Here is a 57,671-nt window from a genome sequence, read left to right as displayed (position 1 = left end):
GGCCGCCGAATGGCCGAAGCCCGGATCGAAGAAGCCGGCATAGTGGACGCGGAACTCGCCGACCAGCGGGTCGAACGGCGTCATCTCGGCGGCGTAGAGCGGCGGCACATGTACCGCTTCCTGGCTGACGAGGATGTAGAACTCATCGGGATCGAGCACCAGTTCGCCGGCGCCGCTCTTGTGGATCGGCTCCCAGAAATCGAGGACATCCTGCGCCGCGCGCTTGTCGACATCGACGAGACCGGTGTGATGCTTGCCGCGATAGCCGATCAACCCGTCACTGTCGCCATTGAGGTCGATCGACAGCGCGATGCCCCCGCCCGAAATGTTCGGCGGTTCGGTGGCGACCAGCATCTCGGCGCGGTGCAATTCATGCAGTTCGGCTTCCGAGAGCAGCGCATTGCCCGTTCGGAAACGGATCTGCGACAGGCGCGAGCCGGTGCGCACGACGATCGGGAAGGTGCGCGGGCTGACTTCCAGATAGAGCGGACCGGTATAGCCGGCGGCGATCTTGTCGAACTCATGCCCTCGGTCGGTCATGACACGGGTGAAGATGTCCAGCCGCCCGGTCGAACTTTTCGGATTGGCCGATGCCGAAATGTCGGCTGGCAATGCCAGGCTTTCGAGCAGCGGCACGATGTAGACGCAGCCGGTTTCGAGCACGGCGCCGTCGGTCAGACTGATCTCGTGCAGCTTCAGCCGGTCGAGCTTTTCCGAAACCTTGTGGTTGGGACCGGGCAGAAAGGAAGCCCGAACCCGCCAAGCCTTGTCGCCGAGCCTCAGATCTAGGCTCGCCGGCTGGATCTGGTCGGCATCGAGCGCGCGTGGCGACTTCAGCGCGCCGGACTGGAACAGCGCCGAAATGTCCTGATCGGGAAGAATGCCTGTCTGCCGCAAAGTCTAGCTCCGCTCGAAGGCCGGGCGAGGTCTGGTACAACCCTCTTAATGAAGCCGGCAATTGACGCAAGCGTGGCGCGGGTCTAAAGGGTCGTTATCCCGTGGTGATTTGGCCGGTCGGCTTGCAGCCACGTTAAACAAGTCGCTAAAGGACCGTCGGGCCGCAAGGCCGTATGGACCGGTTGCGACTTTCGCGGCCGGTTTTTTTGTGTCTGGAACAAAAGCAATGAGCACCAAGAAGCGCAACTGGAAGCCTCAGACAGCCCTCGTGCATGGCGGGACCCTGCGTTCCGGCTTCGGCGAGACCTCCGAGGCGATGTACCTGACCCAGGGCTATGTCTATGAAACGGCGCAGGCCGCCGAAGCCCGCTTCAAGGGTGAGGAACCGGGCTTCATCTATTCTCGCTACGCCAATCCGACCGTCGACATGTTCGAGAAGCGCATGTGCGCGCTGGAAGGTGCCGAGGATGCCCGCGCCACGGCATCCGGCATGGCGGCGGTGACGGCCGCGCTTCTGTGCAGCGTCAAGGCTGGTGATCATATCGTGGCGGCGCGCGCGCTGTTCGGCTCCTGCCGCTGGGTGGTCGAGACGCTGGCGCCGCGCTACGGCATCGAGGCGACGCTGGTCGACGGCACCGAGATCGCCAACTGGGAAAAGGCGGTGAAGCCGAACACCAAGCTGTTCTTCCTGGAAAGCCCGACCAATCCGACGCTGGAAGTGGTCGACATCGCGGCTGTCGCCGGGCTCGCCAATTCGATCGGCGCACGGCTTGTCGTCGACAATGTCTTCGCCACGCCCTTGCAGCAGAAGCCGCTGCAGCTCGGCGCCCACATCGTTGTCTATTCGGCGACCAAGCACATCGACGGCCAGGGCCGCTGTCTGGGCGGCGTGATCCTGTCGGACAAGGAGTGGATCGACAAGAACCTGCACGACTATTTCCGCCATACCGGCCCCAGCCTGTCGCCCTTCAATGCCTGGACGCTGCTGAAGGGCCTGGAGACGCTGCCGCTGCGCGTGCGCCAACAGACGGAAAGCGCCGGCAAGATCGCCGACTTCCTCGCCGAGCAGCCGCAGATCGCCCGCGTGATCTATCCCGGCCGCGCCGACCATCCGCAGGCGGATATCGTCAAGAAGCAGATGTCGGGCGGCTCGACGCTGATCTGCCTCGACGTCAAGGGCGGCAAGCAGGCGGCTTTCGCCTTGCAGAACGCGCTCGACATCGTGCTGATCTCGAACAATCTCGGCGATGCCAAGAGCCTGATCACGCATCCGGCGACGACCACCCACAAGAACCTGACGGACGAGGCCCGCGCCGAACTCGGCATCGGGCCAGGTACGCTCAGGCTGTCGGTCGGCCTTGAGGATACCGACGACCTTCTGGAAGACATCGCGCAGGCGTTGCAGGCGACCAAGTAAGGCCTGCCTACGCGGGGCTTCATGCACGGGGCTATCAGGCGCTCGACGGCGTCTCCTCCAGTTCGGTCGCCTTGGTGCCGATGGTCATCGCATTGCCGCGCCAGTCGATGGCGCCGCCGAGCCAGCCACGTGCCCACATCGCCGGCAGGATGAGGTCGCGCACCATGATCGCCGCGACGATGCGCGATGACAGGTACCAGCCCTTGGACCAGGCCAGGGCACATTCCGGAAGGTAGAAGGCCGCCAAAACGGCGATGGCCGTGAGCGGCAGGCTGAAGCCGGCGCTTGCCGCCGCGGCCAGCGCAAGCAGCAGCGGCACCACGGCACCAGTCAGGATTTCAGGCGCGAAGAACAGCGGGAAGGTGACGCGGCGCAGGCGAGCCCAGCGGGCCTGGCGCGACCAGATCTCGCCAAGCGTGCGCCGGCCGAGCGGCTGCTCGAAAGGCGCGGCAACGAGATTGACGCGCAGGCCAAGCCCGTTCACCAGCTTGGTCGCGGCGGCGTCCTCGGCGATCTCGGCGGCCAGCGCGCGAATGCCGCCATTGGCATCCAGCATGGGCTTGTTCCACAGCATGCTCTTGCCCTGGGCAAAGCCTAGCCCAAGCGCCTCGCCGGCATATTGCCAGCGCGCCTGCAGCGTGTTGAGAAAGGCGCATTCGACCTCAGCCCAGAAGCCATCGGGCCGCGAACCGATCGGCGTCGAGCAGACAAGGCCGGTATCCGGCCGCCATGCCGCCATCAAATGCTGAATGTAGTCCCTCGGCATCAGCACGTTGGAATCGGCAAGAATGACCCAGTTGTGGCGCGCCGCTTCCCAGCCCTTGACGCAATTGTTGAGCTTGGGATTGGCGCTGATCCGATCATCGCCGATCAACAGGCGGGCTGGCACTTTGGGAAAGCGCCCCATGGCGGCACGGATCAGCGTGACCACCGGATCGTCGGCATGGGCGACACAGAAGATCAGTTCATAGCGCGGCCAGTCGAGCGAGAAGGCGCGCTCCAGTGTCTCGTGCGTGAACGGCTCGACGCCACGCGATGGTACGATAATCGACACCGGCAGCGATCTGCCGGCTGGCGGTGCGATCGTGGTGCGCCGTTTCAGCTGTGAGGTAGCGAGCGCAATGCTGGCGGCATTTGAAAGGATGAGTGCGGTCGAGAGCGAGGCGGCTATGAGAGTGAGTTCCATCGATATCTGGTTACTCCAGAAAAGACGGCGCGTGACGGCCGTTTCAACAGGTCGGCAGAGCGCCGAGTCGCCCGTGCGCGCACACCACCATCGTCATGTGTCACTTAAATGACATTCTTTGCCGCCACCTGCCTTTCAGGGTCACGCGCGACAAGACGCGCACGTTGACCTGCTCGCTGGGAGCGCCGAAAGGTACCGGATTGTTTTGGAGCCGCTCATGTACCGCGCCGTCACGCGCAACATCGAAGTGCAGGTCAGGCCGTTCTATCTCGAGGATCGTTCGGACCCTTCGGAGAACCGCTACGTCTGGGGCTATCAGATAACGATCGACAACCAGTCGGACGAGTTCGTGCAGCTTCTGTCGCGCTATTGGCACATCACCGACGGAGCGGGCCGGGTCGAGGAGGTGCGCGGGCCGGGCGTTGTCGGGGACCAGCCCGAACTCAACCCCGGCGACAGCTATCAATACACGTCCGGCTGCCCGCTCTCGACGCCGTCAGGGATCATGGTCGGGCACTACACGATGCGCAACAAACGCGGCGAGACGTTCGACATCGCCATCCCCGCCTTCTCGCTCGACCTGCCGGGGACAAAGCGGACCGTGAATTAGACCTCGGCGATTGGCGAGGTCCGCTGCGATGGCGTCGCTATACGGGGAGAAATCCCCGGCAGGGCAATGAGGGCGGCGGCTCGTGAGAACATACAAGCGCTGAGTGGATCCGCGCGATCACTGCCGAAGGTTGCGCTGCCCTCATCCGCCTGCCGGCACCTTCTTCCCGTGAAAGGGGAGAAGGCCGGTATTTCACTTCGCCGCCGCGAATTCCGCTGGGTCGAAGTCATATTGCTTCGAGCAGAATTCGCAGGCGACATGGATGCCGCCGTCCTCGGTGCTGTCCCTGATCTCCTGCGCGGAGAAGCCCTCGAGGATGCCGCGGATCTTGTCCCTGGAGCATGAGCACTGGTCGGCGACGGGGACGCCGCCGAAGACGCGCACGCCGTGCTCGTGGAACAGCCTGTAAAGCAGCCGCTCGGCGCCGATCGTGGGATCGATCAGTTCCGTCGGTTCGATGGTGCCGAGCAGCGCCAGCAATTCCTGCCAGGAATTGTCCGTGGGATCATGGATCTCCTCGCGCGGATCGCCATCGCCGCCATGCAGGTCCGGGACGCGCATGCGCTCGGACGCCTGCGGCAGGAACTGCGCCAGGATGCCGCCGGCACGCCACTGCTCGCGCGTGCCGCCGACGCCGGGCGTCAGCAGCTTGGCCACGGAGAGACTGATGTCGGTCGGAATCTGTTCCGACTGGCGGAAATAGGTGCGTGCCGCGTCTTCCAGCGTTTCGCCGTCGAGCTGGACGATGCCCTGATAGCGTTGCGTATGGGCGCCCTGGTCGATGGTCAGCGCCAGCACGCCGCTGCCAAGCAGCGTCTGCTGGGACGTCTCGCCTGCCGCGACCAGTGCCTCGAGCCGATCCGCATCGAAGCGCGCGTAGGCGCGCAGCGCCGAGGGCGTGGAAAAATCCGCCACCAGCATGTCGACCGGCCCGTCGGTGCGGGTCTGCAGGATGAATTTGCCCTCGAATTTGAGCGAGGTGCCGAGCAGCACCGTGAGCACACAGGCTTCTGCGAGCAGGCGGGCAACCGGCTCGGGATAGTCATGGCGGCCGAGGATGGCGTCGAGCATCGGCCCGAGTTGCACCGTGCGGCCGCGTACGTCGAGCGGACCGACTTCGAAAGGCACGACATGGTCGTCGCCAGCGTAGCCGAACTCGCCGAGTTTGGGGTGATGTTCAGTCACTTGATGGGTTTCCAACATGACAAAGCTCCAGGGCGCGGCCATGCGGCCCCGGTGGGCACATGCGTCCAAACGCGCTTGATTTGCGTGATGCGGCGCAGATAGGGATCGCGCCCCCGCGGATCAAGCGCCCAGACCAGCGCCATGACACTTCAAACGTCCAGACACTTCGAGCACCAAGACACTTCAAGCACCAAGACACCAGGCGAGCACGGCCTTCTGGGCATGAAGCCGGTTCTCGGCCTCGTCGAAGACCACCGAATGCGGCCCGTCCATGACCTCGTCGGTCACTTCCTCGCCGCGATGCGCCGGCAGGCAATGCATGAACAGGGCGTCCGGCTTTGCCTTGGCCATCAGCGCCGCATTGACCTGATAGGGCAGGAAGACGTTGTGGCCGCGTGCACGATGCTCCTGGCCCATCGACACCCAGCTGTCGGTGACCACGCAATCCGCCTGGTCGACGGCTTCTTCGGCCGAGCGGGCGAAGCTGATCCTGCCGCCATTGGCCTTTGACCAGTCGACATATCTTTCGAACGGATCGCTGCCCTCGGGCACTGCGATATTCAGATTGAAGCGGAAACGCGCCGACGCTTCGAGCAGCGAATGCAGCACATTGTTGCCGTCGCCGGTCCAGGCGATGGTCTTGCCGGCAACCGGACCGCGATGCTCCTCGAAGGTCATGATATCGGCCATCAGCTGGCAAGGATGGGTGTCGTCGGTCAGGCCGTTGATCACTGGAACAGTGGCATTCTCGGTCAACTCCAGCAGCCGCTCATGCGAGGTGGTGCGGATCATGATGGCATCGACATAGCGCGACAGCACCTTGGCGGTGTCGGCGATGGTCTCGGAACGGCCGAGCTGCATCTCGGTGCCGGTCAGCATGATCGTCTCGCCGCCAAGCTGGCGCATGCCGACATCGAAGGAGACGCGCGTGCGCGTCGACGGCTTGTCGAAGATCATGGCCAGCACCTTGCCTTCGAGCGGCTTCGACCGATCGCCCGCCTTGAGGCGCGCCTTGCGCGCCACCGCATCCGTCAACATGAAGCGCAGGTCGCCTTCGGAAACGGCGGAAAGGTCGGTGAAGTGGCGAACTGACATCAGCAATGGTTCCGGGATTACTTCGCGGCGGCCACGGCAATGGCATCCGCCAGGCCTTTGGCACCAGCGCGGATGCGATTGAGCGCGTCGTGGATCTCGGCGTCTGTGACGGTAAGCGGCGGCAGCAGGCGGATGACGTTGTCGCCGGCCGGAACCGCCAGCAAATGCTGGTCGCGCAGCGCCGTGTTGACCTTGGTGTTGGGCATGGCGCATTTGATGCCGAGCATCAGGCCGGTGCCCCTAATGCCTTCGATGACTTCGGGAAACTCGTCGGCGATCGCGGCAAGTCCCTGCTTCATCAGCAGCGCCTTGCGCTGGACGTCCTCGAGGAAGCCGTCTTCCAGCACGACGTCGAGCACGGCGTTGCCGACCGCCATGGCCAGCGGGTTGCCACCGAAGGTCGTGCCGTGCACGCCAGCGGTCATGCCGACAACCGCCTCGTCGGTGGCAAGGCAGGCACCCATCGGGAAGCCGCCGCCAATGCCCTTGGCGATCGCCATGATATCGGGGGTGACGCCTGACCATTCATGCGCGAACAGTTTTCCGGTGCGGCCAATGCCGCACTGAACCTCGTCATAGATCAACAGCAGCCCGTGCTGGTCGCAAAGCTGACGCAGCCGCTTCAGCGATTGCACCGGCACCGGGCGGATGCCGCCCTCGCCTTGCACCGGCTCGATCAGGATCGCGGCGGTCTCAGGCGTAATCGCCTTTTCGGCGGCATCGATGTCGTCGAAGCCGACCTGGTCGAAGCCTTCGACCTTGGGTCCGAACCCTTCGAGATATTTGTATTGACCGCCCGCCGCGATGGTCGCCAGCGTGCGGCCATGGAAGGCGCCTTCGAAGGTGATGATGCGGAAGCGCTCGGGATGGCCCTTGACGAAGTGGTAGCGCCGCGCCGTCTTGATGGCGCATTCCAACGCCTCGGCGCCGGAGTTCGTGAAGAACACCTTGTCTGCGAAAGTGGCGTCAACCAGGCGTTCGCCGAGCCGGCTCTGTTCCGGTATCTCGTAGAGATTGGAGACGTGCCAGAGTTTTGCCGCCTGCTCGGTGAGGGCGGCGACCAGATGCGGGTGGCCGTGGCCCAGCGAATTGACCGCGATGCCGCCGGCGAAATCGAGATATCGCTCGCCCTTGTCCGTAACCAACCAGGTGCCTTCCCCGTGGTCGAAAGCCAGGGGTGCGCGAGAAAAGGTCTCGAAAAGCGCCGAACCGCTCATTATATGCGTCTCCGGTACCGGAAAATCAAAAAAGCCGCCAAAGCGGCGGCCTTTGCGGCTTATCGGGTTTTTCGGCCATGAAGTCAACGAAAACGTCGCGTAGTGGCACGCGGCAAGCCCCTCTGACGAGATGCCGGCTCATAAGCGACCGGGCAAGTTGGGGAAAACCGAAAAAACCGATTCGTGTTGCACTTGGGACTCTTGTCACCGAGTCAGCGCATAAGGTAATTGTAGTCGAGAAATAACTAGATTTCGTGCGGCGGACCTAATCACCAGATATATGTGGTGTCTGCCCCAGCAGTGGTGCTGGGTCGGGAATGGATTCTGATTGCCGCACGCTTAGCAGGAGCGCGGTCTCATGAACTGGACTGACGAGCGGGTCGAACTTCTCAGAAAACTGTGGTCGGAGGGTCTGAGCGCAAGCCAGATTGCTGCGCAGCTTGGAGGGGTCAGCCGCAATGCGGTCATCGGCAAGGTGCATCGGCTGAAGCTGTCGGGCCGCGGCCGCGCAACGGCGACGCCGGCACGCCAGAAGAAGGCGACGCAAGGCTCGACCATCCAGAAATCAGTGGCGCGCGCCGCAAGCACGGCACGCCATGTCACGACATCGATCGGCGCGACTGCCCTTCAGACGCAATTCGACGCCGAACCGGTGGCGCGGCACTATATCCGCCCGGTCGAGAATGTCGTGATACCGATCTCACGGCATCTGCAACTCGTCGAACTGACCGAGCGCACCTGCAAATGGCCGAATGGCGATCCGCTCTCGGAGGATTTCAACTTCTGCGGCAACGAGGCCGCCGAAACCGGTCCTTACTGCAAATACCACGCCCGCGTTGCGTTCCAGCCGGCGGCGGAGCGGCGGCGCAGTCGATAAATTTGGGGAATAGGGCAGTAAGGCAGTAGGGCAATATGTTTTTGAACTGCGCTCGTGAGGCTTTGTCTTAGCCTACTGCCCTACTGCCCTACTGCCCTACTGCCCTACTGTCACAGCCACCCATTCTTGCGAAACCGCCAGTAGAGGACCGCGCAGATCAGCGCGATGACGGTGAGCACGATGGGATAGCCATATTCCATCTTCAGTTCCGGCATGTCGGTGAAGTTCATGCCGTAGATGCCGGCGAATGCGGTCGGCACGGCCAGGATGGCCGCCCACGAGGCGAGTTTCTTGGAGATCGCCGTTTCCTGGCTCTGACCCACCAGAAGACTGGCCTCGAAGGCGAACGCCAACACCTCGCGCAAACTGTCGATCTTTTCCTGGACGGTGCGGATGTGGTCGGTCACGTCGCGGAACAGCGGGTGCATGGCGGAATGGATCTGCGGCAGATCGGAGCTGGTCAGCCGACGGCAGACCTCGACTAGCGGCAGCGCGGCATTGCGCAGGCGCAGGAGATCGCGGCGCAGCATGTAGAGCCGTTCGATGTCAGGGCCTGTCATCGGCTTCAAAAGGACCTTGTCCTCGATCGCCTCGACCTCGTCCTCGATCTGCTCGAGTACGGGCATGTAATTGTCGACGATGAAATCGAGTATGGCGTAGAGGACGAAATCCTCACCCTTGGCAAGCGAGTGCGGGCAGCTTTCCCAATGCTGACGCACGGCGGCATAGGACGTCGACGGGCCATGCCTGACGCTGACAATGTAGCCTGAGCCGACAAAGAGATGCGTTTCGCCGAAGGTAACCCGTCCGTCGATCAACTGCGCCGTGCGGGCGACGATGAACAGCGCGTCGCCATATTGCTCAAGCTTCGGCCGCTGGTGTGGATGCTCGGCATCTTCGATCGCCAGCTCATGCAGATGGAATTGCGCCTTGACGCGCAGCAGGAGGTCGCGATCGGGTTCGAGCAGCCCGATCCAGACGACGTGTCCGGATTTCCTGGCCCATTCGCCAGCTTCCTCGATCGGGATGTCCGCGATACGGCGCCCAGCGGTATAGACACTGCAGGCGATGATGCCCGACGTCGGCGGCGCGGGCTTGAACGCCCGGACATATTCCATCACAGCCTCCCGAAAGCGTTGCCTCCATTGGGAACCAACAGGCTTACCTTGGGATAGTTTAGCGCAATATGATCAAGCGTTCGAGAGGAAGAGCGGTCACTTCACCGGCTGCGTTGCGGAAAGGCTGATCTTGTCCGTCTTGTCGCCCTTGGGCCGTTCGGCCGGCATCTGATCGCCGGTCACGATGTAGTAGATGGTCTCGGCGATGTTGGTGGCGTGGTCGCCAATGCGCTCGATGTTCTTGGCGCAGAACAGGAGATGCGTGCAGGGCGTGATGTTGCGCGGATCTTCCATCATGTAGGTGAGCAATTCACGAAACAGCGACGTGTACATGGCGTCGATCTGGTCGTCACGGTCGCGCACGAAGCCGATCTTGTCGACCGAGCGCGAGGCATAGACGTCGAGAACTTCCTTGAGCTGGGTCAGCGCCAGGTTGGCCAGGGCCTCCAGGCCACGGAACAGGCTGTTCGGCTGGCGGCCATCGGTGACGGCAACGACCCGCTTGGCGACGTTCTTGCCGAGGTCGCCGACCCGCTCGAGATCGGCGGAAATGCGGATGGCGCCGACGATCTCGCGCAGGTCCGTCGCCATAGGCTGGCGCTTGGCGATGATGACGATCGCCTTGTCGTCGATCTCGCGTTGCCCTTCGTCCAATACAACGTCGTCGCGGATCACCTTCTGGGCCAATCCCGGATCGGCATTGACCAGAGCGGCGACCGCCTGCTCGACCATGCGCTCGGCATGGCCGCCCATCGCCGCGATACGCTTCGACAGATATTTCAGCTCCTCGTCATAGGCGCTCATTATGTGCACGGACTGCATGGACGAAATGCCTTCCCACGGGTGTCTTGATTTTGAGTCGTTTCCTCGAATCCCCGCTGATACGCTAACGGGATGACAGAAAAAAGAAATGCTCTTGTGGAAAACTAGGGCGATTTAGGCCGTCGGCAAATGGACCGAGAAGCAGCGCGCCTTTGCCGACTTCGGACTTGATCGTCAGCCTGGCGTTATGACGCGTCAGGATGTGCTTGACGATGGACAAGCCGAGGCCCGTGCCTTTCTGGGTCCGGCTCGTCTCGACATCGATGCGATAGAAACGCTCGGTGATGCGCGGAATGTGCTCCTCGGGAATGCCGGGGCCAAAATCCCTGATGGTCACGTCGATGCCGGGCTCGGCACCGTCATCGCTGTGCGCGATCGACACCACCACGCGGCCGCCCGACTGGCCATATTTACAGGCGTTTTCCAGAAGGTTTTCAAAGACCTGGAACAACTCGTCGCGATCACCCGGCACATTGAGCGGCCCCGCGGCGAAATCACGCTCGATGGCGACGCTGGTTTCCCGGGCAAGCGGACCAAGCGAATCGATGACGCTGTCGACGGTCTGGCGCAGGTCGACTTCGGTCCCCGGCTTCAGATAGGGCTTCATCTCCAGCCGCGACAGCGACAGAAGGTCGTCGATCAGGCGCGCCATGCGCCCGGTCTGGTTCTGCATGATCTGCAGGAATTGCTCGCGCGCCGCCGGATCGTTGCGGGCGGGTCCGCGCAGCGTTTCGATGAAGCCGGCGATCGAGGCGAGCGGGGTGCGCAATTCATGGCTGGCATTGGCGATGAAGTCGGCGCGCATGCGATCGATGCGTCGCGCCTCGCTCTGATCCTTGAACACCAGCACATAGAGGTCGGTGCCGTGCCCGACCGAGGACGCGCTGACCCGGTAAGCCCGCTCGACCGGCAGCTTCTCGGTATAGTCGACGACATCCGAGGCGATCGTGCCCGACAGCACGCTATCGAGCAGGGCCTGCATTTCCGGCGCCCGGAATTTCAGCGGCAGCGACAGGCCCGGCGCGATGCCGCCAAACGCGGCAAAGGCAGCGGCATTGGCGTGGACTATGGTGGCGGCACGGTCGAAGATGATCAGCGGGTCGGCGACGGCCGCCGCCAGATATTCGCCTGACAGGCGCTGCAGGCCGATCGCCTCGATTGCAGCGGCATTGTCGTCGGACTGGCGCATGCCCGCGGCCGGCAGGATCGCGGCCGCGAGCAACAGCAGCAGCGCCGGCACCAGCACGTAGGCGGAAAGACCGGCGAAGGCAAAGGCGATCAGAACCGCGACGACACCGGCCGCAAACAGCCAGCGGCCGTTCCACAGCCGGATCGCCATGGTTCGCATCATACCTTTCTGCTCCGCGTCCAGCTCAGTCATTCGCTCGCACGCCTGCGCCCCATGCCTTCCCACCGGGCGGTGGCGGAAACTTCCGCCGGACCGCTCCCGCGCATGATCCCGAAAATCGGGAATCGATTTTCGGAGAGGATCATGTGCAAAATCAAAAGTGCTACAGCGTTTTTTTGCGCGTCCAAACGGGATGCACGGCGCTGTGGTGGCTCCCAATAGCATGAGTCCGGATGGTTAAAAGGGTTCGTCTCGATGAAAAAAGCCAAGGAAGATTCCGCCGCGCCGACTTCAGGTCCGCTGAAAATCAGGATCGGGGGCGAGGAGCGGGAGTTCGATATCGAGAATCCCGAGCTTCCGGACTGGGTTGAGGATAACAAGCTGACCGCGGGCGGCTACCCCTACGACAAGAAGATGAAAAGCGAGGAGTACGATCAGACGCTCAAGAACTTGCAGATCGAACTGGTCAAGGCGCAGGCATGGCTGCAAGCGACCGGCAAGCGAGTGATGGCGCTGTTCGAGGGCCGTGACGCTGCCGGCAAAGGCGGCACGATCTTCGTGGTGCGCCAGTATCTCAACCCGCGCACGGCGCGCAATGTGGCGCTGACCAAGCCAACCCCGACCGAACTGGGGCAATGGTACTACCAGCGTTATGTCGACCACTTCCCGACATCGGGCGAATTCGTCACCTTCGACCGTTCCTGGTACAACCGCGCCGGCGTCGAGCCGGTTATGGGTTTCTGCACGCCCGAACAACACGAGAAATTTCTCGACGAGACACCGCATTTCGAACGGATGATCGTCAATGACGATATCCACTTCTTCAAATTCTGGCTGAATATCGGTCAGGAAACGCAGCTCGAGCGTTTTCACGATCGCCGCTATAGTCCGTTGAAGAACTGGAAGTTCTCGCCGATCGACATTGCCGGCATCACCAAATGGGACGACTACACCAAGGCGCGCGACACCATGTTCGAGCGGACCCACAAGGAATTCGCGCCATGGATCATCGTGCGCGCCAACGACAAGCGCCGCGCGCGGCTGGCGGTAATGCGGCGCATCCTTCTGTCGCTGCCCTATGAAGGGCGTGATCTCGATGTCGTCGGCAAGGAAGACAAGAAGATCATCGGTGAAGGACCGTCATTCCTTGGAAAACAGGACTGACGCTTCCGCGCCGCGCGGATATTTGTCTGCGCGGCGCAATTTCCGGGTGCGATCGATCAGGCCGCGAGCCGTGCAATGCGCTGCAGGCGCCGCAGCGTGGCGTCATCCTGCAGCGCCTGCTGGAACAGCGATATCTCCTGGTCGATGCGATCGCACAGCGCGTTGGTGTTGCCCTTGAGCAGGCCGCGTGTCTGCAGCAAGGCGGCAACCGGCTTCTTGGCGAGTTGCCTTGCCCGACCAAGCGCCGCCTCCTCCACGCTGTCAGGCACGATCTCGGCGACGAGACCAAGCGCCCTGGCGTCGTCGGCATGAAGCGTGTCGCCGAGGCAGAAGAAGCGGAAGGCGCCGGCATAGCCGAGCTTCTGTGGCGCCAGGATGCTGGTCGCCGCGTCCGGCACAAGGCCGAAATCGACGAACGGCACGCGGAACGTGCTTTGGCCCGAGGCGATCACCATGTCGCAATGGAACAGGATGGTGCAGCCGACGCCCACGGCATCGCCATCGACGCAGGCCAGGATGGGCTTGGGAAACGTCGCCAGCGTGCGGAACATGTCGGTGACGGCGGCGATCAGCTTCTGATGCTTGGTAGCATCGAGAAATTCGGAAAAGTCGCCGCCGAGACAGAAGCAGCCTGCGAGGCCTCGCAGCACGACGACACGCACCTCGTCATTGTCGGCGGCTTCGTGGAACGTCCTGGCAAGGCTTTCATAGGCCCTTCTGTCGAGCACCGGACGGCCGTCATTCGACGACACGGTGACAATCAGCGTGTGGTTGCGCAGTTCAGGTTGCGGGTGCAGGTCCATGGCCGTTTCCGATCTCATGACGCCCTCCTTTGCCCGAACATGTCAGGATAACCTCTGGCAAGAACCGGGGCATGGTGGTTGCGGCGCGAGCGCACCACATTCAGCGTGTGCTCATTGAAGGTGAGCAGCGTCGCCACGACCTGCTGATTGCCATAGGTGCGCTGATAGCCCAGCGGCGTCGCCAGGAAATGCAGTTGCAACGCGCGCAGGACCCACATCGGCTCGAATTCGATGATCACCTTGTCAATGCCGCGCTTCAGCCCCCATTCGACGAATCCGGCTATCAATTCGGTGCCGACGGTCGATACGCCGCGACGGCCATCGCGGAATCCGGGAGCCACCGCATAACGGGTCAACTCCCAGATGTTGGGACCCGATGGCGGCGTTCCTTCGGAAAGATCTGTTAGAACCGAGGTCAGCAGATGCGGCCGCGTGGTCGGCAACATCCGCTGATAGCCCGCGACTTCGTTGCCTCTGATGACGATCTGATGCACTGCCTCGTCATGATCGAATTGGTCGACCTCGAACCCGTCCGGGCGCCGCAGGTCCTCCCATCCCATCTCCTCGACAAATATCTTGTAGCGCAGGCGATGGACGGCCGCCCAAAGGTCAGGACGTTCCATCAATTCGTGGGTTGTAAGACAAAAAAGCATCTGCCGTCTCCTGTGTTCAGAAGGATGATACGGCCGTGCTTCAATGAGAAAATTGCGTGATCACGTAGGCGGAAGTTCGATCACGTAGGCGGGAAGTTCTAGGTCGGCACGGCCGATCTAGCTAATGTAGCCGCGTCTTATCGCTTCGGCGACAGCTTGAACTCTATTGACGGCACCGAGTTTGCTTTTGGCGTTAAGAAGATGTTTCTCCGAGGTGTGTTCGGAGATGCCGAGGATTTGCGAAATCTCCCACTCGGACTTGCCGACGGCGGCCCATTGCAGGCATTCGCGCTCGCGCGGTGTCAATTCGATATGGTCGATGGTCTTGCCGGCCATCGTGTGGAGTTGCATGGCGCGGCCAACGGCATAGGTCGAGACCAGCGACACCAGGCCGAACTGTGCCGCCGAGAGCTCCACGGCCTCGCCGCCCAGCGATACCATGACGATCTGGCCATCGAGTGTAATCAGCGGGAAGGCCAGCCCATCGCGCAGCTTGAAAGCTCCGGCATCGCCCATCACTTCGCCGCTGCTCTTGTCGATGCGAATGTCCTGGGCCGCTTCCCGCCACTGGAACGGCGCCTGCAACTGCTTCATGTGGCTGACCACGGGATCGTGATCGACATAGTTGCGCGCGACGTAGCGCTCCAGCCATTCGACGGGCCAGTCGCAAAGCAGCACATGCTGCTTTTGCTGGCCTGTCGGCGTGCCCGGCTGCGGAACAGTGCCAGCCATCAGCGCTGTCAGGCCGTAGTCCGAGGTTATTCCCAAAAGCTTTTCGCAGACCGCAGCCGCCGTTCCGGCGTGCTGCAGCTGGTCTATGTATTCCAGCGTACGATCGAACTGACCCATCGCAACATCAACCCCATGTTGCCTCATGCATTGATGTCGATAGTCCGTGCCTTATCCGCACTTTGCCACCGACCACGGATTGCAACGCGCTCCTTTACGGTTGTGGTTCTCGACTCCGGTCCCCCACCAGGGCAGCCACCGCTGTTTGCAAACGCTTCAAATCATATCCCGAAATCGGCGCGTTGAAATCAAAAACCATTGTGCCTGCATGATTTTCGTACCAGAACCGGCGCGAGAAGAGTGCGGCGGAGTTTTATCGTGGCGTTCCAATGGAGGTTCCCGGTCCTGGCTTCGATGCTGATCGCAGCGTTGCCGTTGGGCGTCGGGAGTATCGGCGCGCGCGCCGCGGAACCGCAGGTGCCGGTGTTGTGGGACGCCAAGGAACGTTTGCCCAAGCCTGACCTTTCGTCGCTGCCACGGCTGCGGTTCCTGACGACCACGGATTTTCCACCCTTCAATTTCCTCGACGGCGCGGGAAAACTGTCCGGGTTCCACATTGATCTGGCCCGGGCCATCTGCGCGGAACTTGACATCGTCGACAAATGCCAGATCCAGGCATTGCCCTGGGGCGAGCTCGAAGGGGCGCTCGAGAAAGGCGAAGGCGAAGCGATCATAGCCGGCATTGCCGCAACACCGGAATCGCGATCCAAATACGCCTTCTCGCGATCCTATCTGCAGTTTCCGGCACGCTTCATCACGCCGAAGACCAAGGCGCTCTCGGAACCGGTCTTCGCCAAGCTGCGCAGCAAACGCGTCGGCGTGCTTGCAGGCTCGGCGCATGAACGGATGCTGCGCGACTATTTCGATACCGTTCAGATCGTTCCGTTCGACAAGCCCGAAGAGCTCTACAACGATCTCAAGGCGGGCAAGATCGACGCCGCCTTCGGCGACGGCATGCGCTTCGCCTTCTGGCTGGGCGGTTCGGACGCAGCCGGTTGCTGCCGCTTTGCCGGCGGCCCCTATCTGGCTCCCGAATATCTGGGCACGGGGATGTCCATCGCCACCCGGGTGGACAATCCGGCGCTGGCGGCAGCGCTCGATTACGCGCTGCAGGAGATTTCGATGAAAGGCACCTTCGCCGAATTCTACCTGCGCTATTTCCCGGTCAGCTTTTTCTGATCCGGTCCCGGTCAGCTTCTTCTGATCCGTGATGCTTGCCGTCAGGTGAGCGTTCGCAGCCTTGCCTTGGCTGCCCGCGCGATTGCGGCGACGGTCAGCGTATCGAGATCGAGCTCACGGCGGATCAGCTGCAGCACCCGCACCTCTTCCAGGCGCATTTCGAGATCGACGGTGGCGACTTCGAAAGCAGCCGCGTAAGCCGTGTCGCGAAGGCGCTCCGGCAGGGCCTCGGCAATTTGGGCCAGCACGCCCTCCAGGTCATCCTTTTCATGCAACAATTTCTGACAAGCCTGGGCAACGGAAACCAGCCGGTCCTGCTGGAAATCCTGGAACACCGGCCATGAGCGGACGACATCGCCGATCCTGGCAAGTTCGACGTCGGTCATGTCGCGATCCGAGGCCGAGGTGATCACCATCAGGTAGATCAAGGCTTCATGCGGGGTCGGCGATGGCATTCTTTGCTCCTTGAACGGGCTCCGAAGGTAGGAAAGGGGGCCAAAGGCCGCAAGGAAAAAGCGCCGCAATCGTTGACGCTCCGGCCACGCGCGCCTAGAGACCGGTTTGAAAACCCCTTGCTCCGGCCCGTCTTCTTCGAATTTGCTGGGCCGGCAATAACTGGAAAACAGGACCATGGCGGGATCAAACATCATCGATCTCAATCCCGAACTGCTGGCGGCGGCCGCCGAGAGCAAGGCGTGGCCGTTCGAGGAAGCCAAAAAGATCATCGAGCGCTATAAAGGCGCCGAATTTCCCGAAACGATCCTGTTCGAGACCGGCTATGGCCCGTCCGGCCTGCCGCATATCGGTACGTTCGGCGAAGTGGCGCGCACCTCGATGGTGCGCCATGCCTTCCGCGTGCTGACGCAGGACAAGGTCGCCACCAAGCTGCTCTGCTTTTCCGACGACATGGATGGCATGCGCAAGATACCCGACAACGTGCCGGATCGCGCAGCGCTGGGGCCGTACCTGCACAAGCCACTGTCTTCGGTGCCCAATCCATTCGGCGGCGACTATGCGAGCTTCGCCGACCACAACAACGTGATGCTGTGCCGCTTCCTGGACACGTTCGGCTTCGACTATGAATTCGCCAGCGCGACCCAATACTACAAGGCCGGCCGCTTCGACGCGATGCTGCTGCGCGCCGCCGAACGCTATGACCAGATCATGGCGGTGATGCTGCCGACGCTCGGGCCGGAGCGGCAGGCGACCTATAGCCCGTTCCTGCCGATTTCACCGAAGAGCGGCCGCGTGTTGTACGTGCCCATGAAGCACGTCAACGCCAAGGCCGGTAGCATCACCTTCGACGATGAAGGCACCGAAACCACGCTGCCGATCACCGGCGGCAGGGTGAAGCTGCAGTGGAAGCCGGATTTCGGCATGCGCTGGGCAGCGCTCGGCGTCGATTTCGAGATGTTCGGCAAGGACCACCAGACCAATGCCGTGGTCTATGACCGCATCTGCAACATACTGGGCGGACGGGCGCCGGAGCATTTCGTCTATGAACTGTTCCTGGACGAGAACGGCCAGAAGATATCGAAGTCGAAGGGCAACGGCCTGACCATCGACGAATGGCTGACCTATGCGCCGACCGAGAGCCTTGGGCTCTACATGTACCAGCGGCCGCGGCAGGCGAAGAAGCTCTATTTCGACGTCATTCCGAGAGCGGTGGACGAATATTACACCTTCCTAGCCGCCTATCGGCGGCAGGACTGGAAGGAGCGGCTGGGCAATCCGGTCTGGCACATGCATGACAGCAACCCGCCTGCCATCGACATGCCGGTGCCGTTCTCGCTGCTGCTCAACCTGGTCAGCGCCTCCAACGCCCAGAACAAGAGCGTGCTGTGGGGTTTCATCTCGCGCCACGTGCCGGGCGTGACGCCGGCGACCCACCCCGAACTCGACAGGCTAACGGGTTATGCGATCCGCTACTTCGACGATTTCGTGAAGCCGACGAAGACTTTTCGCGCCGCCGACGATGTCGAGCGCGAGGCGCTGGAGGCCCTGGAAGCGGCACTTGGCGCGCTGCCGGCGGACGCCAGCGGCGAAGCGATCCAGAACGCCTCGCTCAACGTGGCGCGCAAGATCGAACGCTATCAGGATCACTCCAAGCAGAGCCCGGAAGGCGGCCCCGGCGTTTCGGGTGCCTTCTTCCAGATGATCTACCAGATACTCATCGGCCAGGAACGCGGTCCGCGCTTCGGGTCGTTCGCCGCGCTCTACGGCGTCGCCGAAACCCGCGCGCTCATTCAGAAGGCGTTGGCTGGCCAGCTGGTTTGAGGGCGCCACCGTCCTCTTCGAGGATCGAGCCCGGCGCCTGAGGCGCCGGGGCCGACGCGGCGGGCTCCGCCGGCATGCCGGCAAGGTTCGGCGCCGATCCGAAGATACCCTTCTTCCTGCTGCGCGCCTTTTCGCCGGCATCGACATAGGGCCCGCCTTTTGTGGCGCGCGCCCAGCCGTTTTCGACCAGCCATTGACCGACATCCTGCTTGCCGATCCGGCATTCCGCCGCGACCCGGTCGCGTCCGCCTTCAGGCGGCACCATGCAAACCACAGCGCGGCCGCGCAGGAAGGCGCGGAACGCCGTGCGGGCACGGATGCCGCACGGCCAGGATTTGCCGTCGCTGGCGCAGGTCTCGTCCTGCCGGACCACATCGATACCGGAAACCACGACAGAATAGCCTTTCGCCTCGATCAGCCCGGCAGCCGGCGCCACCGGCTGGAACAGCTTCGTGCCGTTCCAGTCGTCAGGCATCTTCGGCTTGGGCGGCATGGCGAGCGCCAGCTTGCTCAAGGGCTGGCGCGGCTCGACCCGCTCAAGCTCTCCGGTCGGCAGTTCCGGCGGCGCGACAATTTCCGGGTCGATCGCCCGCGAATGCACCGCCGGCTTTGGCGGCTGGGCGGCAGGTATGGCGGAGGTGGCCGGTTCTTCAGGAACTGTCCCAGCGTCATCTTGTGCGACCGTATCGGTATCAGGATCGATCTGATCCACTGTGACCGCGCTTTCGCCGCCTTTCAGCTTATGGCCGCCGGCAACGACCAACGCCGCCATCACCGGGACCATCAGGACCGCCAGGACAAGATGGGGGAGCCGCACCAGTCCGGCCTACTGACTTGCCCAGACAATCCGCGCCACCCATTCGACATCGCGCATCGGAATGTCGCGGTCCGGGTGATCGGGATTGAGGGAGACCAATGAAATCGACTTGACGGTCTGGCGTTCGAACACCTTGGCCATCACCTCCCCGGCCGTTGTCTTGACGACGACGCGATCGCCCTTGCGGGTGGCCGCGCCTGGCTCGACGATGAGGACGTCGCCATTGCGGTAGAGCGGCAGCATGGAATCGCCCTGCACCTGAAGCGCATAGGAGCTTTCGGTCGATTGCGCCGGCACTTCGACCAGATCCCAGCCCTGCCCCGCTGGAAAGCCGGCATCGTCGAAGAAGCCGCCGGCGCCGGCCTGGGCGAAACCAAGCAACGGCACGGAGCGCCTGCGCGTGGGCGCGGCACCGATGCGGCCTTCGATCAGCCCGGTGAATTCGTCGAGCGAAGCACCCGTCGCCTCGATGATCTTGGCGAGCGACTCGGTCGAAGGCCAACGCGGCCGGCCGTCGGAGGACAGACGTTTCGATTTGTTGAAGGCGGTCGAATCGAGCCCGGCGCGCCTTGCCAGGCCCGAGGCCGAAAGCGAATAGCGCTCGGCAAGAGCATCGATGGCGGCCCAGACGCGATCGTGCGAGAGCATGTCGTGCTCTCCTTCGAGACAGGAAAAAATGCCTTTTCCTTCTAGTCCGCGAACACCGGTTTGTCCACCGATGGCGCAGGCGCGCCGCACCTTGCCGCCGGCCGTGGAAATTGGCTTGCGGCGATCAATTGGCCGCCGTGGCGAGGCCGCGCAGAGATGCGATATCATGAAAATCCGTTCCGCCTGCGTCGGCGGTCGCGGGTCCGCGGCGCGACCGAGCGCCGCGATGTCGGTCGACAGGCAGCGAAAGGCCAGCCGGCTTTCACCGCCTACCACATAGGGACCACGGCTGCGTGCCATGGCCAGCATGCGCGCCATACGCGCCCAGACATACATCTCCCGCGTCAGGCGGCTTGCTTGACGTCGCCCTTGGCGTAGGGATTGAAGCGTTCGTAGAAGGTCTCGCCCTTCTCGGCCAGGTCGATGAGCAGCTTGGGCGCCTTGAACTCGGCGCCATACTTCTTCTGCAGACCCTTGGCGATCTTGACGAAACGCTTGGCGCCGATGCCGTCAATGTAGGACAGCGCGCCGCCGGTGTAGGGCGCGAAGCCGAAGGCCAGGATCGACCCGACATCGGCCTCGCGCGGATCGGTGACGATGCCCTCTTCCATCACACGTGCCGCCTCCAGCGCAATGGTGACGAGCAGGCGCTGCTGCAACTCCTCATAATCGACCTTCCCGGGCGCAAGCTGCGGATAAAGGTCCTTGAGGCCGGGCCAGAGCTTCTTCTTGGCGGGCTTGGCGGGATAATCGTAAAAGCCCTTGCCGTTCTTGCGGCCGAAGCGGCCGTGGTCGTCGACCATGATGTTGATCAGCGCCATCTGCCTGGGGTCGACGGCAGCCTTGTCGCCAAGGTCCTTGATGGTCTGCTTCATGATCTTCTGGGCAAGGTCGATCGCCGTCTCGTCGGTCAGCGCCAGCGGCCCCACCGGCATGCCGGCGGCCCTCGCCGCATTCTCGATCATCGGCGCGGGCACGCCTTCGATCAGCATCTTGTAGGCTTCCGACATGTAGCGCAACACGCAGCGGTTGACGTAGAAGCCGCGCGTGTCATTGACAACGATCGGCGTCTTCTTGATGGCGCGGACGAAATCGATCGCGGTGGCCAGCGCCTTGTCGCCGGTCTTTTTGCCCAGGATGATCTCGACCAGCATCATCTTGTCGACCGGCGAGAAGAAATGGATGCCGACAAAATTCTTCGGCCGTGCGGAGTTCTTAGCCAGCGACGTGATCGGGATGGTGGACGTGTTGGAGGCGAAGATCGCCGACGATTTCAGCACCGCTTCCGCCTGTTCCGTGGCGCTCTTCTTGACGGCCGAATCCTCGAACACCGCCTCGACCACCAAGTCGCAGCCGGCGAGGTCGGCATAGTCTGCGGTCGGCGTGATCAGCGACAAAAGCTTGTCCTTCTCTTCCGGCTTGGCGCGCCCCTTCTTCACCTGATCCGAAACCAGACTGTCGGAATGCGCCTTGCCCTTCTCAGCCGACTCCATGTCACGGTCGAGCAGCACCACAGGGATGCCGGCCCTGGCGGTGACATAGGCGATGCCGGCGCCCATGAAGCCGGCACCGAGGATGCCGATCTTCTTGAACTTGGTTTCCGGCACGCCGGCCGGGCGGCGCGCGCCCTTGTTCAGTTCCTGCAGAGAGACAAACAGCGAGCGGATCATCGCCGCCGCTTCCTTGGTCTGCATGATTTCGGTGAAATAGCGCTGCTCGATGCGCAAGGCCGTATCGAACGGCACCAGCAAGCCTTCGTAGACGCATTTCAGGATCGCGGCGGCGGCCGGATAATTGCCATAGGTCTCGCGGCGCAGGATGGCGATGGCCGGCGGCCACAGATTGAAGCCGGCGGGCGAATAGATCTGGCCACCGGGCAGCCTGAAGCCCTTCTCGTCCCACGGCGCGACGGGCTTCAGGCCGTTCCTGATCATCGCCTTGGCGGTCTCGACCAGCTTGGCCGGTTCGGCGATCTCATGGATCAGGCCCATCGACTTCGCCTTCTGCGGCGACAGGTTCTGGCCGGAGGTCAGCATCTGCAATGCCTGCTGCTGATCGGTCAGCCGCGGCACGCGCTGGGTGCCGCCGGCGCCGGGGAAGATGCCGATCTTCACTTCGGGGAGCGCCATCCTCACCTTGTCGGAGTCGGCGACGACGCGGCCATGGCAAGCGAGCGAAAGCTCGAAAGCGCCGCCCATACAGGTGCCGTTGATTGCCGAAACCCAGGGCTTGCCGGAGGTCTCCAGCTTGCGGAACAGGCCGGTCATATAGCCTGCGTTCTCGAACAGCGCCTTGGTGGCCTTTTCGACATCCTTGCCTTTTTCGGCGGCGAAGGTCGTCAGCATCTTCTGCAGCATGGTGATATCGGCGCCGCCGGAGAAGGTGTCCTTGCCGGAGGTGATCACCGCGCCCTTGATGGCGGCATCGCCCGCCACCTGATCGACGATGGCGTTCAACTCGCGCATGACCTCTTCGGTGAAGACGTTCATCGAGCGATCCGGCATGTTCCAGGTGACCAGCGCAATGCCGTCGGCGTCAATGTCGAGGGTGAAATTGGTGTAGCTCATTGTTCTCTCCCCGTCAGACGCGTTCGATGATCGTTGCGGTGCCCATGCCGGCACCGATGCACAGCGTGACCAGCGCGGTGTTGAGATCACGGCGCTCGAGTTCGTCCAGCACCGTGCCGAAGATCATGGCGCCAGTAGCGCCGAGCGGATGGCCCATGGCGATGGCGCCGCCATTGACGTTGATCTTGTCGTGATCGATGTCGAAGGCCTGCATGTATCGCAGCACCACCGAGGCGAAGGCTTCGTTGAGCTCGAACAGGTCGATGTCCGACAGCTTCATCTTGGCACGCTTCAAAAGCTTCTCGGTGACATCGACCGGACCGGTCAGCATCAGCACCGGCTCGGAGCCGATATTGGCGAAGGTGCGGATGCGGGCGCGCGGCTTGAGGCCCATCGCCTTGCCGGCCTTCTTGGAGCCGAGCAGCACGGCCGCTGCGCCATCGACGATGCCGGACGAATTGCCGGCATGGTGGACATGGTTGACCTCTTCCACTTCCGGATGCTTCTGCACGGCGACCGCATCGAAGCCGCCCATTTCGCCAGGCATGACGAAGGACGGATTGAGCGAGGCCAGCGACTGCATGTCGGTCGAAGGCCGCATGTGCTCGTCATGGTCGAGGATGGTCAGGCCGTTCTGATCCTTGATCGGGATGACCGAGTTCTTGAAGCGTCCGTCCGCCCAGGATTTGGCGGCGCGCTTCTGGCTTTCGACGGCATAGGCATCGACGTCGTCCCTGCTGAAACCATATTTGGTGGCGATCAGGTCGGCCGAGATGCCTTGCGGCACGAACCAGCCGGGCAGGCCGACCGAAGGGTCCATGAACCAGGCGCCGCCGGAGGCGCCCATGCCGACACGCGACATCGATTCGACGCCGCCGGCAATGACGATCTCGTCAGCGCCTTGCGCGATCTTGGCGGCGCCGAAATTGATGGCATCGAGACCCGAGGCGCAAAAGCGCGAGATCTGCATGCCGGGCGCCTTGGTGTCGTAGCCGGCCTCGAAGGCGGCGGCGCGCGGAATGACCGACCCTGCTTCGCCGACCGGATCGACGCAGCCGAAGATGATGTCGTCGACTGTGCCGGTGTCCAGCCCATTGCGGTCGCGTAGCGCTTCCAGCGTCTTGGCGGCAAGCCGCACCGCGGGCACCTCATGCAGCGATCCGTCCTTCTTGCCCTTGCCGCGCGGCGTGCGCACGGCGTCATAGACATAAGCGTCACTCATTCTCTTGCTCCTCGGGTTTATCGAACGGCTTCAGACTGATGTATGTCGATCTACTTCTGGGCGACATGCATTTTTGGACTGATGCATGTCGATCTCCCAAAACCGGGACCACTTTTGGGCGACATGCATCAGAGCGAGCGTCCGATCAGCAATTTCATGATCTCGTTGGTGCCGCCGTAGATGCGCTGGACGCGAGCGTCGCGGAACATGCGGGCGATCGGGTATTCATTCATGTAGCCATAGCCACCGTACAATTGAAGGCATTCGTCGACGACTTTTCCCTGCAGGTCGCTGAGCCAGTACTTGGCCATCGAGGCCGTCACCGGATCCAGCCCGCCATTGATGTGGCGGGTGACGCAATCATTGTAGAAGATACGGCCGATTGTGGCCTCGGTCTTCAGCTCGGCCAGTTTGAACTGGGTGTTCTGGAAGTCGATGATCGCCTTGCCGAAAGCCTTGCGCTCCTTGACGTAGTCGATGGTCAGTGCCAGCGCCCGCTCGATCATGGCGATCGCCCCAGTGCCGATCTGCAACCGCTCCTGCGGCAATTGCTGCATCAACTGGATGAAGCCCTGTCCCTCCTCATGGCCGAGCAGATTTGAGGTCGGCACGCGCACGTCGTTGAAGAACAGCTCCGACGTGTCGTTGGCCTTGAGCCCGATCTTGTCGAGGTTGCGGCCACGCTGAAAGCCTTCGACCTCGTCGGTCTCGACGACGATCAGCGAGGTGCCCTTGGCACCCTTTTCCGGATCGGTCTTGGTGACGACGATGATGAAATTGGCCAGTTGCCCGTTGGTGATGAAGGTCTTGGAGCCGTTGATCCGGTACTGGTTGCCGTCCTTCTCGGCCCGCGTCTTGACGCCCTGAAGGTCGGAGCCGGCGCCGGGCTCGGTCATGGCGATGGCGCCGATCAGCTCGCCGGTCGCCAGCTTCGGCAGCCATTTCTTCTTCTGCTCTTCCGAGCCGTAGTGAAGGATGTAGGGGGCGACGATCGAATTGTGCAGGCCGATGCCGAAACCGTCGACGCCGACATGGCCGATCGCCTCGATGATGGCGCTCTCATGCGCGAAGGTGCCGCCGGAACCGCCATATTCCTCCGGCATCGAGGCGCAGAGCAGGCCGGCCGCACCGGCCTTCAGCCAGCTCTCGCGGTCGACCATCTCGTTCTTCTCGAACTCATCGTAACGCGGCGCGATCTCGTCGGCCATGAAGCGGGAGGCCATGTCATAGAGCATGCCAACCTCGTCCGCCGCCCAGGCGGGTTTGGGGAGGTTCAGGATTTCCGCAGGGTTAGGCATACGATGATAGTCCTCCCAAGGTACATCAGCGGAATTGAGGTCGGCGCGCGGCACGGGCGACCCCTCCCGGCCCTTCGGGCCACCCTCCCCTCAAGGGGGAGGGGGACGCCGAGCATTTCTAGAACGCTTCCGCCGGCAGCGCCATCAGCGTATCGGCGCCACTCGAAATGCGGGCAAGCCGCATCGCCGTTTCCGGCATGACGCGTTCCATGAAGAAACGCGCGGTCACCAGCTTCGTGTCGTAGAACGCACCGGCGCCATTGGCGCCTTGCGCGAGCTTGCCCTGCGCTGCCTTGGCCATCTGCGCCCACATGTAGCCCAGCGCCACAAGGCCGAAAAGATGCATGTAGTCGGTCGAGGCGGCGCCGGCGTTGTCGGGCTTGGCCATACCATTCTGCAGCAGCCACATGGTCGCCGCCTGCAGATCGTTGAGGCCCTTCTTCAACGCCTTGGTGAAAGGCGCCATCTTTTCGTCGGAACGGTTTTCCTCGCAGAACTCGCCGACCTCCTTGAAGAAAGCCTGCACCGCGCGGCCGCCATTCAGGCCGAGCTTGCGGCCGACGAGGTCAAGCGCCTGGATGCCGTTGGCGCCTTCATAGATCATGGCGATACGGGCATCGCGCACGAACTGGCTCATGCCGTGCTCTTCGATATAGCCATGGCCGCCGAACACCTGCTGCGCCATGACAGCATGGTCGAAGCCCTTGTCGGTGAGCACGCCCTTGACCACCGGAGTCAGCAGGCCGGTGTAGTCGTCAGCCGTCTGACGGTCCTTGTCGTCGCCGGAGCGATGCGCGATGTCGGACTTGATCGCCGTCCACAGCGCCAGCGCGCGGCCGGCCTCGTTGAACGCCTTCATAGTCATCAGGCTGCGGCGGATATCGGGGTGAACGATGATCGGGTCAGCCTTCTTGTCCGGAGCCTTCGGCCCCGACAGCGAACGGCCCTGCAATCGGTCCTTGGCATAGGAAACGGCATTCTGGTAGGCAACCTCGGAGATCGACAGCCCCTGCAGGGCGACACCGAGCCGTGCCTCGTTCATCATGGTGAACATGGCCTTCAGGCCGCCATTCACCTCGCCGAGCAGTGTGCCCTCAGCCTCGTCATAATTCATGACGCAGGTCGAATTGCCGTGGATGCCCATCTTCTTCTCGATCGAGCCGCAGGAGAGCGTGTTCCGTTCGCCCGGATTGCCCGATGCGTCGAGCTTGAGCTTCGGCACGATGAACAGCGAAATGCCCTTGACGCCTTCCGGCGCGCCCTCGATGCGGGCCAGCACGAGATGGACGATGTTGTCCGACATGTCCTGCTCGCCGGCCGAGATGAATATCTTCTGGCCAGAGATCTTGTAGGTGCCGTCGCCGTTCGGCGCGGCCCTGGTGCGCAGCAAACCAAGATCGGTGCCGCAATGCGGTTCGGTCAGGTTCATGGTTCCGGTCCACGCGCCCTCGACCAGCTTCGGCAACCACTTGGCCTTCTGCTCGTCAGTGCCATGGGTGATGATGGCGGCGATCGCGCCCTGCGTCAGTCCCGGATACATCATCAGCGCCATGTTGGCCGACACCATGTATTCGGAGACAGCCTGGTGCACCATGTAGGGCAGCCCCTGGCCGCCAAACTCGGCCGGTGCCGCGAGCCCCATCCAGCCGCCCTCGCGATACTGGTCGAACGCTTCCTTGAAGCCCTTGGGCGTCGTCACCGAGCCGTCGTCGTGACGAACGCAGCCTTCCATGTCGCCGATACGGTTGAGCGGGTGCATGACGTTCTCGGCGAGCTTGGCCCCCTCGGCGAGGATCGCCTCCAGCACATCGGGCGTGGCATCGGAAAATCCGGGAAGGTTCGAATAACGCTGATAGCCCAGCACTTCGTTGAGTACGAACAGCGTATCCTGGACCGGAGCCCTGTATGTCGGCATGCTTTTTCTCCACCCTGCGGACCTGGTCCGGAAGCCCCGAAGTCATGTCAGGGCAGCATACGGACCCGTGTTGGAGCCGGGGATAGCAAAAATTGACGTTTGCGTAAACGTCAATTCTTTCGCTGTGACAAGATTTCCGCACTCTGCGAAGCAATGAGCCCTGGCGGGACGGTATGATGCCAGCCAGCGGCCAACATCTCGGAGGGCACGGTCTAAGGAAAACAAAAAAGCCGCGCGGCATGGCCACGCGGCTTTGATCGTCAGAATCAGCTAATCGAAAGCGGGCGGAAAGCCGCTTCACACCGTTCCTGGAATTGCCTTTAGCTGGCGACGCTCGCCTGCGGCGTGGTCCGTTCGGCCAGCATCTGGCGCACCGCCGTCATCGAGCCGCTCAGTTCGTTGATGGCGTCGTCAATCAGCGCCCGCTGCTTCTGCAGGCGGGCAAGTTGCTTCTCCGACTTGTCCAGCGCCAGACGCAACTGCTTGGTGTTGGAACCGGTCGGATCGTAGAGGTCCATCATCTGCTTGACGTCGCGCAGCGAGAACCCGACCTTGCGGCCGAGCAGGATCAGCTTCAGCCGGGCCTTGTCGCGGCGCGTGTAGAGGCGGGTCGAACCGTCACGCTGCGGGTTGAGCAGGCCTTTGTCTTCGTAGAAGCGCAGCGTGCGCAGCGTCACGCCGTATTTCTTGGCCATTTCGCCGATGCGGGCGAGATCCTCACCGGCTTCGACAGGTATATTGTTGGTATTGGCCGCGGTCTCGCCGGCCGAGATAAGCTTCATGGTCACTGGCTTTCCCCGTTGGTGGCGTCGCGGTCCCGGACCATGCGTCGCCGGACTGGAAGCGGGGGCGTGCTTCCAGTCGTGGTTTCGACAAGCAAAATCGCAAACAGCACGCTTCAAGGCGCCCTTTACGTTTACGTCAATTCTATACCGATAGCCGCCCGATGACGCAAGGGCGTTCTCTGATCGGTGCTTTATGCCGCACTGCGGGCAGCGACAGCCAATTTCCTTCCAACTTCTTAAGCTTGGTTAACGCGTTGTTTACCACGTTGGGCGAAATGTGCGCGTGTCGGCTACCCGTGTTTATCCTGTATCGAATTTCTCACGGTTTTTCGGAGCGCGGGTGAAACCCCGGGAAGCTAGTCTTCCGCCGTGGCATGGAAGCGCGGTCGCCTTCGTTCCGGCAGGGACTTGGACAGCTGGTCGCAAGCCGGCCAATCTGAAAGACGGACGCACCGATGAACAGCAAGCGGTCCTACCTCGATACACTCAACGCCGGCAGGCAGCGTAGGCCACAGACCACGCTCGAGCAACTGAACCGCTCGCTGGAGACGCTGGAACAGCGACTAGGGCAGACGCGCGAGGAGGTGACGGCGCGTCCCGCTTCCCGCCAATACGCCGCCGACCCGCGCTATCCCGCGACCGAGCCACGCTATCCCGCCGCCGACCCCCATTATCCAGCCGCCCAGTCAACCGGCCAGCAGCGCTGGTACGAGGATCCGCAGCCGGCGCCGCGCCCGCAGAACCCGGCGTCCGCCCCTGCCCTAGACCAGAACTACCAGGCCATCGCCCGCGACATCGACCGCGTGCGCGGGCAGGAAGACAGCATTGCCATGGTCGGCAAGATCGCCGGCGAACTGCGCGGCATGCGCGAGGAGCTGCGCCACCAGATGACGGCAGGGCTGCAGCGCGAATTCGATGCGCTGCGCAAGGATATCGACCGTGCCTTCCAGTCGAACGCCAGGCCCGGCGCATCGGGCAAGGGAAGCGCCGAACTCGGCATCGAATTCGAACGGCTTTCCGGCGCCATCAAGTCGCTGTCGGAAAAGAGCGACGACAGAAGCGTCAACCTGCTGCGGCTGGAGCTCGAGCAGGTCAAGACCGCTCTCGACACACTGGCGCGCGAGGAGAGCGTGCAGAAGGTCGACCGCCGCTGGGACGATTTCGACCGCCGCTGGACGGCATTCGAAGACCGGGTCGATGCCGACCAGCGCAAACGCTCCGACGATCCCGCCCTTGCGGCCCTGAGCGGCCGGCTGGAGCAGATTAGCAATGCCGTCAACAATTTGCCGGAATCGCTGTCGCTACGCTCGCTGGAGGAAAAGGTCCGCACACTTGCCGGCGCCGTCGATCACTTCGCCAGCCAGCAGGACAATCGCAGCGGCGATACCCTTGCCATGATCGACGAGCGGCTGGACGAGATTTCCCGTGCCATCGTCGCTTCGACCGTCGCGGCACAGGCCAATTCGGTCGACCATGAAGCTTTCGAGCGCATCGAGAAGCGGATCGACTCGCTCGCCCGGCAGATCGAGGAAGTGGCGCAGGACCGCCCCGGCAATGCGGTCATGGATCACCTGAGCACGCTGTCCAACCGGGTCGACGAACTGGCCGGTCGTGCCAACCTGCCGGAACAGGCGATGGAACGGCTGGCCAAACAGATCACGCTCATCGCCGACAAGATCGACCAGGCGCCGGCCATGCCCGACGCCGACTATATCTTCCATGGGCTGGAGCAACGCTTCGACGTGCTGTCCGGCATGATGGAACGCCGCCAGGGTGACGCCATCGAACAGGGCAACATGCTGTTTCGCGATCTCGAACGCCGGCTGGACGAAGTTGCCGACCGGCTCGACCAGCGCATGATGCCGCAAGTCGACAGCGCCGGCATCATGGAAGCCATCGACGCCCGCTTCACCGCGCTCGCCCAGCGCATGGAAACGCGTGTTCCAGATCCTGCTGGCGAAGCGGCGATCCGTGGGCTGGAAAGCCGCCTCGAGGACATTTCAAGCCGGCTGGACGCGTCGGCGGCGCAGGTGGCCGGCATCGATCCGGCGCTGATCCGCAGTCTGGAGGCGCAGGTCGCCGGCCTGTCGGCTCACCTGTCCAAGCCCAGTACGCCGCTGCCAGAATTCGAAGACATCAGCCCGCGCCTCGACGAAATCGAGAAGGCGCTGGCGGGAACCCGCGATTCCATTCTCGGCGCGGCACGCGAAGCAGCCGAGAATGCGGTGCGGTCGCTGGCCGGTTCGAACGCCAACACGACGGCCGTTTCAGGCCTCGCCCAGGACCTGAAGATGCTGGAAACGCTGACGCGGCGTTCCGACGAGCGCAATTCGCGGACATTCGAGGCCATCCACGATACGCTGCTGAAGATCGTCGACAGGCTGGGTTCGCTGGAAACCAGCGAACCGTCCGAAGCGGTAAGCGAGCTCCTGGATGCCGCGCCTGTGGATACGAGTGGCTGGCGAGGCACACGGCGGCCCAAGATGGCCGTGAACGCGCCGTCGATGAACATTGACGAACCGCTGCCGCTGAGCGGTGACTTGGCCGATCTCGACGCGCGTGGCGCGGCCATATCGCGCGGTGAACCTGCTTTGCCCGGCGAGCCGGTGGTGCATGCAGACACGCGCCTGCCACGCGGACCGGGCGCCCGCACGCCGGCGGAGGCCGCCGCCGCGGCCGCCATGGCCGCACTCGGTTCCGACACCATCGCCGAGAAGGATCAGCCGGCTGGCCGCAAATCGTTGTTCGGCGGGCTTGCACGCGCCTTCAAGAGCAAGAAGACGGCGGATGTTCCGCCGCTGGCCGGCTCGGCGCCGAGCGCCGAGATCCCGAGTGTCGATCTTGACGAGCCGCTCGACCCGAAAATGGCCAACCGCCCGCTGGAACCCGGCTCCGGCGCACCCGACCTCAATGCCATCATGAAGCGTGTACGCGACGAGCGGGCGCAACCGGCAAAGCCCAGTGAAAGCGATGCCGCGAAATCGGATTTCATCGCGGCCGCCCGGCGCGCCGCCCAGGCCGCCGCAGCCGAGGCGGATGCCTTGAAGCGCCAGTCGACCATGAAAGGGCCGGTGAAGGCACTGAGAATCGGCGACCTGCTCAAGGCGCGGCGCAAGCCGATCCTGATGGCTGCGGCAGCGATCATGCTGGCGCTTGCCGGCCTGCAGCTCGGCAAGGCGTTTCTCTCGGATCCCGCCCAGGTGGCAAGCAACGACGCGACCCCGATCATCACCGCGCAACCGGTGCAGACGGCATCCGTCGACACGGCGAGCCAGCCGAAGACTCAGCCGGCGGCAACGGACAGCGCGCCTGCCCGCCCCATCAGGCAGGCCGAACCCTCCGTTCCGGCAAGCAAGGATGACATGATCGCGCAGACCGCGCTCGCCATGCCGTCGGACACGGACGCGATGGCGAATACGGCGCCGGCGGCGGAACCGACTGCGGCATCCGCGGCCTCGACCACGTCTTCCGGCCCGAGCGCCACCGTCTCCGAGGCGATGGCTTCGGCCGCTCCGGCGCCAACCGCGCCCGCCATGCCAATGGCGACCACCGACAGCACCGTCAAGGACGGCACCGGAGGCGTTGCGCCGGCGGCGGCCATAGCTAGGTACGACATTCCGGCCGATGCCGGCCCGGCCGCGCTGCGCGATGCCGCCGCTGGCGGCGACGCCAAGGCGCTGTTCGAGATCGGCTCGCGCTACGCGGAGTCGCGCGGCGTCAAGGAAGACATGGCGGCGGCCGCCAAATGGTATGAGAAGTCGGCTGAACTGGGCTTCGCGCCGGCCGAATACCGCATCGGCAATTTCTACGAGAAGGGCATCGGCGTCACGCGCGACATCAAGAAGTCGAAGACCTGGTACCAGCTCGCCGCCGAGCAGGGCAACGCCAGCGCCATGCACAATCTGGCCGTGCTGTTCGCCATGGCGGCGGATGGGGTGACCGACAATGAATCGGCTGCGCACTGGTTCCAGGAGGCCGCCGACCTCGGTGTCAAGGACAGCCAGTTCAATCTCGGCATCCTCGCCGCCAAGGGCGTCGGCATGAAGCAGAACCTCGAGGAATCCTACAAATGGTTCGCCCTTGTCGCCAAGACCGGCGACAAGGACGCTGCCGCCAAACGCGACGAGATAGCCAATGCGCTGCGGCCCGAACAGCTGGAGCGCGCCCGTACCGCGACCGAATTGTGGAAGGCCAAGCCGCTCAACGCGGCGGCCAATTCGGCCGACATTCCCGAATCCTGGCAGGAGGGCACGCCGCAGACGACCGCCGGCATCGACATGAAAAAGGCGGTCAAGAACATCCAGCTGATCCTCAACAAGAACGGCTACGATGCCGGCGGCGCCGATGGCGTCATGGGCGACAAGACCAAGACCGCTATCATCGCTTTCCAGACCGATAACAAGTTGCCGGCGACCGGCGCCGTCGATGAAAAACTGGTCAGGGCGCTGCTGGCGCGCAAATAACGGAAGAAGCGTCGTTTCCGCGATGCTCTTGCCACACATTTGCCTGTTAACTGATTGAGATATTTTTTGTTTCGGCGCGGTGGCGGGGTTTGACCTTACCACCGCGTCGGCGCAAGAAAAAATTGGCTTTTCGGTGCGAGACTGCCAGCCGCGGCAGCATTGGCCGACAGGCAAACTGATCGAGACTGACGGGTGGGCATCTATCTCCCGATTGCGGAAATTTCCGTCAACGTCTTCGTGCTGCTGGCCATGGGCGCCGCGGTGGGCTTCCTGTCGGGCATGTTCGGCGTCGGCGGCGGCTTTCTCATCACACCGCTGCTGATCTTCTACAACATTCCCCCGGCGATCGCGGTCGCCACCGGCGCCAACCAGGTCATCGCCTCCTCCTTCTCCGGCGCGCTGTCGCACATGAAGCGGGGGACGCTCGACTTCAAGCTCGGCGGGGTGCTGCTGGCCGGCGGCATCGTTGGCTCCACCGGCGGCATCTTTGTCTTCGGTTTGCTGCGCCGGCTGGGCCAGCTCGACCTGTTCATCTCGCTGCTCTACGTCGTGCTGCTCGGCACCGTCGGCGGGCTGATGCTGGTCGAAAGCGTCAATGCCCTGCGCGCCACGCGCAGCGGCGCGGCACCGGTGCTGAAGAAATCCGGCCAGCACAACTGGATCCATCGCCTGCCGCTGAAGATGCGCTTCAGGGCGTCGAAACTGTTCGTCAGCGTCATCCCGGTGCTTGGCCTCGGTGCCGCCATCGGCTTCCTGTCGTCGATCATGGGTGTCGGCGGCGGCTTCATCATGGTGCCGGCGCTGATCTATCTGCTCAAAGTGCCGACCAATGTCGTTATCGGCACTTCGCTGTTCCAGATCATCTTCACCTCCGCCTACACGACGCTGGTCCACGCCACCACCAACCAGACCGTCGATGTGATGCTTGCCTTCCTGCTGATGGCCGGCGGCGTGGCCGGCGCCCAATATGGCGCCAAGGCGGGCCAGCGGCTGCGCGGCGAACAATTGAGGGCGCTGCTGGCGCTGCTGGTGCTGGCCGTGGCGATCCGGCTTGCCATCGATCTGTTCGTCACGCCGCCCAATCTCTATTCGCTGTCCGGCGCGGGTCTCAACTGATGAGGGGGGTGGGGACGCTCGCAACCGCCATCTTCCTGTCCTTGCTTGCGTCAGCCACGCCGGCGAGGGCACAGACGCCGCCGATAGAAAGCATCCAGATCGGTCTTTCCACGGACAATGTCTCCATCACCGCCGGCTTTTCCGGCGCCGACCTGACCATTTTCGGTTCGCTGGAAAACCCCGACCCGCTGGTCGCGCGCCAGGGCCGCTACGATGTCATCGTCGTGCTTGAAGGGCCACCCAAGCCGGTGGTGGTACGCCGCAAGGACCGGGTGCTCGGCGTCTGGATCAATCTGGAATCCGAGACCTTCGAGAACGTGCCGGTCTCCTATTCGGTGGCGACCACGCGACCCCTGCAGGACATCACCGAACCGAACAGCTACAGGCAGCTGTCGCTCGGCGCCTCCAATCTCTACATGCAGCCTGCGGACGCCGGCGACAGCCCGGCCACGATCGAGGAATTCACCGCGGCCTTGCGCGAGCGCAAATCGGCGACCGGCCTCTACAGCGAGAACGTAGGCGGCGTGCAGTTCCTGTCGCAGAACCTGTTCCGCGCCACTGTCCGGCTGGCGCCGAACGTTCCGGTCGGCACCCACAAGGCGCGCGCCTTTCTGTTCAAGAGCGGCCTGTTCATCAAGGAAAGCTCGGCCCAGCTCGAAATCCGCAAGTCCGGTTTCGAACAGTCGATCTTTCGCGTCGCCCATGACTATTCCTTCCTCTATGGCGTGTTCGCGATATCGCTGGCCATGATAACGGGCTGGCTCGGCAGGCTGATCTTCCGCAAGGACTGAGACGTCCAAAAGGGGTTTCCCTTTCTCGCGTCATGCTATAGACCGCACGTCCCCGCCCGAAGGGCAAGCACGCACAATTCAATCCGGCAGAGCGGTTCGGTCGTCCGAAACCGCAGCGCACGCTTCTCCCGCGAGCGCCGATCCGCTGCCTGCCGCCAATGACAGGAGGCTGCTTTGCGACCAGCATTCGCCGGTATCGACTTCGGCACTTCGAACTCCACCGTTGGTGTGGTCCGCAACGGGCAACCTCGCCTCGTCACGCTTGAAGACGGCCAGGTCACCTTGCCGAGCGCCGTGTTCTTCAACTTCGAGGACGGCCGGATCGGCTTTGGCCGGCAGGCCATTGCCAATTACACGGACAGCGTCGAAGGCCGGCTGATGCGCTCGCTGAAGAGTGTGCTCGGCAGTTCGCTCGCGCACGAAAAGACTCGCATCAAGGCGCGCTCGATCGGCTTCATGGAGATCGTCGGCCTGTTCATCGGTCATCTCAGGAAAAGGCTGGAGGAAGACGCCGGCGGTGCGGTCGAGAGTGTGGTGCTCGGCCGGCCGGTACAATTCGTCGATGACGATGCCAAGGCCGATGCGAAGGCGCAGAGCGAGCTCGAAGCTGCTGCCCACGCGCAAGGCTTCACGAATATCGCTTTCCAGTTCGAGCCGATCGCCGCGGCGCTCGACTACGAACAGAAGGTGACGCGTGAGGAACTGGCGCTGATCATCGACATGGGCGGCGGTACGTCGGACTTTTCGATCGTCCGCGTCTCGCCGGAGCGTGCCCGATCTTCGGACCGCAAGGAGGATATCCTTGCCAGCCGTGGCGTCCATATCGGTGGTACGGATTTCGATCGACTGCTCAGCATCGCTCATGTGATGCCGAGGCTCGGCTATTTGACCCCGACCAAGGACAGCAAGCGCAATCTGCCGGCAAGCTATTTCATCGATCTCGCCACATGGCAGCGCATCAACCTGGTTTATACCGCCAAGGCGATGACGCATCTGCGCCAGATCCGCTACGAGGCCGAACGCGCCGATCTGGTCGACCGCTTCATCCACATCGTCGAGCATCGCTATGGGCACGCGCTGGCGGCATTGGTCGAGAAGGCCAAGATAGAGCTGACCGACAGGTCGTCGGCGGAAGTCGCCGTGACGCTGCCGGGCGCCGCGTTCGCCGCCGAGATCACGCGCGAGGGGCTGAACGCCACGATCGCCAGGGATATCGAGCGGATCACCGACACGGTCGGCCAGACCATTCGCGACGCGCAGGTCAAGCCGGCGGATATCACCGCGGTGTTCCTCACCGGGGGATCGACCGCGATCCCGCTCGCAAGACGGGAAATCCTATCGCTGGTGCCGCAGGCTTCCGTCATCGATGGCGACATGTTCGGCTCGGTCGGCCTTGGCCTGGCGCTCGACGCCCAGCGGAAGTTCGGCTGAACCGTCTTTTGTTTTCAGGGCAATTCCGGACGGAAACCGCCACGCACTTTTCCTGGAATTGCTACACTTTGTTTTGACGCAATTCCGGACGGAAACCGCCACGCACTTTTCCTGGAATTGCTCTAAGCCGGGCCACTTCCCGCGGTTCCGGCGCCGAGATGCGCCTTGAGCGCCATCTGGGCCAGGCTTGCCTGGCGATCGCGATGGCTGATCATGGCGAAGTCGCGCTTCGGCAATTCGATCGGCACGGCTCTCAGACTGCCTTCGGCGACGGCGCGTCCGACGACGAGTTCCGAGATGATGGTGGCGCCAGCGCCCGCCTCGACCGCCTGGCGAACCGCCTCGTTGCTGGGCAGCACCAGGAATACCTGCAGGTCGGCGAGCGAAATCCCGTCACGGCGCGCCAGATCCTCCAGCACTTCGCGCGTGCCCGAACCGCCTTCGCGGATGATCCAGCGCAAGCCCCTGATATCGGGGTGTCCCGGCGCGGTTTCGGATATCTCGGGATGGGAGTTGGCCACCACCAGCATCAACCGATCGGTATCGACCTTGGCGCGGCGCAATATGTCGGACTCGGTGCGCCCCTCGACCAGGCCGAGATCGGCGGCTCCATCGAGCACGCTGGCCTCGACCTGCCTTGTGTTGCCGATGCTGACGCTCAGCCTCACCGCGGGGTAGGCCTCGTGGAAGGACGCCAGCCGGCGCGGCAGCCAATAGCTGGCGATGGTCAGGCTGGCCGCGATCGAGAGACTGCCGGCGACCGTCTGCGAGACATGTTCCAGCACGTTGCGGGCGGCGGCGGCCCGCTCCAGCACGGCCTTGGCCTCGGGCAGGAATCGGTGGCCGGTCTGGGCAAGCTCGATGTTGCGGCCAACGCGGTTGAACAGGTGGACGCCGTGCTGCTCCTCAAGCGCGCGGATGGCGGCCGATGCTGCCGACTGTGAGATGCCCAGAAGCTCCGCCGCCTTGGTCATGTGGCCGCGCTCGGCGACAGCAACGAAAATGCGCAACTGATCCAGGGTCATGGACGCATTAAGAACCAACATCGATCGAATTTACAAGAACAACTGATTAGACGGATCGATAGCCTTATTCTACTTTTTGATCTGAAATTGGAAAAAATTGGCCATCGAATAGCTGCTGATAAAATGATCGGGCGATTCAGATCCCTGCTTGCCCATTGGGCCCGTGGCATCCGGCGGCGGCTGGCTGGTGATACCTATCACCCGGAAGAGCATTACATGCGCGGTCCCGGGCCGAAGACGCGGGCCAAGTCCGCGAACCGTGCGGATACGGCCGGACCATGATGCACGGACCGCCGCGCGGCCAGAATTCCGCACCATCGCAACTGCCGCTTGCCGACACGCGAGCACCCGATGAGGGCGACGGCGTCGACACCTCGCCAAGCGTTTCCGACCGCATCGCCAAGACGACCTGTTACATGTGCGCCTGCCGCTGCGGCATCGACGTGCACGTCAAGGATGGCAAGGTCCGCTACATCAACGGCAACAAGGACCATCCGGTCAATCGCGGCGTGATCTGTGGCAAGGGCAGTTCCGGCATCATGCAGCACTACAGCCCGGCCCGGCTGAAGAAGCCGCTGCTACGGAGCGGGCCACGGGGCTCGGGCGAGTTCCGGGAGATCGAGTGGGAAGAAGCCTTGTCGATCGCGACGGAGCGGCTCTCGGCCATTCGCCGGACCGACCCGAAAAAGCTCGCCTTCTTCTCCGGGCGCGACCAGTCGCAATCCTTGACCGGCTGGTGGGCAAGCCAGTTCGGCACGCCGAACTTCGCCGCCCATGGCGGTTTCTGTTCGGTCAACATGGCGGCTGGTGGCCTCTATTCGATCGGCGGCTCGTTCTGGGAGTTCGGCGAGCCCGACTGGGACAACACCAAATACTTCATGCTGTTCGGGGTCGCCGAGGACCATGATTCCAACCCGATCAAGATCGGCCTCGGCAAGCTCAAGGCGCGCGGCGCCAAGGTTGTGTCGATCAATCCATGCCGGACCGGCTACAACGCGATTGCCGACGACTGGATCGGCATCCGGCCCGGCACCGACGGCCTGTTCGTCTTCGCGCTGATCCATGAACTCATGAAAGCCGGGCGCGTCGACCTCGACTATCTCCTGCGCTACACCAATGCGCATATGCTGGTCATCCAGGAGACTGACGCCGCCGATGACGGACTGTTCTTGCGCGACGCCGACGGCAATCCGCTGGCCTGGGACAGGGTGGCGAAAACCTCCGTCAAGGCAATCGACCCGGAGGCGAAGCCGGCGCTGACCAGCAGCTTCGAAGTCGACGGCCGCCGCTGCGTGCCGGTGTTCCAGCTGATCGCCGACCGCTACCTCGATGAGAGCTATGCGCCGGATGCGGTCGCGGAGCGTTGCGGCATTCCCGCCGATACGATCCGCCGGATCGCCGCCGAACTTGCCCATGTCGCCTTCGAGCAGACGATCGAGCTGCCGGTGTCCTGGACTGATTGGGCAGGGCGCCGGCACCAGACGATCAAGGGGCGGCCCGTTTCCATGCATGCCATGCGCGGCATCTCCGCTCATACGAACGGCTTTCACACCTGCCGCGCCATCCACCTGCTGCAGGTGCTGCTCGGCACCGTGGATGTGCCGGGCGGATTTCGCTTCAAGCCGCCCTACCCCAAATCGGCGCCGCCGGGCCCGAAGCCCGCTGGCAAGATCGTCGAGCCGATGACGCCGCTCGACGGCATGCCGCTCGGTTTCGTCTGCGGGCCCGAAGATCTGCTGGTCGACGAAGCGGGTACGCCGCTTCGCATCGACAAGGCCTATTCCTGGGACGCGCCGCTGGCCGCGCACGGCCTGATGCACACCGTCATCCGCAATGCGTGGGCCGGCGATCCCTACCCGATCGACACGCTGATGATGTACATGTCGAACATGGCCTGGAATTCCTCGATGAACACCATCGAGACGATTCGCATGCTGACCGACCAGGATGGAGCCGGCAACTACAAGATCCCGTTCCTCATCTATTCCGACGCCTATTATTCCGAAACCGTGCCGTTCGCCGACCTCGTGCTGCCCGACACCACTTATCTCGAGCGACATGACTGCATCAGCCTGCTCGACCGGCCGATCAGCCATGCCGACGGGCCGGGCGACGCCATCCGCCATCCCGTCGTCGCGCCGGACCGCGACGTCCGGCCATTCCAGTCGGTGCTGATTGAGCTCGGAGCGCGGCTTGGCCTGCCAGGCTTCGTCAATGACGACGGATCGGCCAGGTATGCGGACTATGCCGACTACATCATCAATCACGAGCGCACGCCTGGCGTCGGCCCACTCGCCGGCTGGCGCGGCAAGGATGGGACGTCGATCGGCAAGGGCGAGCCCAATCCGAGCCAATTGCAGCGCTACATCGACAATGGCGGCTTCTGGCATCACGACTTTGCGGACGACCAGCGCTACTACAAGATGGCCAACCGTTCCTATCTCGACTTCGCGGTCCAGATGGGTTTCATCACCGAGGCGGAGCCAATCGTCTTCCAGCTCTATTCCGAACCGCTGCAGCGCTTTCGGCTGGCCGCGCGCGGCCACGGGCGTGTGCAGCCCCCGGAGGCCGCCGAGCGACAGCGCATCGAGACCTACATGGATCCGCTGCCGTTCTGGTACATGCCGTTCGAGGAAGCAGTCGTCGATCTCGAAAAATATCCGCTGCACGCGCTGTCGCAGCGGCCCATGCACATGTATCACTCCTGGGGCTCGCAGAATGCGTGGCTACGGCAGATCACCAGCCAGAACCGGCTGTTCGTGCATCACCGGACCGGCGCCAGCCTCGGTCTCGTCGACGACGACTGGGTGTGGATCGAAAGCATCAATGGCAGGGTCAAAGGGCAGATCAAGCTGATCGACGGGGTGAACGAAAGCACGGTCTGGACCTGGAACGCCATCGGCAAAAGGCGCGGCAGCTGGGGGCTTAAGGACGATGCCGCCGAGAGCAATCGCGGCTTCCTGCTCAACCACATCATCGGCGACCAGACATCGGCTGACGCCAGTGGCAGACGCTATTCGAATTCCGATCCGGTGACCGGCCAGGCGGCCTGGTTCGATCTGCGCGTGCGCATCGCCAAATGCGCGGCGGAGGAAGCCGGTTTCACCGAGCCGCAATTCGAGCGTTTTCACCAGCCGCCGCATTTCGAGCCTTCGCCCGACACGCTCCGTTTCGGCGCCGAATTCCGCCACGAGAGAGAAGCCGCCGAATGACCTGCCTGCCCTCTCATACGGACAAACGGCTCGGCCTTGTCATCGATCTGGACACCTGCGTCGGCTGCCAGGCCTGCGTCACCGCTTGCAAGGAATGGAACACCGGTGGCTACATGGCGCCGCTGACCGACATCGACCCCTATGGCGGCCATGTCGACGGCGTCTGGTTCAACCGCGTGCATAGCTACGAGCACACCACCGAAATGGGCGGCCGCACGGTCAACTTCCCACGCTCCTGCCTGCATTGCGAGACGCCGGCCTGCGTCACCGTCTGCCCGACCGGTGCCTCCTACAAGCGGGCCTCGGACGGCATCGTGCTGGTCGACGAGGATAAGTGCATCGGCTGCAAATTGTGCAGCTGGGCCTGCCCTTACGGCGCGCGTGAGTTCGATACCGATGTCGGCGTGATGAAGAAATGCACGCTCTGCGTCGATCGCATCTACAACGACAATCTGGCAGAGCAGGACCGCGTGCCGGCCTGCGTCGCCGCCTGCCCGACCAGCGCCCGGCATTTCGGCGATCTCGGCGATCCCCAGTCGGCGGTTTCGCAGCTGGTAAGAGAACGCGGCGGTGTCGACCTGATGCCGGAACTCGGCTATCGCCCAACCAACAAATACCTGCCGCCGCGCGCCCACACAACGCGCGCTGCATCGGTGGCCGCTCCGGCCTTGGAGCCGGTACGGGCTGAGGGCGGGTTCCTTGGCTGGGTCGACCGCATGCTTTCGAACTAGCCTCGCCAGACCATGCATCCCGCCTTCTCCGTCGTCTTCTTCACCACCGCCACCGGCGCCGGCTACGGCCTGCTCGCGCTGCTTGGCGTGCTGGCGTCGCTTGGGTTCATCCCGGACGATTTCTGGCTGGGCTTGGTCGGCCTGGGACTGGCGCTCGGACTGATTGTGATCGGACTGTTGTCCTCAACCGGCCATCTCGGACGGCCGGAGCGGGCCTGGCGGGCCTTTTCGCAGTGGCGCAGCTCCTGGCTATCGCGTGAAGGTGTTGCCTCCATGGCCACCTTCATCCCGGCAGGACTGTTCGGCATCGGCTGGGTCATTCTTGGCCGCCTCGACGGCTGGGTGGCGGCCGTCGGGCTTCTGGCCGCCACTAGCGCCATCGTTACGGTCTGTATGACAGGCATGATCTATGCCTCGTTGAAACCCATCGCCCAGTGGCACAGCCCCTACACCTTGCCCGGCTATCTCATCTTCTCGGCGATGAGCGGCAGCGTGCTCCTGAACGCGGTGTTGCAAGGTTTTGCACTGCGTTCGAAAATCTTTCTGGCGTCTTCCGTGCTGCTCGTCCTGCTTGGCTGGATCTGGAAACTGGCAACCTGGCGCTACAACGACCGGCTGGAAATCGCGACCACCGCCAACACCGCGACGGGGCTTGCCGGCGGCACGGTGCGGACGTTGGAATGGCCGCATACCGAGGAAAATTACCTGCTCAAGGAAATGGGCTTTCGCATCGCGCGCAAGCACAGCGCGAAGCTGCGCCGGATCACGCAGGCACTGGCCTTCGCATTGCCCATCCTGTTGCTGGTCGCCGCCTTCGCCTTGCCTTGGTCTTTCGGCGTGGCGCTATCAGTGCTCGCAGCGATCGTCCAATTCGTCGGCATGCTGGTCGAGCGTTGGCTGTTCTTCGCCGAAGCGAAGCACACGGTTACCTTGTACTACGGACGTTAAGCTCAGCCGGGGCGCAACATCGAACCGGAGATAGCGAAGATGCGGTCGGTGCCAAGCATATACACCATCAGCGATTCCAGGCGGAACAGCCCGGCATAGGCGCGGTCGAGCACGTTGAGCGAACCAGTATAGGCGCCGAAGGCGGGCATAATCATGCGGCCGCCATCGCCGGCGAAGCAGCGCCTGCGCACTGAGCGCCCGCGCTGCACGATGCGGGCGCAAGGGTGGAAATGGCCCGCGATCTCGCCTTCGACCCACAGCTTCGACGGCTCATGCCGAAACAGCAGCGAGCCGATGGCCAATTCCCGCACCGTTTCGCCCGGCAGATCGGCGGGCGCTTCCGGATCATGGTTGCCGGCGACCCAGAACCATTGGCGACCTCGCATCAGCGCTTCCAGCCGCTCACGAAAGCTCGCATGCATGCGCTCGGCGCCGCCGCCGTCATGAAAGGAGTCGCCCAGGCTGATGACGATCGACGGCTGATAGTCTGATATGACGGCCTGCAGTCTGAGCAAGGTCGCGCCTGTGTCGTAAGGCGGGATCAGCGTGCCGCGCCTTGCCAGAGATGACCCCTTTTCCAGATGCAGGTCGGAGACCGCGAGCAGTTTTAGCTCTGGAAAATAGAGCACGCCGCGCGGATCGCAGACCGCACGCTCGCCGGCGATGCCGACAGGGTCGGCCTCGGCAATCAGCGATGCGCGCGCCAGCGAAAAATTCATGCCTCACTCATTCCCGGGCCCATGGCCTCCTCGACCAGTGTCGCCGCATCCATCAAAAGCGTTTCATCGGCTTCGCCGTTCACAGGCATCTTGCCGATTTCAAGCATGATCGGCACCGCGAGCGGCGAAATCTGCTCCAGATTCTTATGCATGATTCGACCCTGGATGCGCGAGAGCATGTCGGCAAGTCTGCTGACATCGAGCAAACCGGCCGCCGCGTCGGCGCGCGTTGCCTGAAGCAGGATGTGGTCGGGCTCGTGGCTGCGCAGCACGTCATAGATCAGGTCGGTGGACACGGTGACCTGGCGGCCGCTCTTCTCCTGGCCCGGATGCCGTTTTTCGATCAATCCTGAAATCAGGGCGCAATTGCGGAAGGTGCGTTTGAGGAGCCAGCTATCGGCGAGCCAGGCCTCCAGATCGTCGCCCAGCATGTCCTGATCGAAAAGGGCGCCAAGAGACGGTTTGCGGGCTTTGAACATCGCGCCCATGTCGCCCAGCGACCATATGGCCAACGCATAGTCGGTGGCGACAAAGCCGAGCGGCCTGGCACCCGCCCGGTCGAGGCGACGGGTGAGCAACATGCCGAGCGTCTGGTGAGCGAGCCGGCCCTCGAATGGATAGGCGACCAGATAGTGGCGGTTGCCACGCGGGAAGGTCTCAATCAGCAGGTCATCGCGCTTGGGCAGAACCGATTTGTCGGCCTGAAATCGCAACCAGTCCGCCACCTGCTCCGGCAATTGCTTCCACCGCTGCGGATCGTCCAGCATGACGCGGACCTGTTCGGCAAGGTATGTCGAAAGCGGAAACTTGCCGCCGCCATAATAAGGCACCTTGGCATCGCTGCCGGGCGCGTTCGACACGAAACATTCGCTTTCGCGGATGCCTTCGAAACGAAGAACTTTGCCGGCAAACATGAAAGTATCGCCGTGGGTCAGCGTTTCGAGGAAGGTCTCCTCGATCTTGCCCAGAACCCGACCGCCGCGCGACGCCGAGCCCTTGCTGCCGGCCTGGACGTACCTCACATTGAGCGCAGGCACCTCGATGATGGTGCCGACATTCAGCCTGTATTGCTGGGCAACGCGCGGGTTGGAGACCCGCCATAATCCGTCCTTGTTCAGGCGGATGCGGGCGTAGCGCTCGTAGTTTTTCAGCGCATAGCCGCCGGTGGCGACGAAATCGATGACGCGGTCGAATGTCGGCCGATCGAGACAGGCATAGGGCGCGGCTGTCCGGATCTCCTCGAACAGCGCATCGGCACTGAACGGTGCGCCACAGGCACAGCCCAGCACATGCTGTGCCAGCACATCGAGCCCACCATTGACCAGCGGCGGCGTGTCTTGCGCGCCAAGATAGTTGGCGTCCAGCGCTGCCCGGCACTCCAGCACCTCGAAGCGATTGGCTGGGATGAGGATTGCCTTCGAGGGTTCGTCCATGCGGTGATTGGCGCGGCCGATGCGCTGCGCCAGGCGGCTTGCTCCTTTCGGCGCGCCGACATGCACGACCAGGTCGACATCGCCCCAGTCGATGCCAAGGTCCAACGTCGAGGTGGCGACGATGGCGCGCAACGCATTCTCACCCATTGCCTTTTCGACGCGCCGGCGCTGTGCGACGTCGAGCGAGCCGTGGTGGAGCGCAATCGGCAACGTGTCTTCGTTGACGCGCCACAATTCCTGGAACAGCAGCTCCGCTTGGCTGCGCGTGTTGACGAATAGCAAGGTCGTCTTGTGGCGCTTGATTTCGCGGTAGATTTCCGGCGTAGCATAACGAGCCGAATGTCCGGCCCAGGGCACGTGCTCTTCCGAATCGAGGATCGATATTTCGGGCTTCGCACCGCCGGTGACGACGATCAATTCGGCCATTTCGCTGGGTGGGTTCTGGCTGACCAGCCAGCGCCGTAACTCATCCGGTTCGGCGACCGTCGCCGAAAGGCCGATCGTCTGCAGGCCAGGAACAAAGCTGCGCAGCCGCGCCAGGCCGAGTGCCAGGAGATGGCCCCGCTTGGAGGTCACCAGCGAATGCAGTTCGTCGAGCACGACATAGCGCAGATCCTCGAAGAAGCGCCTGGCATCGGGAGCCGCGATCAGCAGCGCCAGTTGCTCTGGCGTGGTGAGCAGGATGTCGGGCGGTACGAGTTTCTGCCGCTGGCGCTTGTGGGAAGGCGTGTCGCCGGTGCGCGTCTCGATAGTGACGGGCAGCCCGATCTCTTCCACCGGCTTGCCGAGATTGCGCTCGATGTCGACGGCCAGCGCCTTCAGCGGCGAAATGTAGAGCGTATGGATGCCGCGATGCGCGTGCCCTGGTTTTCGCCTCGGCCGGACGGCCAGTTCGGTCAGCGACGGCAGGAAGCCTGCCAGCGTCTTGCCGGCGCCAGTCGGTGCGATCAGCAGCACCGATTGCCCGGCTTGAGCCTTCGCCAACAATTCGATCTGATGGGCGCGCGGCGACCAGCCCTTCTTGCCGAACCATTTTACGAATGGCTCGGGCAGGGCAATGGCGGCATTCTGGTCTGCAAGGCGCGGCTGCTCTGTCACGTGCCAGAGGTAGCGCGAGCGCGCGCGATCGCCAAGCAGAATCGGAACAAAAGGGGATCGCGCTATCTACTTCGCCATAAGAGATTGGCGAAATGTTCGGGGAAAGCGCCCTCGCCCCGTTTATGGGAGAGAATGCCGGCAGGCAGGTGAGGGCAGCGCCAACGGGTCCGAGGTTCGCGCCGCCCCTCATCCGCCCTTCGGGCACCTTCTCCCCGTGAAACGGGGAGATGGAAGGAAACCTATGGCCGTCTAAACCCCGTCGGACCGCCGTAGAGATAGCCGATGCGGGCGACGGCGTCCTTCAACCCTTCGCGCGAGACCAGCATGGTGTGGCCATTGGCGTGGATCATGGTCTCGGCATCGGTCATGATGGCGACATGGCCTTTCCAGAAGACGAGGTCGCCCCGGCGCAGTCCGGCATCGTCCGGACCCGGATCGAGCGGCTCGCCGATGCTTGCGGCCTGCATGTCTGAATCACGCAGCACATTGCTGCCGGTCATGCGCATCGACAGTTGCACCAGGCCCGAACAGTCGATGCCGAAGCCGGAAACACCACCCCAGAGATAAGGGGTGCCGATAAACGTCTCGGCAACCGCGACATAGTCGGGGGCGACTTCGGTGATCGGCCGCAGGTGTCCCGCGATGATCGTCTCGCCGGAGGGCAGGACGGCATAGTGCGTGCCGCGCGTCTCGGCGGCACCGGTCACCGTCACCGTCGATCCCATCGACAATTGGCCCGCGACCGGAAAGCGCAGGTCCGGGCCGGGATAGAGGAAAGTGCGCGGGACCGAGACGATATGGGTGGGTACATGGTCTCGTCCGCCCAGCATGGTTTGGGCGACATAGCCGACATAGCCGTCGCGTTCGGCCTGAATCCAGGCCCAGCCTTCGGCATCCTCAAAAACCAGCACATCGTCGCCAAAAAGGGCTTGCGTGTTGACGCCAGCATCCTGACGCGGCGCCTTGCGGATATCGGCCACAGGAACCGAAATCCGCGCCGGCCGGCCGGCCACGAAGCGGTCGGCAACGACCTCTCCTTTCAGCCTCGCATCGGCGAGATCGGAACGGAAGGCATGAAGGCGTGCATCGTGAGCGGTCAAAATCGGCAACCCTGTTGTACGGGCAATACGGTCAGATCGGCAGTTCCTGAGCCCTGGCGATGATACCATCGCCGAAGCGCTCGACAAAGAGCGCGCCCTCGACCGTGCGCTTGATCAGCACATTGCGCTTGTCGAGTTCGTCGCGATGGCGCGACACCAGCTTCAGCGCCCCCATCGTGTCGAGCGCGCGCGTGATGACCGGCTTGGTGACGTTGAGGCGCGCGGCGAGCCCGCGCACCGTATGCGGCGGCGGATCGAGATAGATGGTGAACAGGATCGCCGTCTGGCGCATGGTCAGGTCGGGCGCGTCTTCGCGCACCTGCGACAGCATCACCTGCTGCCACAGTCGCAAGGCCTGGCTGGGGCGCATCGCAATCGACATCCGCCCAGCATGACGGCAAATTGTTTCGGTTCCGTTTCAGTTTCAGCAATTTGCCGGCTCTGCCCGCAGCCGCCGAATCAGCCAAATCGTGCCGAGATGACCCGCTCGAGGGCGCGGATGCCTTGCGCCTCGCCCCCGGCGGGACCGTATGCACGATCGGCTGGGTTCCAGGCGAAGATGTCGAAATGCACCCAGTTCGCCGTCTTCTCGACAAAGCGCTTGAGGAACAACGCCGCCGTGATCGAACCGGCGAAACCGTCGGTGGTGACATTGTTGATGTCGGCGACCTTCGACGACAGTTTCGCATCGTAAGGTCGCCACAGCGGCATGCGCCACAATGGATCCTCGACGGCCAGCGATGCCGCCGCGAGCTCCGAGGCCAGCGCCTCGTCACCTGTGTAGAAGGGCGGCAGGTCGGGGCCGAGCGCGACACGGGCGGCTCCGGTCAGCGTCGCCATGTCGACCAGGAGCTGCGGCTCTTCGTCGTCGGCCAGCGCCAGCGCGTCCCCCAGCACGAGCCTCCCTTCCGCGTCGGTGTTGCCGATCTCGACCGTGATGCCCTTGCGGCTCGCCAGCACGTCGCCCGGCCTGAAGGCATTGCCGGCGATCGAATTCTCGACCGCGGGGATCAGGACCCGAAGCCGCACGTTCAGCCCGGCAGCCATGATCATCGAGGCCAGCCCAAGGACATTAGCCGCACCGCCCATGTCCTTCTTCATCAGCAGCATGCCGGAGGACGGCTTGATATCGAGGCCGCCGGTGTCAAAACAGACGCCTTTACCAACCAGCGTCACCTTCGGCGCACCCAGTTGCCCCCATGTCATGTCGATCAGACGCGGCGCGCCGGTCGAGGCACGGCCGACGGCATGGATCATCGGGAAATTCCGCGCGAGCAGGTCGTCGCCCTTGATGACCGAGACTTCGGCCTTGTGGGTCCCGGCCAGGGTCCGCACCGCCTTCTCCAAGTCGTCCGGTCCCATGTCGCTGGTCGGCGTGTTGACCAGGTCGCGCGTCAGGAAGACGCCGTCGGCGGTGCGGCGCACGCGAGCCGCGTCGACACCGGCCGGCACGTCAAAGCGCAGCGCCTTGCCCGGTTTCTTGCCGTAGCGGGCAAAAACATAACCGCCGAGCGCCAACGCGATTGCCGCGAGTTCCGGCTCGGCGGGCGCCGAGGCGAAATGCCAGTCCCCCTCCGGCAGGGTCTTCGACAGCGCGCCGAGAGCGAGCGCGCCCTCTCCATCGCCAACACCGAACAAGGCGCCGGCAAGTGCGCCGTTTTCGCCGGGCACGGCCAGCGTCCTGCCTGCTTCACCCGAAAATCCATTAGCCCTGGCCCAGGCAATCGCGGATGGCGCAAGGCCCGCGGCTTCCAGGCCATCACGAGCGACCAGATGCACCGGCAACGCGCCATCCAGTTTCTTCTCGACGAGTTCAACAGGCATTCGATCTTCTCCCATGCCGAGCTCAGGCCCCGAGTCGGCGGTTTTTAACTCTCCGTTAGGGTTAACAGAATATTTCTGCGGGAGGGAAGATGGCCACGCGATGGCTACGCGTATGAATGGAGGCTTAGGTGCCGATGCCGACCAACCGCACAGTGAATGCAAGGGCAAAACGGCTTGTCACCACCGCCCTCATGCTGGCGCTCGCGGCGGGCGTCGCCGGTTGCGGAACCAGCAAGCTCACGACTGGCTCGATCAGCCGCACCAGTGGCAAGCCGCTGGAGTCCATGTCGGCTGGAGAATTGCATAATGCCACCGCCGCACTTGGCCAGTCCTACGCCAGAAACCCCAACGACAAGCGTATAGCGACCAACTTCGCGGCCGCGCTGCAGATGGACGGCGATGCCGACCAGTCGCTTGCCGTGATGCGCAAGCTGGCGATCGCCTACCCCAAGGACCGCGACGTGCTCGCCGCCTATGGCAAGGCGCTCGCCGCCAATGGTCAGTTCGAGGCGGCGCTCGACGCCGTGCGTCGCGCACAGACGCCCGAGTATCCCGACTGGAAGCTGGTGTCGGCGGAGGCGGCCATCCTCGATCAGATCGGCCAGAAGGACGAGGCGCGCCAGCTTTACCGCAAGGCCCTCGAACTCAAGCCGAACGAACCCTCGGTTCTCTCCAATCTCGGCATGTCCTACGTGCTGGAAGGGGATCTGCGCACCGCCGAGACCTATATGCGTTCGGCCGCCCAGCAGCCTAATGCCGACAGCCGTGTGCGCCAGAACCTGGCGTTGGTCGTGGGCCTGCAAGGCCGTTTCGACGAAGCCGAGAAGATCGCCTCGCAGGAACTCTCGCCCGAACAGGCGCAGGCCAATGTCGCCTATCTCAGGCAGATGCTGGCCCAGCAGAATGCCTGGAGCCAGCTCAAGGATCAGGACAAGGCGAAAGCCGCGACCAACTAGTCCCCTGGAACAAAAGTAAGCTTCATTTTGTTTGGCTTCTGTCACAAGAGCAGGAGTTTGATTCATGGCTGGCAGGCAGGCGGACCTTGTCGTTCTAAGCGACGCGGATAGAGGTTTCCTCGAATCTCAGGTGCGCCGGCATAAGGCGCCGCGCTCCTTGTCGGATCGATGCCGGATGGTCTTGCTGTGCGCGCAGGGTTTGCAAAGCAAAGACGTTGCCGAACGCCTGGGTGTTCACGAGCACACGGTTGGCAAGTGGCGCCGTCGGTTCGTACAGGATGGTATTGAAGGGCTGACAGATGAATATCGTACCGGTCGACCGCGAACTGTCTCCGATGCCCAGGTTGCTCAGGTCGTCGAGCGTACGTTGAACACCACTCCCAAGGATGCCACGCACTGGTCCATCCGTTCGATGGCAGCCGACCGCGGCCTTTCTCATACCACCATCCGTCGGATCTGGACCGCGTTTGGCCTGCAGCCGCATCGTACCGAGACATTCAAGCTTTCCTCCGATCCGCTCTTCGTTGATAAGGTGCAGGACATCGTCGGCCTCTATATGTCACCACCGGACCGGGCGATCGTGCTATGCGTGGATGAGAAATCGCAAATCCAGGCATTGGATCGCGAGCAGCCGGTTCTGCCTATGGCACCGGGCGTCGCCGAACGGCGTACTCATACTTATGTTCGCAACGGCACGACTTCTCTGTTCGCCGCGCTCGATGTTGCCACTGGGGCGGTGATAGGTCATTGCTACAAGCGTCACCGGGCCACCGAATTCCTCGACTTCCTGAAGCGGATCGACACCGAAATGCCCAATGGCCCGGACGTGCATCTGGTGATGGACAACTATGCGACCCACAAGACGCCGAGGATCAAGGCTTGGCTCGCGCGCCGTCCACACTGGCATGTTCACTTCACGCCAACGTCGGCATCCTGGATCAATCAGGTCGAGCGGTGGTTCGCAGAGCTGACGCGAAAGCAGTTGCAGCGCGGCGTACACCGTTCCACCGCAGAACTGGAAGCTGATATCGACGCCTTCATCGAAACCCACAACGAGAACCCGACCCCATACAAATGGGTCAAATCCGCCGACCAAATCCTCGCGTCGGTCAAGCGCTTCTGCCAGAAGACAATGAACCGAACTTCAGATTCAGGTGACTAGATCTAGAATTGCTCAACGGTTCATCGTTTTCACGGAAACGCCGAGCCGCCTCATCTCTTTGCTTTGCGCAAGTCCCATGACGACAAGGGCGGCGCTGCAAGTACGCGGCGGCCAATCACCGAACCATGCTGGACAGGAAGATCGCCGCGCTGCACGCCGCGCGGCCATCTTCCTTGTCCAAGCGGATACGTCACTGGCTACTGGACTTGTGCTGATCCCCGAAGATGCCGCGCTGGCTGACCTGGATGCCGGCAGGGCCCAGGATGATGGCGAAAAGCACCGGCAGGAAGAACAGGATCATCGGCACGGTGAGCTTGGGCGGCAAGGCCGCGGCCTTCTTCTCGGCGGCATTCATGCGCATGTCGCGGCTTTCAGCAGCAAGCACGCGCAGCGCGTGCGCCACCGGCGTGCCGTAGCGCTCGGCCTGGACGAGCGCCTGCGACACAGACTTGACCGATTCCAGGCCGGTCCGGCTTGCGAGATTCTCGTAGGCCTGCTTGCGTTCCTGCAGGTAGGAAAGCTCGGCGTTGGTCAGGATGAACTCTTCCGCCAGCGGCACCGACTGCGCGCCGATCTCGTCGGCCACCTTGCGCAGCGCTGCTTCCACCGACATGCCTGATTCCACGCAGATCAGCATAAGGTCGAGCGCATCAGGCCATGCCAACTGGATCGACTGCTTGCGCTTGGTGGCGCGGTTGTTGACGTAGAGCACTGGTGTGTAGAAGCCGCCATAGGCAACGAGCACGCAGACGAACAGCCGGACGACCAATGGCTTGTCCGGCAATCCCCCGAGTATGAACATGTAGACCAGAGCCAGCGCGAAGCCGACGAAAGGGAGCACGAGACGGAAGAAAAGAAACCGCGTCAGCGGATTCTGCCCACGAAAGCCGGCGACCTTGAGCTTCTGCAAGGTGCTTTCGTCGGCCAAAGCGCGCCGCAGATCGAGCCGGTCGACAATGTTGCGCATGCCGATCGACTGTTGCTCGCGCAGGCCCTTGCGGCGGCGATCGGCCTCGCTCGCAAGCCGCGCGCGCTGCTTGGCGCGAAGCTCATCGCGCTCCAGCGCCACCGATTTCATGCGCGCCTTGAGCTGGTTTCCGCCCAAGGCCGGCAGCAGCGTAAACACGGTCGCGAACACGGCGATGCCGACCAGCAGCGCGATCAGAAGGCTGGGATCCGTCAGTGACTTGACGACTTGTTCGCTCATGCCGCGGCCCTAGACTTCAAAATTCATCATCTTGCGCATCACGAAGATGCCAATCGACATCCAGACGCCGGAAACGCCGAGGATCAGATTGCCAATGCTGGTGGTGAACAGCGGCATCAGGTAGTTGGGGCTGGAGAGATAGACGAGAAAGGAGACGATGAAAGGCAGTGCGCCGATGATCGCGGCGGAAGCCTTCGCCTCCATGGACAGCGCCTGGACCTTGGCCTTCATCTTCTTGCGATCGCGCAGCACGCGCGAAAGATTGCCCAGAGCTTCGGAGAGATTGCCGCCGGCCTGTGACTGTATCTGGATCACGATTCCGAAGAAACCCGCCTCGGTGCATGGCATGGTTTCGGGCATGCGCAAGGTCGCATCGGGGATCGACAGGCCCATCTGCTGTGAATCGACGATACGGCGAAACTCTGCCTTCACAGGCTCGGGGGATTCGTTGGCGATCAGGCGTATGGCATCGTTCAGCGGCAGGCCCGACTTGACCGCGCGCACGATGATGTCGAGCGCGTTCGGAAATTCGTTGAGGAATGCCTTGACCCGGCGCGCACGGCGAAACGAGACGAACCAACGCGGCAGGCCGAACGCACCAGCCATCAGCACACCGGGCAGGACCAGCAGCGGCGCTCCAAGCATGAAAGCGACAATGGTCAGCGCGAGGCCGCATATCACGGAATAGATATAGAAACGCTCGATCGTAACCTTCATGCCGGCCTGCCGAATCTGCACCTTGAGCGGCGGCTTCTTGACGGCGTTGTCCTTGAATTTTTGCTTCTCGTCGAGCTCCTTCAGCGAATCCTGCACGGATTTACGGCGCTTGGCCGCATCCGTCGCGCGGTCGCGTGTGGCCTTGACGATGGAGCGGTCGGTCTCGGCGGCCTTGATCGTTTCCAGCCGCTTGCCGGCCTGTTTCTCGTTGCTGATCCGTTTGAACAGGAATGCATAGGCGACCGCGCCGGCGCTGAAGCCGGCGAGCACGACAAACGCCAATACGGTGCCGTCAATTCCAAACATCGACCAGAACCTTCACGCCTGCGGATGCGTCAGTCAGCACGTTTCTCCATGGCCTCGAGCGCATTGGCGAGACGCTGCTCCTCGCCGTAGTATCGCGCCCGATCCCAGAAATGCGGGCGGCCGATGCCGGTCGAGACGTGCTCGCCCAGCAGCCTGCCGTTGGCGTCCTCGCCCTTGATGTTGTAGAGAACGATGTCCTGGGTGATGATGACGTCGCCTTCCATCCCGATCACTTCGGTGATGTGGGTGATGCGCCGCGACCCATCGCGCAGACGCGCCGCCTGGATGATCACGTCGATCGAGCCGACGACGATTTCGCGCACGGTTTTCTGCGGCAGCGAATAACCGCCCATGGCGATCATGGATTCGATACGGTTCAGGCATTCGCGCGGGCTGTTCGAGTGGATCGTTCCCATCGAGCCGTCATGACCGGTGTTCATGGCCTGCAGCAGGTCGAACACTTCGGGTCCGCGCACTTCGCCGACGATGATGCGCTCCGGCCGCATGCGCAGGCAGTTCTTGACCAGGTCGCGCATCGTCACCTCGCCCTCGCCTTCGAGATTGGGCGGACGGGTTTCCAGGCGCACGACATGCGGCTGCTGGAGTTGCAGTTCGGCCGAGTCCTCGCAGGTGATGACGCGCTCCTCGCGGTCGATGTAGTTGGTCAGGCAGTTGAGCAGTGTCGTCTTGCCGGAGCCGGTGCCGCCCGAAATGACGATGTTGCAGCGGACGCGGCCGATGATCTTGAGAACTTCGGCGCCTTGCGGCGAAATGGCACCGAACTTCACCAGCTGATCGAGCGTCAGCTTGTCTTTCTTGAATTTGCGGATTGTGAGCGCGGTGCCATCGATGGCAAGCGGCGGTGCGATGACATTCACGCGGGAGCCGTCGGGAAGACGGGCGTCGCAGATCGGGCTGGATTCATCGACACGGCGGCCGACCTGGCTGACGATGCGCTGGCAGATGTTGAGAAGCTGCTGGTTGTCGCGAAAGCGGATGCTGGTCTGTTCGACCTTGCCATTGACTTCTATGTAGACGTTCTTGGACCCGTTGACCATGATGTCGGCGATGTCGTCGCGGGCGAGCAGCGGCTCGAGCGGCCCATAGCCAAGCACGTCGTTGCAGATGTCCTCGAGCAGTTCCTCCTGCTCGGCGATCGACATCGCGAAATTCTTGATCGCGATGATGTCGTTGACGATGTCGCGGATTTCCTCGCGCGCGCTTTCGGGGTCAAGCTTGGCGAGCTGCGACAGGTCGATCGTGTCGATGAGGGCCGAGAAAACCTGGCTCTTGGTGTCGTAGTAGGTTTCGCTCTTTTCGCGCGGGCCTCGCTTCTGCTCTGGCGCGATGGGCGGCGCATCGACCGCGCGGCGGGCCGGCGGCGCGACAGGGGCGCTCGGCGGAGGCGCCGCCGCGGGCCGGGCAAGCACCGCCGTGTCCGCCGAACCCGCGGCCGCCGGCGTGACCGGCGCCGGTGCCGGCTGGCGGAATTCCGGCTTGAACCGGTTGCCGTCGTCGTTGCCTCTTTTACCAAACATGATCGACTACCGGTCCCAAAAGCGTCACTTCTTGTCGCGCGAGAGCTTGCCGAGGAGGCTACCGAGGCCAGCCTTCTTTTTCGTCCTGATTTCGCTGCGCCCCGTCAGCACATGGGCAATCTCGTTGATGGTGGCGACGATCTGGTTCTTGGCATCCATCTCGCCGAGCATACGCCCGTTATTGGCTGCATTGCCGAACAGCACCGGATCAAAGCCGATGACCGACATCGGCGTGAGGCCGAGCGGCTCGGCGAAATCGGACGGCGAAATCTCCGGACGCTTGGGAACACCGGCCTGATTGATGATCAGTTTCGGCGGAGGGTCGTTGGGGCGCAGCCGCTTGAGCATGTCGAGCAGGTTCTTGGTGTTGCGCAGATTGGCCAATTCCGGCGTCGCCGTGATGACGATCTCGTCGGCCTTGACCAGCGTGTTCTTGGCCCAGCCGGTCCAGACATGGGGAACGTCCAGCACCAGGAGCGGCACGCTGCGGAGCGCGGTATCGACAAGCTGAGCAAAGGCATCGGGGTCGAAGTCGTAGACGCGTTCCAGCGTCGAGGGCGCCGCGAGCAGCGACAGGTGTTCGGCGCACTGGGTCAGCAGCCTATCCAGATAGACCTCATCGATGCGTTCGGGCGAGAACACCGCTTCGGCGATGCCCTGTGCCGGATCCTGATCGAAATTGATGTTGGCCGTGCCGAAGGCGAGGTCGAGGTCGGCAACGACGACCTCGGATTTGAACAGCGAAGACATTGCCCAGGCCACGTTATGGGCGATCGTGGACGAGCCGACGCCACCCTTGGCGCCGACAAAGGCAATCGAGCGGCCGAGCGGCTCGGCCTCCGGATCGACGAAGATCGACGAGACGACACTGACGATATCGGCCATTGACACCGGCGCGATGACATATTCCGAGATGCCGGACCGGATGAGCTCACGATAGAGACCGACGTCGTTGTAATGACCGATCACCACCACTTTCGAGGTCGGGTCGCAGTATTCCGAAAGCTGGGCGAGCTGTTCCAGCAGTTGCTTGGGTTCGCTGCGCGACTCCAGCAGGATCAGGTTCGGCGTGGGCGCCGACTGATAGAATTCAATGGCGGTGGGAATGCCGCCCATATGGACCTTCAGATGTGCCTTGGCCATGCGGCGATCCTCGCCGGCACGCTCGACCGGATTGGCAACGCCCTCCGTCTCGCAGAATGCCTGAATCGAGATGCGCGGAACCGGCCGCAACGCCTGCATCGCGGCGATGTCCTGCGGCGAGATATCGCCGCCGTCCACGGTGGCGTCATAGGCAAGGTTGCTCATGGTCATGCTCTTTCCGTGGCCCGTTCTTTCGCTGGCTTCTTTTTCCCAAGGGCGGCTCAGTAGGTCACTTCCGAATTGCCGAGGAATTCACCCGAAATGCCCCTGTTGCGATAGACGTCGATCACCGCGCCACGATTTTCCGCGTCGATTGTGGTCTGCTTGCGCGGACCAATCAGGTCGGCCGGGTTGGCCATCTGAGCGGCGAGATTGTTCTGGTAGGAGCAACCGAAGTCGGCGTAGTGCTTGTTTTCCGACGTCTCGACCAGGTCATCGGGCCAGCGTCCGCATTTGTCGGTCTGGGCTTTTACCGAGATATAGGCGACGCGAACCGGAGCGGATATTTCGCTCGATCCGGCCTGGTAGGCGACCACGACGATCCGGTTGCGCTTGACGCCACTGGCGATCGCGAGCCTGGCGAAATCACGACCGGCCGCCGTCGCGGCAACCTCGTTGGCCGATCCGCGGGGAATCTGGATCGTCAGCGTCGGTGCGGCACTCTTGTCATAGCCGTCGAGGAAACCCAGAAGCGTATCGCGCTGCGAACCGGTCATGCCGCGGTCGCCAGCGCCGACGGCAAGGTCGATCTTTTGATTCTTCTCCGCGATGACGATCGGATGGTTGGTGCGATAGTCATCCGGAATGGCACCGACAGTGACGCTGTCGCGCTGGGCGCAACCGGCCAGCAAGGCCGTCGCCGCAACTGCCAGGAACGGGAGGACCCGCAGGCGCGAACGGCTGGTGCTCGTCGTCTTGGTGGTCGTTGTCTTCAACGCTGACTGAGACATGTCCGCTTCCTCATTCACTTGTAGATGAAGCCGACAACGCCGTGATAGCGGCCGTTGGGCCTGTCGGTCTGCATGGTGCCGTAGACGCGATTGACCTTGCCAAGGAACATAGCGGCACCATCGCTGGCCGCGTTGAAATTGTCGTCCGGCTTGGCGAGCTCGTTGCGTGCAACCGGCCGTGCCAGATAGGGCGTGATGATGATGACGAGCTCGGTCTCGTTGCGCACGAAGTCCCTGCTGCGGAAAAGCGCGCCGAGCACCGGGATCTTTGTCAGTCCAGGCAACCCAGTGACGGCTTGCCTGACGTCGTCGCGAACCAGGCCGGCGATCATCATGGAGCCGCCCGAGGGCAGTTCAACGGTCGTATCCGCAAGACGCTTGCGCAGTGACAAGGCATTCATGCCGATACTCCTATTGTCCGTGGATGACGATACGGACCCCTCGGTTGTCGGTTCGGAAACTGAGGTTCTGACTTTCAGGCTTATGCGACCGGGCGACAGAACCACCGGCTGGAACTCCAGGCCGATGCCATACTCGATCTTATCGACGGTATAGGTCTTCAGACCGGTCTGATTGTCGGTGGATACGTTGGCGCTGACCCCGCTCACCATGTTGTATTCGCCGCCGACCTTGAAGGTCGCCTTCTCCCCGGACACGGCGGTCAAGGTCGGCTCGGCCAGGGTCTTCATGACCCCGGACTGCTCCATCGCGTTGATATAGGCTTGCAGCCCCGACGTGCTGATATTGAAGCCCGCGTTCGATAGCGGCTTGCCGAGACCGGCGAAAGGATCACTGAGCGCGCCGTAGCTGATGCCGTTGCTGCCGCCGCTGCCGACCATATTGACGCCGAGCTGCTTCATCACGGACCGGCTCACTTCGGCGACCGTCACCTTCAGCGTGACCTGGTCGTCACCGATGATCTGCAAGAGATTGACGATCTTCGAGGTACGGCGCTCCTGGTCCGGGTTGTTGATGTCGACACCGCTCTGGGCCGAGCCGCCGGCCGCGGTCTGCGAATACTGTCCTGTCGTCGCTTCACCGCCCGAGACGAAGATCGTCGCCAGGTCGACCGCCCGTTTGGCGTCCAGCGGCGTGTCGACCGTCCCGGTCAAGATGACGTTGTCATTCAGCAATTCCACCTTGATGGCCGAAGTAGGAAGGAAGCGCTTGATGTAGTCCTCCAGCCCGGCGACGTCGCGTTCGACCGCCAGGTCCAGGCTGGCGATCTGTTCGCCATTCGGACCGAAGACGAAGATGTTGGTCTCGCCGACCGCCTTGCCGAACAGGTAGATCCGCCTCGCGGTCCGGGTTACGGCATCGGCAACTGTCGGGTTGGCGACAAGGATGTCATAGGCATCGCTCGGCAGGTCGATGACGACCGATTTGTTGAGGCCAAGCTTCACGCGCTGGGCGGCCGTCGTAGCCGATACCCGCGTACTCTTCGCCTCGACGACGCCCTGAACATTCGTTCCGACGAGCAGCAGGCCGAATGCCGCAGCTATGATTGCCGGCAGTTTACCGCTTAGCCTCATTTCCTTGCCCCTACTTCGGAAACTTCACCCGACTTGATCAGCCTCACCGTTCCTCTGCGGCCATTGCCAGAAACGAGATAGTCGGCCTCGCCCGGATTCTTCTCCTGGGTGTCCGTGATCGACCGCAGCGCCAGGGTCAGGCGATCGGCCATCTGCTGGGCAACGGTGATGATTTCCGCCTGCCGGGGGGTCAGCTCCAGCGTGGCGGTCTGGCCCACCCTGGTCTTCTTGCCTTCTTCGTCCTCCTGGATGGTCTGGTCGATTGCCAGGACGCGGATGTTCTTGAGGATGGTTTCGGTGTTGAACCCGGTGCTGCCGCTGCTGGCATCCGCTTTGCGGGTCATGATCACGTCGACGAAATCGTTTGGAAGGATGAAGCC

The 57,671-nt window shown here is 63.0% G+C and carries 47 protein-coding genes, 1 pseudogene and 1 riboswitch (2 of these 49 running past the window's edge); of the genes and pseudogenes, 15 read left to right on the top strand and 33 right to left on the bottom strand.

The window, feature by feature from the left end:
* Positions 1-897: the 5' portion of a 2'-deoxycytidine 5'-triphosphate deaminase gene (locus FJW03_RS28270; RefSeq protein ID WP_140765458.1), read on the bottom strand. Its footprint begins 198 nt before the window's first position; 897 of the gene's 1,095 nt are visible here — the first part of the coding sequence; it begins with the start codon at positions 895-897; its stop codon lies off the left edge, out of view.
* 91 nt (positions 898-988) lie between these two features.
* Positions 989-1,066: riboswitch (SAM riboswitch) on the top strand.
* Between the two features lie 57 nt (positions 1,067-1,123).
* Between FJW03_RS28270 and FJW03_RS28265 the strand changes: the two genes are divergently transcribed.
* Positions 1,124-2,314, top strand: a complete 1,191-nt coding sequence (locus FJW03_RS28265) for an O-succinylhomoserine sulfhydrylase (protein WP_140765460.1) — start codon at positions 1,124-1,126, stop codon at positions 2,312-2,314.
* Positions 2,315-2,348: 34 nt separating this feature from the next.
* Here FJW03_RS28265 and FJW03_RS28260 read toward each other — a convergent pair whose 3' ends face one another.
* Positions 2,349-3,500, bottom strand: a complete 1,152-nt coding sequence (locus FJW03_RS28260) for a ceramide glucosyltransferase (RefSeq protein WP_140765462.1) — start codon at positions 3,498-3,500, stop codon at positions 2,349-2,351.
* Between the two features lie 217 nt (positions 3,501-3,717).
* Here FJW03_RS28260 and apaG point away from each other — a divergent pair, with 217 nt between their 5' ends.
* Positions 3,718-4,110, top strand: coding sequence for a Co2+/Mg2+ efflux protein ApaG (gene apaG, locus FJW03_RS28255; RefSeq protein ID WP_140607669.1), 393 nt, complete (start codon positions 3,718-3,720; stop codon positions 4,108-4,110).
* Between the two features lie 192 nt (positions 4,111-4,302).
* Here apaG and FJW03_RS28250 read toward each other — a convergent pair whose 3' ends face one another.
* The 3 genes from FJW03_RS28250 to FJW03_RS28240 form a co-directional block, all read right to left on the bottom strand.
* Positions 4,303-5,337 (bottom strand): Hsp33 family molecular chaperone, encoded by a 1,035-nt coding sequence (locus tag FJW03_RS28250; protein ID WP_140765464.1) that lies wholly within the window; start codon positions 5,335-5,337, stop codon positions 4,303-4,305.
* A gap of 141 nt (positions 5,338-5,478) precedes the next feature.
* Complete coding sequence (gene argF / locus FJW03_RS28245; protein ID WP_140691450.1) at positions 5,479-6,390, bottom strand: ornithine carbamoyltransferase; 912 nt, start codon at positions 6,388-6,390, stop codon at positions 5,479-5,481.
* A 17-nt stretch (positions 6,391-6,407) separates the two neighbouring features.
* Positions 6,408-7,607, bottom strand: a complete 1,200-nt coding sequence (locus tag FJW03_RS28240) for an aspartate aminotransferase family protein (RefSeq protein ID WP_140765466.1) — start codon at positions 7,605-7,607, stop codon at positions 6,408-6,410.
* A gap of 358 nt (positions 7,608-7,965) precedes the next feature.
* Here FJW03_RS28240 and FJW03_RS28235 point away from each other — a divergent pair, with 358 nt between their 5' ends.
* Positions 7,966-8,484, top strand: coding sequence for a GcrA family cell cycle regulator (locus FJW03_RS28235; RefSeq protein WP_140765468.1), 519 nt, complete (start codon positions 7,966-7,968; stop codon positions 8,482-8,484).
* A gap of 110 nt (positions 8,485-8,594) precedes the next feature.
* Here FJW03_RS28235 and FJW03_RS28230 read toward each other — a convergent pair whose 3' ends face one another.
* The 4 genes and pseudogenes from FJW03_RS28230 to FJW03_RS28215 form a co-directional block, all read right to left on the bottom strand.
* Entirely contained in the window at positions 8,595-9,602 is a 1,008-nt protein-coding gene (locus FJW03_RS28230; RefSeq protein WP_140765470.1) for a magnesium and cobalt transport protein CorA, read from the bottom strand.
* Positions 9,603-9,698: 96 nt separating this feature from the next.
* A complete protein-coding gene (phoU, locus tag FJW03_RS28225) occupies positions 9,699-10,424 on the bottom strand; it encodes a phosphate signaling complex protein PhoU (protein ID WP_140691441.1) in 726 nt (241 codons plus the stop codon).
* Positions 10,425-10,538: 114 nt separating this feature from the next.
* Positions 10,539-11,805, bottom strand: a pseudogene (locus tag FJW03_RS28220) (ATP-binding protein).
* Entirely contained in the window at positions 11,802-12,041 is a 240-nt protein-coding gene (locus tag FJW03_RS28215) for a hypothetical protein (protein WP_140607677.1), read from the bottom strand. The pseudogene FJW03_RS28220 and the gene FJW03_RS28215 overlap by 4 nt, the downstream one beginning before the upstream one ends.
* Between FJW03_RS28215 and ppk2 the strand changes: the two genes are divergently transcribed.
* A complete protein-coding gene (gene ppk2, locus FJW03_RS28210; protein ID WP_140765474.1) occupies positions 12,028-12,936 on the top strand; it encodes a polyphosphate kinase 2 in 909 nt (302 codons plus the stop codon). The genes FJW03_RS28215 and ppk2 overlap by 14 nt on opposite strands.
* 56 nt (positions 12,937-12,992) lie before the next feature.
* Here the strand turns inward: ppk2 and FJW03_RS28205 are convergent, their stop codons facing one another.
* The 3 genes from FJW03_RS28205 to FJW03_RS28195 form a co-directional block, all read right to left on the bottom strand.
* Entirely contained in the window at positions 12,993-13,757 is a 765-nt protein-coding gene (locus FJW03_RS28205; protein WP_226890480.1) for an enoyl-CoA hydratase-related protein, read from the bottom strand.
* The gene (locus tag FJW03_RS28200) at positions 13,754-14,392 is read right to left on the bottom strand and encodes an acyl-homoserine-lactone synthase (RefSeq protein ID WP_140765476.1); all 639 of its coding nucleotides are present in this window, start codon (positions 14,390-14,392) and stop codon (positions 13,754-13,756) included. The genes FJW03_RS28205 and FJW03_RS28200 overlap by 4 nt, the downstream gene beginning before the upstream one ends.
* Positions 14,393-14,509: 117 nt before the next feature.
* A complete protein-coding gene (locus tag FJW03_RS28195; protein WP_140607680.1) occupies positions 14,510-15,241 on the bottom strand; it encodes a helix-turn-helix transcriptional regulator in 732 nt (243 codons plus the stop codon).
* A gap of 258 nt (positions 15,242-15,499) precedes the next feature.
* Here FJW03_RS28195 and FJW03_RS28190 point away from each other — a divergent pair, with 258 nt between their 5' ends.
* Entirely contained in the window at positions 15,500-16,360 is an 861-nt protein-coding gene (locus FJW03_RS28190; protein ID WP_413466447.1) for a transporter substrate-binding domain-containing protein, read from the top strand.
* A gap of 41 nt (positions 16,361-16,401) precedes the next feature.
* Here the strand turns inward: FJW03_RS28190 and FJW03_RS28185 are convergent, their stop codons facing one another.
* Complete coding sequence (locus tag FJW03_RS28185) at positions 16,402-16,815, bottom strand: tellurite resistance TerB family protein (protein ID WP_140765478.1); 414 nt, start codon at positions 16,813-16,815, stop codon at positions 16,402-16,404.
* 175 nt (positions 16,816-16,990) lie between these two features.
* Here FJW03_RS28185 and FJW03_RS28180 point away from each other — a divergent pair, with 175 nt between their 5' ends.
* Positions 16,991-18,637: a lysine--tRNA ligase gene (locus tag FJW03_RS28180; RefSeq protein ID WP_140765480.1), complete on the top strand. Its 1,647-nt coding sequence runs from the start codon at positions 16,991-16,993 to the stop codon at positions 18,635-18,637.
* On the opposite strand, the gene FJW03_RS28175 is transcribed toward FJW03_RS28180, so the two are convergent.
* The 7 genes from FJW03_RS28175 to FJW03_RS28145 form a co-directional block, all read right to left on the bottom strand.
* On the bottom strand, positions 18,603-19,454 hold the full coding sequence (locus FJW03_RS28175) for a thermonuclease family protein (RefSeq protein ID WP_413466446.1): 852 nt from the start codon (positions 19,452-19,454) through the stop codon (positions 18,603-18,605). The genes FJW03_RS28180 and FJW03_RS28175 overlap by 35 nt on opposite strands.
* Positions 19,455-19,463: 9 nt before the next feature.
* Positions 19,464-20,102 carry a helix-turn-helix transcriptional regulator gene (locus FJW03_RS28170; RefSeq protein ID WP_140765513.1) on the bottom strand — a complete coding sequence of 213 codons (639 nt, stop codon included), beginning with the start codon at positions 20,100-20,102 and terminating at the stop codon, positions 19,464-19,466.
* Positions 20,103-20,446: 344 nt separating this feature from the next.
* A complete protein-coding gene (locus FJW03_RS28165; protein WP_140765482.1) occupies positions 20,447-22,669 on the bottom strand; it encodes a 3-hydroxyacyl-CoA dehydrogenase NAD-binding domain-containing protein in 2,223 nt (740 codons plus the stop codon).
* A gap of 13 nt (positions 22,670-22,682) precedes the next feature.
* Positions 22,683-23,891, bottom strand: a complete 1,209-nt coding sequence (locus tag FJW03_RS28160) for an acetyl-CoA C-acetyltransferase (protein WP_140607685.1) — start codon at positions 23,889-23,891, stop codon at positions 22,683-22,685.
* A 128-nt stretch (positions 23,892-24,019) separates the two neighbouring features.
* Positions 24,020-25,189: an acyl-CoA dehydrogenase family protein gene (locus FJW03_RS28155; RefSeq protein ID WP_140765484.1), complete on the bottom strand. Its 1,170-nt coding sequence runs from the start codon at positions 25,187-25,189 to the stop codon at positions 24,020-24,022.
* A gap of 118 nt (positions 25,190-25,307) precedes the next feature.
* Positions 25,308-27,104: an acyl-CoA dehydrogenase gene (locus tag FJW03_RS28150; protein ID WP_140765486.1), complete on the bottom strand. Its 1,797-nt coding sequence runs from the start codon at positions 27,102-27,104 to the stop codon at positions 25,308-25,310.
* Positions 27,105-27,424: 320 nt separating this feature from the next.
* Complete coding sequence (locus FJW03_RS28145) at positions 27,425-27,886, bottom strand: MerR family transcriptional regulator (RefSeq protein ID WP_140765517.1); 462 nt, start codon at positions 27,884-27,886, stop codon at positions 27,425-27,427.
* Between the two features lie 458 nt (positions 27,887-28,344).
* Here FJW03_RS28145 and FJW03_RS28140 point away from each other — a divergent pair, with 458 nt between their 5' ends.
* From FJW03_RS28140 to FJW03_RS28125, 4 genes are all read left to right on the top strand, one after another.
* Complete coding sequence (locus FJW03_RS28140) at positions 28,345-32,352, top strand: peptidoglycan-binding protein (RefSeq protein ID WP_140765488.1); 4,008 nt, start codon at positions 28,345-28,347, stop codon at positions 32,350-32,352.
* A gap of 192 nt (positions 32,353-32,544) precedes the next feature.
* Positions 32,545-33,468, top strand: coding sequence for a sulfite exporter TauE/SafE family protein (locus FJW03_RS28135; RefSeq protein WP_140691415.1), 924 nt, complete (start codon positions 32,545-32,547; stop codon positions 33,466-33,468).
* Positions 33,468-34,259, top strand: coding sequence for a TIGR02186 family protein (locus FJW03_RS28130; protein ID WP_140765490.1), 792 nt, complete (start codon positions 33,468-33,470; stop codon positions 34,257-34,259). Before FJW03_RS28135 ends, FJW03_RS28130 begins: the two co-directional genes overlap by 1 nt.
* A 174-nt stretch (positions 34,260-34,433) precedes the next feature.
* Positions 34,434-35,690 carry an Hsp70 family protein gene (locus tag FJW03_RS28125; protein ID WP_140765492.1) on the top strand — a complete coding sequence of 419 codons (1,257 nt, stop codon included), beginning with the start codon at positions 34,434-34,436 and terminating at the stop codon, positions 35,688-35,690.
* Positions 35,691-35,812: 122 nt separating this feature from the next.
* On the opposite strand, the gene FJW03_RS28120 is transcribed toward FJW03_RS28125, so the two are convergent.
* Positions 35,813-36,715, bottom strand: coding sequence for a LysR family transcriptional regulator (locus FJW03_RS28120; RefSeq protein ID WP_140691406.1), 903 nt, complete (start codon positions 36,713-36,715; stop codon positions 35,813-35,815).
* Positions 36,716-36,993: 278 nt separating this feature from the next.
* Between FJW03_RS28120 and FJW03_RS28115 the strand changes: the two genes are divergently transcribed.
* From FJW03_RS28115 to FJW03_RS28105, 3 genes are read left to right on the top strand one after another with little or no spacing between them, the layout of a single operon-like run.
* Positions 36,994-39,927 carry a molybdopterin oxidoreductase family protein gene (locus FJW03_RS28115; protein WP_181173278.1) on the top strand — a complete coding sequence of 978 codons (2,934 nt, stop codon included), beginning with the start codon at positions 36,994-36,996 and terminating at the stop codon, positions 39,925-39,927.
* On the top strand, positions 39,924-40,658 hold the full coding sequence (locus FJW03_RS28110) for a 4Fe-4S dicluster domain-containing protein (RefSeq protein WP_140765495.1): 735 nt from the start codon (positions 39,924-39,926) through the stop codon (positions 40,656-40,658). Before FJW03_RS28115 ends, FJW03_RS28110 begins: the two co-directional genes overlap by 4 nt.
* 12 nt (positions 40,659-40,670) lie before the next feature.
* Positions 40,671-41,606: a dimethyl sulfoxide reductase anchor subunit family protein gene (locus tag FJW03_RS28105; RefSeq protein ID WP_140765497.1), complete on the top strand. Its 936-nt coding sequence runs from the start codon at positions 40,671-40,673 to the stop codon at positions 41,604-41,606.
* A 2-nt stretch (positions 41,607-41,608) separates the two neighbouring features.
* Here the strand turns inward: FJW03_RS28105 and pdeM are convergent, their stop codons facing one another.
* From pdeM to FJW03_RS28080, 5 genes are all read right to left on the bottom strand, one after another.
* Positions 41,609-42,325, bottom strand: coding sequence for a ligase-associated DNA damage response endonuclease PdeM (gene pdeM, locus FJW03_RS28100; RefSeq protein WP_140765499.1), 717 nt, complete (start codon positions 42,323-42,325; stop codon positions 41,609-41,611).
* Entirely contained in the window at positions 42,322-44,856 is a 2,535-nt protein-coding gene (locus tag FJW03_RS28095; protein WP_140765501.1) for a ligase-associated DNA damage response DEXH box helicase, read from the bottom strand. Before FJW03_RS28095 ends, pdeM begins: the two co-directional genes overlap by 4 nt.
* Positions 44,857-45,095: 239 nt before the next feature.
* On the bottom strand, positions 45,096-45,956 hold the full coding sequence (locus tag FJW03_RS28090) for an NlpC/P60 family protein (RefSeq protein WP_140765503.1): 861 nt from the start codon (positions 45,954-45,956) through the stop codon (positions 45,096-45,098).
* Between the two features lie 31 nt (positions 45,957-45,987).
* Complete coding sequence (locus FJW03_RS28085; RefSeq protein ID WP_140607698.1) at positions 45,988-46,338, bottom strand: MarR family winged helix-turn-helix transcriptional regulator; 351 nt, start codon at positions 46,336-46,338, stop codon at positions 45,988-45,990.
* Between the two features lie 77 nt (positions 46,339-46,415).
* Complete coding sequence (locus FJW03_RS28080; RefSeq protein WP_140765505.1) at positions 46,416-47,780, bottom strand: leucyl aminopeptidase family protein; 1,365 nt, start codon at positions 47,778-47,780, stop codon at positions 46,416-46,418.
* Between the two features lie 134 nt (positions 47,781-47,914).
* Between FJW03_RS28080 and FJW03_RS28075 the strand changes: the two genes are divergently transcribed.
* Together FJW03_RS28075 and FJW03_RS28070 are read left to right on the top strand one after the other, a co-directional pair.
* Positions 47,915-48,736 carry a tetratricopeptide repeat protein gene (locus FJW03_RS28075; protein WP_140765521.1) on the top strand — a complete coding sequence of 274 codons (822 nt, stop codon included), beginning with the start codon at positions 47,915-47,917 and terminating at the stop codon, positions 48,734-48,736.
* A 64-nt stretch (positions 48,737-48,800) separates the two neighbouring features.
* Complete coding sequence (locus FJW03_RS28070; RefSeq protein ID WP_140767530.1) at positions 48,801-49,898, top strand: IS630 family transposase; 1,098 nt, start codon at positions 48,801-48,803, stop codon at positions 49,896-49,898.
* Between the two features lie 190 nt (positions 49,899-50,088).
* Here FJW03_RS28070 and FJW03_RS28065 read toward each other — a convergent pair whose 3' ends face one another.
* The 7 genes in view from FJW03_RS28065 to cpaB are tightly spaced (at most 50 nt apart) and all read right to left on the bottom strand, a layout consistent with a single transcriptional unit that may run on beyond the window.
* Positions 50,089-51,105 (bottom strand): type II secretion system F family protein, encoded by a 1,017-nt coding sequence (locus FJW03_RS28065; RefSeq protein ID WP_140607700.1) that lies wholly within the window; start codon positions 51,103-51,105, stop codon positions 50,089-50,091.
* A gap of 9 nt (positions 51,106-51,114) precedes the next feature.
* Positions 51,115-52,128 carry a type II secretion system F family protein gene (locus FJW03_RS28060; RefSeq protein ID WP_140764985.1) on the bottom strand — a complete coding sequence of 338 codons (1,014 nt, stop codon included), beginning with the start codon at positions 52,126-52,128 and terminating at the stop codon, positions 51,115-51,117.
* Between the two features lie 29 nt (positions 52,129-52,157).
* Complete coding sequence (locus FJW03_RS28055; protein WP_140607702.1) at positions 52,158-53,666, bottom strand: CpaF family protein; 1,509 nt, start codon at positions 53,664-53,666, stop codon at positions 52,158-52,160.
* A gap of 24 nt (positions 53,667-53,690) precedes the next feature.
* Positions 53,691-54,980 (bottom strand): AAA family ATPase, encoded by a 1,290-nt coding sequence (locus FJW03_RS28050; RefSeq protein WP_140764988.1) that lies wholly within the window; start codon positions 54,978-54,980, stop codon positions 53,691-53,693.
* Between the two features lie 50 nt (positions 54,981-55,030).
* A complete protein-coding gene (locus tag FJW03_RS28045; RefSeq protein ID WP_140764991.1) occupies positions 55,031-55,759 on the bottom strand; it encodes a CpaD family pilus assembly protein in 729 nt (242 codons plus the stop codon).
* A gap of 14 nt (positions 55,760-55,773) precedes the next feature.
* Positions 55,774-57,291, bottom strand: coding sequence for a type II and III secretion system protein family protein (locus FJW03_RS28040; RefSeq protein ID WP_140764994.1), 1,518 nt, complete (start codon positions 57,289-57,291; stop codon positions 55,774-55,776).
* Positions 57,288-57,671, bottom strand: the end of a protein-coding gene (gene cpaB, locus FJW03_RS28035; protein WP_140764997.1) for a Flp pilus assembly protein CpaB. The gene runs 432 nt beyond the window's last position; 384 of the gene's 816 nt are visible here — the last part of the coding sequence; its start codon lies beyond the right edge, outside the window — the gene reads right to left on this strand; it ends in the stop codon at positions 57,288-57,290. Before cpaB ends, FJW03_RS28040 begins: the two co-directional genes overlap by 4 nt.

The sequence above is a fragment of the Mesorhizobium sp. B4-1-4 genome (assembly GCF_006439395.2).
Taxonomy (GTDB): Bacteria; Pseudomonadota; Alphaproteobacteria; order Rhizobiales; family Rhizobiaceae; genus Mesorhizobium.
The sequence above is the reverse complement of the archived record's forward strand: the minus strand, read 5'-3'. Positions and strand labels throughout refer to the sequence as shown.

Excerpts from the sequence above, each read along its gene's own strand:
- FJW03_RS28075 (WP_140765521.1), top strand. The coding sequence starts at position 47,915 with ATGCCGACCAACCGCACAGTGAATGCAAGGGCAAAACGGCTTGTCACC.
- FJW03_RS28040 (WP_140764994.1), bottom strand. The coding sequence starts at position 57,291 with ATGAGGCTAAGCGGTAAACTGCCGGCAATCATAGCTGCGGCATTCGGC.
- FJW03_RS28170 (WP_140765513.1), bottom strand. The coding sequence starts at position 20,102 with ATGCTCTCGCACGATCGCGTCTGGGCCGCCATCGATGCTCTTGCCGAG.
- FJW03_RS28160 (WP_140607685.1), bottom strand. The coding sequence starts at position 23,891 with ATGAGTGACGCTTATGTCTATGACGCCGTGCGCACGCCGCGCGGCAAG.
- FJW03_RS28145 (WP_140765517.1), bottom strand. The coding sequence starts at position 27,886 with ATGAAGCTTATCTCGGCCGGCGAGACCGCGGCCAATACCAACAATATA.
- FJW03_RS28055 (WP_140607702.1), bottom strand. The coding sequence starts at position 53,666 with ATGTTTGGTAAAAGAGGCAACGACGACGGCAACCGGTTCAAGCCGGAA.
- FJW03_RS28205 (WP_226890480.1), bottom strand. The coding sequence starts at position 13,757 with ATGAGATCGGAAACGGCCATGGACCTGCACCCGCAACCTGAACTGCGC.
- FJW03_RS28045 (WP_140764991.1), bottom strand. The coding sequence starts at position 55,759 with ATGTCTCAGTCAGCGTTGAAGACAACGACCACCAAGACGACGAGCACC.
- FJW03_RS28060 (WP_140764985.1), bottom strand. The coding sequence starts at position 52,128 with ATGTTTGGAATTGACGGCACCGTATTGGCGTTTGTCGTGCTCGCCGGC.
- FJW03_RS28230 (WP_140765470.1), bottom strand. The coding sequence starts at position 9,602 with ATGGAATATGTCCGGGCGTTCAAGCCCGCGCCGCCGACGTCGGGCATC.
- FJW03_RS28185 (WP_140765478.1), bottom strand. The coding sequence starts at position 16,815 with ATGCCATCGCCGACCCCGCATGAAGCCTTGATCTACCTGATGGTGATC.
- FJW03_RS28165 (WP_140765482.1), bottom strand. The coding sequence starts at position 22,669 with ATGAGCTACACCAATTTCACCCTCGACATTGACGCCGACGGCATTGCG.
- FJW03_RS28105 (WP_140765497.1), top strand. The coding sequence starts at position 40,671 with ATGCATCCCGCCTTCTCCGTCGTCTTCTTCACCACCGCCACCGGCGCC.
- phoU (WP_140691441.1), bottom strand. The coding sequence starts at position 10,424 with ATGCAGTCCGTGCACATAATGAGCGCCTATGACGAGGAGCTGAAATAT.
- ppk2 (WP_140765474.1), top strand. The coding sequence starts at position 12,028 with ATGAAAAAAGCCAAGGAAGATTCCGCCGCGCCGACTTCAGGTCCGCTG.
- FJW03_RS28200 (WP_140765476.1), bottom strand. The coding sequence starts at position 14,392 with ATGCTTTTTTGTCTTACAACCCACGAATTGATGGAACGTCCTGACCTT.
- FJW03_RS28065 (WP_140607700.1), bottom strand. The coding sequence starts at position 51,105 with ATGAGCGAACAAGTCGTCAAGTCACTGACGGATCCCAGCCTTCTGATC.
- FJW03_RS28080 (WP_140765505.1), bottom strand. The coding sequence starts at position 47,780 with ATGCCTGTTGAACTCGTCGAGAAGAAACTGGATGGCGCGTTGCCGGTG.
- apaG (WP_140607669.1), top strand. The coding sequence starts at position 3,718 with ATGTACCGCGCCGTCACGCGCAACATCGAAGTGCAGGTCAGGCCGTTC.
- FJW03_RS28260 (WP_140765462.1), bottom strand. The coding sequence starts at position 3,500 with ATGGAACTCACTCTCATAGCCGCCTCGCTCTCGACCGCACTCATCCTT.
- FJW03_RS28235 (WP_140765468.1), top strand. The coding sequence starts at position 7,966 with ATGAACTGGACTGACGAGCGGGTCGAACTTCTCAGAAAACTGTGGTCG.
- FJW03_RS28250 (WP_140765464.1), bottom strand. The coding sequence starts at position 5,337 with ATGGCCGCGCCCTGGAGCTTTGTCATGTTGGAAACCCATCAAGTGACT.
- FJW03_RS28195 (WP_140607680.1), bottom strand. The coding sequence starts at position 15,241 with ATGGGTCAGTTCGATCGTACGCTGGAATACATAGACCAGCTGCAGCAC.
- FJW03_RS28240 (WP_140765466.1), bottom strand. The coding sequence starts at position 7,607 with ATGAGCGGTTCGGCGCTTTTCGAGACCTTTTCTCGCGCACCCCTGGCT.
- FJW03_RS28110 (WP_140765495.1), top strand. The coding sequence starts at position 39,924 with ATGACCTGCCTGCCCTCTCATACGGACAAACGGCTCGGCCTTGTCATC.
- FJW03_RS28130 (WP_140765490.1), top strand. The coding sequence starts at position 33,468 with ATGAGGGGGGTGGGGACGCTCGCAACCGCCATCTTCCTGTCCTTGCTT.
- FJW03_RS28120 (WP_140691406.1), bottom strand. The coding sequence starts at position 36,715 with ATGACCCTGGATCAGTTGCGCATTTTCGTTGCTGTCGCCGAGCGCGGC.
- FJW03_RS28050 (WP_140764988.1), bottom strand. The coding sequence starts at position 54,980 with ATGACCATGAGCAACCTTGCCTATGACGCCACCGTGGACGGCGGCGAT.
- FJW03_RS28150 (WP_140765486.1), bottom strand. The coding sequence starts at position 27,104 with ATGCCGACATACAGGGCTCCGGTCCAGGATACGCTGTTCGTACTCAAC.
- FJW03_RS28140 (WP_140765488.1), top strand. The coding sequence starts at position 28,345 with ATGAACAGCAAGCGGTCCTACCTCGATACACTCAACGCCGGCAGGCAG.
- FJW03_RS28070 (WP_140767530.1), top strand. The coding sequence starts at position 48,801 with ATGGCTGGCAGGCAGGCGGACCTTGTCGTTCTAAGCGACGCGGATAGA.
- FJW03_RS28155 (WP_140765484.1), bottom strand. The coding sequence starts at position 25,189 with ATGCCTAACCCTGCGGAAATCCTGAACCTCCCCAAACCCGCCTGGGCG.
- FJW03_RS28115 (WP_181173278.1), top strand. The coding sequence starts at position 36,994 with ATGATGCACGGACCGCCGCGCGGCCAGAATTCCGCACCATCGCAACTG.
- argF (WP_140691450.1), bottom strand. The coding sequence starts at position 6,390 with ATGTCAGTTCGCCACTTCACCGACCTTTCCGCCGTTTCCGAAGGCGAC.
- FJW03_RS28085 (WP_140607698.1), bottom strand. The coding sequence starts at position 46,338 with ATGTCGATTGCGATGCGCCCCAGCCAGGCCTTGCGACTGTGGCAGCAG.
- FJW03_RS28180 (WP_140765480.1), top strand. The coding sequence starts at position 16,991 with ATGGCGGGATCAAACATCATCGATCTCAATCCCGAACTGCTGGCGGCG.
- FJW03_RS28265 (WP_140765460.1), top strand. The coding sequence starts at position 1,124 with ATGAGCACCAAGAAGCGCAACTGGAAGCCTCAGACAGCCCTCGTGCAT.
- pdeM (WP_140765499.1), bottom strand. The coding sequence starts at position 42,325 with ATGAATTTTTCGCTGGCGCGCGCATCGCTGATTGCCGAGGCCGACCCT.